54 protein-coding genes and 1 pseudogene (1 of these 55 cut by a window edge) are annotated in these 54841 nt (G+C 70.7%); 22 read left to right on the top strand and 33 right to left on the bottom strand.

Annotated elements, in window-relative coordinates:
- Window positions 1–468: 468 nt before the first annotated feature.
- Window positions 469–1686, top strand: coding sequence for an RtcB family protein (locus I4Q42_RS19775; RefSeq protein ID WP_198577809.1), 1218 nt, complete (start codon window positions 469–471; stop codon window positions 1684–1686).
- 67 nt (window positions 1687–1753) lie between these two features.
- Here I4Q42_RS19775 and I4Q42_RS19770 read toward each other — a convergent pair whose 3' ends face one another.
- The 10 genes from I4Q42_RS19770 to I4Q42_RS19725 form a co-directional block, all read right to left on the bottom strand.
- Window positions 1754–3970 (bottom strand): prolyl oligopeptidase family serine peptidase, encoded by a 2217-nt coding sequence (locus I4Q42_RS19770; RefSeq protein ID WP_198577808.1) that lies wholly within the window; start codon window positions 3968–3970, stop codon window positions 1754–1756.
- Between the two features lie 157 nt (window positions 3971–4127).
- Window positions 4128–5066: a hypothetical protein gene (locus I4Q42_RS19765; RefSeq protein ID WP_198577807.1), complete on the bottom strand. Its 939-nt coding sequence runs from the start codon at window positions 5064–5066 to the stop codon at window positions 4128–4130.
- Between the two features lie 223 nt (window positions 5067–5289).
- Entirely contained in the window at window positions 5290–5970 is a 681-nt protein-coding gene (locus I4Q42_RS19760) for a dienelactone hydrolase family protein (protein ID WP_198577806.1), read from the bottom strand.
- The gene (locus I4Q42_RS19755; RefSeq protein WP_198577805.1) at window positions 5967–6650 is read right to left on the bottom strand and encodes a dienelactone hydrolase family protein; all 684 of its coding nucleotides are present in this window, start codon (window positions 6648–6650) and stop codon (window positions 5967–5969) included. The genes I4Q42_RS19760 and I4Q42_RS19755 overlap by 4 nt, the downstream gene beginning before the upstream one ends.
- 76 nt (window positions 6651–6726) lie before the next feature.
- On the bottom strand, window positions 6727–6903 hold the full coding sequence (locus I4Q42_RS19750) for a hypothetical protein (protein WP_198577804.1): 177 nt from the start codon (window positions 6901–6903) through the stop codon (window positions 6727–6729).
- Entirely contained in the window at window positions 6900–7385 is a 486-nt protein-coding gene (locus I4Q42_RS19745) for a hypothetical protein (RefSeq protein WP_198577803.1), read from the bottom strand. Before I4Q42_RS19745 ends, I4Q42_RS19750 begins: the two co-directional genes overlap by 4 nt.
- Window positions 7382–7909, bottom strand: coding sequence for a L,D-transpeptidase family protein (locus I4Q42_RS19740; protein ID WP_232793299.1), 528 nt, complete (start codon window positions 7907–7909; stop codon window positions 7382–7384). Before I4Q42_RS19740 ends, I4Q42_RS19745 begins: the two co-directional genes overlap by 4 nt.
- Window positions 7906–8883: a hypothetical protein gene (locus I4Q42_RS19735; RefSeq protein ID WP_198577802.1), complete on the bottom strand. Its 978-nt coding sequence runs from the start codon at window positions 8881–8883 to the stop codon at window positions 7906–7908. Before I4Q42_RS19735 ends, I4Q42_RS19740 begins: the two co-directional genes overlap by 4 nt.
- Before the next feature lie 135 nt (window positions 8884–9018).
- On the bottom strand, window positions 9019–10119 hold the full coding sequence (gene ychF / locus I4Q42_RS19730) for a redox-regulated ATPase YchF (RefSeq protein ID WP_198577801.1): 1101 nt from the start codon (window positions 10117–10119) through the stop codon (window positions 9019–9021).
- Between the two features lie 75 nt (window positions 10120–10194).
- Window positions 10195–10665: an NUDIX domain-containing protein gene (locus I4Q42_RS19725; protein WP_198577800.1), complete on the bottom strand. Its 471-nt coding sequence runs from the start codon at window positions 10663–10665 to the stop codon at window positions 10195–10197.
- A 503-nt stretch (window positions 10666–11168) separates the two neighbouring features.
- Between I4Q42_RS19725 and I4Q42_RS19720 the strand changes: the two genes are divergently transcribed.
- Window positions 11169–12239 carry a serine hydrolase domain-containing protein gene (locus tag I4Q42_RS19720; RefSeq protein WP_198577799.1) on the top strand — a complete coding sequence of 357 codons (1071 nt, stop codon included), beginning with the start codon at window positions 11169–11171 and terminating at the stop codon, window positions 12237–12239.
- Between the two features lie 167 nt (window positions 12240–12406).
- On the opposite strand, the gene I4Q42_RS19715 is transcribed toward I4Q42_RS19720, so the two are convergent.
- On the bottom strand, window positions 12407–13021 hold the full coding sequence (locus I4Q42_RS19715) for a hypothetical protein (protein WP_198577798.1): 615 nt from the start codon (window positions 13019–13021) through the stop codon (window positions 12407–12409).
- Between the two features lie 424 nt (window positions 13022–13445).
- Here I4Q42_RS19715 and I4Q42_RS19710 point away from each other — a divergent pair, with 424 nt between their 5' ends.
- Window positions 13446–14591: an alpha/beta fold hydrolase gene (locus I4Q42_RS19710; protein ID WP_198577797.1), complete on the top strand. Its 1146-nt coding sequence runs from the start codon at window positions 13446–13448 to the stop codon at window positions 14589–14591.
- Window positions 14592–14612: 21 nt separating this feature from the next.
- Here the strand turns inward: I4Q42_RS19710 and I4Q42_RS19705 are convergent, their stop codons facing one another.
- Window positions 14613–15176, bottom strand: coding sequence for a hypothetical protein (locus tag I4Q42_RS19705; RefSeq protein WP_198577796.1), 564 nt, complete (start codon window positions 15174–15176; stop codon window positions 14613–14615).
- A 117-nt stretch (window positions 15177–15293) separates the two neighbouring features.
- Window positions 15294–15575, bottom strand: coding sequence for a BrnA antitoxin family protein (locus tag I4Q42_RS19700; RefSeq protein ID WP_198577795.1), 282 nt, complete (start codon window positions 15573–15575; stop codon window positions 15294–15296).
- A 139-nt stretch (window positions 15576–15714) separates the two neighbouring features.
- On the opposite strand from I4Q42_RS19700, the gene I4Q42_RS19695 reads away from it, so the two are divergent.
- The 8 genes from I4Q42_RS19695 (at window position 15715) to I4Q42_RS19660 (ending at window position 21099) form a co-directional block, all read left to right on the top strand.
- Window positions 15715–16485, top strand: coding sequence for an SDR family oxidoreductase (locus tag I4Q42_RS19695; RefSeq protein WP_198577794.1), 771 nt, complete (start codon window positions 15715–15717; stop codon window positions 16483–16485).
- Window positions 16486–16496: 11 nt separating this feature from the next.
- Complete coding sequence (gene folB / locus I4Q42_RS19690) at window positions 16497–16913, top strand: dihydroneopterin aldolase (RefSeq protein WP_408611109.1); 417 nt, start codon at window positions 16497–16499, stop codon at window positions 16911–16913.
- Window positions 16910–17464 carry a hypothetical protein gene (locus tag I4Q42_RS19685; protein ID WP_198577793.1) on the top strand — a complete coding sequence of 185 codons (555 nt, stop codon included), beginning with the start codon at window positions 16910–16912 and terminating at the stop codon, window positions 17462–17464. The genes folB and I4Q42_RS19685 overlap by 4 nt, the downstream gene beginning before the upstream one ends.
- 273 nt (window positions 17465–17737) lie before the next feature.
- Window positions 17738–18109 (top strand): DUF4870 family protein, encoded by a 372-nt coding sequence (locus tag I4Q42_RS19680; protein WP_198577792.1) that lies wholly within the window; start codon window positions 17738–17740, stop codon window positions 18107–18109.
- Window positions 18109–18513 (top strand): DUF4870 family protein, encoded by a 405-nt coding sequence (locus I4Q42_RS19675; RefSeq protein ID WP_198577791.1) that lies wholly within the window; start codon window positions 18109–18111, stop codon window positions 18511–18513. Before I4Q42_RS19680 ends, I4Q42_RS19675 begins: the two co-directional genes overlap by 1 nt.
- 508 nt (window positions 18514–19021) lie before the next feature.
- The gene (locus I4Q42_RS19670) at window positions 19022–19825 is read left to right on the top strand and encodes a tetratricopeptide repeat protein (RefSeq protein WP_332873118.1); all 804 of its coding nucleotides are present in this window, start codon (window positions 19022–19024) and stop codon (window positions 19823–19825) included.
- A 56-nt stretch (window positions 19826–19881) separates the two neighbouring features.
- Window positions 19882–20367, top strand: a complete 486-nt coding sequence (locus I4Q42_RS19665) for a hypothetical protein (protein WP_198577789.1) — start codon at window positions 19882–19884, stop codon at window positions 20365–20367.
- A gap of 75 nt (window positions 20368–20442) precedes the next feature.
- Window positions 20443–21099, top strand: coding sequence for an SAM-dependent methyltransferase (locus I4Q42_RS19660; protein WP_198577788.1), 657 nt, complete (start codon window positions 20443–20445; stop codon window positions 21097–21099).
- Between the two features lie 337 nt (window positions 21100–21436).
- On the opposite strand, the gene I4Q42_RS19655 is transcribed toward I4Q42_RS19660, so the two are convergent.
- Complete coding sequence (locus tag I4Q42_RS19655) at window positions 21437–22327, bottom strand: branched-chain amino acid aminotransferase (protein WP_198577787.1); 891 nt, start codon at window positions 22325–22327, stop codon at window positions 21437–21439.
- A gap of 80 nt (window positions 22328–22407) precedes the next feature.
- On the opposite strand from I4Q42_RS19655, the gene I4Q42_RS19650 reads away from it, so the two are divergent.
- The 3 genes from I4Q42_RS19650 to I4Q42_RS19640 all read left to right on the top strand — a co-directional run bounded on the left by I4Q42_RS19650 (window position 22408) and on the right by I4Q42_RS19640 (window position 25133).
- Window positions 22408–22899 (top strand): MarR family winged helix-turn-helix transcriptional regulator, encoded by a 492-nt coding sequence (locus I4Q42_RS19650; protein ID WP_110133232.1) that lies wholly within the window; start codon window positions 22408–22410, stop codon window positions 22897–22899.
- Window positions 22896–23597: a response regulator gene (locus I4Q42_RS19645; protein WP_198577786.1), complete on the top strand. Its 702-nt coding sequence runs from the start codon at window positions 22896–22898 to the stop codon at window positions 23595–23597. The genes I4Q42_RS19650 and I4Q42_RS19645 overlap by 4 nt, the downstream gene beginning before the upstream one ends.
- A 192-nt stretch (window positions 23598–23789) precedes the next feature.
- Window positions 23790–25133, top strand: a complete 1344-nt coding sequence (locus I4Q42_RS19640) for an ATP-binding protein (RefSeq protein ID WP_198577785.1) — start codon at window positions 23790–23792, stop codon at window positions 25131–25133.
- 9 nt (window positions 25134–25142) lie between these two features.
- On the opposite strand, the gene I4Q42_RS19635 is transcribed toward I4Q42_RS19640, so the two are convergent.
- Entirely contained in the window at window positions 25143–26513 is a 1371-nt protein-coding gene (locus tag I4Q42_RS19635) for a tetratricopeptide repeat protein (RefSeq protein WP_198577784.1), read from the bottom strand.
- Between the two features lie 52 nt (window positions 26514–26565).
- Window positions 26566–27111: a TetR family transcriptional regulator gene (locus I4Q42_RS19630; RefSeq protein WP_198577783.1), complete on the bottom strand. Its 546-nt coding sequence runs from the start codon at window positions 27109–27111 to the stop codon at window positions 26566–26568.
- A 116-nt stretch (window positions 27112–27227) separates the two neighbouring features.
- Between I4Q42_RS19630 and I4Q42_RS19625 the strand changes: the two genes are divergently transcribed.
- Window positions 27228–28112 (top strand): hypothetical protein, encoded by an 885-nt coding sequence (locus I4Q42_RS19625; protein WP_198577782.1) that lies wholly within the window; start codon window positions 27228–27230, stop codon window positions 28110–28112.
- Window positions 28113–28119: 7 nt separating this feature from the next.
- Here the strand turns inward: I4Q42_RS19625 and I4Q42_RS19620 are convergent, their stop codons facing one another.
- Together I4Q42_RS19620 and I4Q42_RS19615 are read right to left on the bottom strand one after the other, a co-directional pair.
- Window positions 28120–29244: an NADH:flavin oxidoreductase/NADH oxidase gene (locus I4Q42_RS19620; RefSeq protein WP_198577781.1), complete on the bottom strand. Its 1125-nt coding sequence runs from the start codon at window positions 29242–29244 to the stop codon at window positions 28120–28122.
- A 166-nt stretch (window positions 29245–29410) separates the two neighbouring features.
- Window positions 29411–29914, bottom strand: coding sequence for an SRPBCC domain-containing protein (locus tag I4Q42_RS19615; protein WP_198577780.1), 504 nt, complete (start codon window positions 29912–29914; stop codon window positions 29411–29413).
- Window positions 29915–29999: 85 nt separating this feature from the next.
- Between I4Q42_RS19615 and I4Q42_RS19610 the strand changes: the two genes are divergently transcribed.
- The 4 genes from I4Q42_RS19610 (at window position 30000) to I4Q42_RS19595 (ending at window position 33053) form a co-directional block, all read left to right on the top strand.
- On the top strand, window positions 30000–30893 hold the full coding sequence (locus I4Q42_RS19610; protein WP_198577779.1) for a LysR family transcriptional regulator: 894 nt from the start codon (window positions 30000–30002) through the stop codon (window positions 30891–30893).
- Window positions 30894–31058: 165 nt separating this feature from the next.
- Complete coding sequence (locus tag I4Q42_RS19605) at window positions 31059–31298, top strand: hypothetical protein (protein ID WP_198577778.1); 240 nt, start codon at window positions 31059–31061, stop codon at window positions 31296–31298.
- An 82-nt stretch (window positions 31299–31380) separates the two neighbouring features.
- Window positions 31381–31758, top strand: coding sequence for a BlaI/MecI/CopY family transcriptional regulator (locus tag I4Q42_RS19600; RefSeq protein ID WP_198577777.1), 378 nt, complete (start codon window positions 31381–31383; stop codon window positions 31756–31758).
- On the top strand, window positions 31755–33053 hold the full coding sequence (locus I4Q42_RS19595) for a M56 family metallopeptidase (protein ID WP_198577776.1): 1299 nt from the start codon (window positions 31755–31757) through the stop codon (window positions 33051–33053). The genes I4Q42_RS19600 and I4Q42_RS19595 overlap by 4 nt, the downstream gene beginning before the upstream one ends.
- Window positions 33054–33137: 84 nt before the next feature.
- Here the strand turns inward: I4Q42_RS19595 and cobS are convergent, their stop codons facing one another.
- Both cobS and I4Q42_RS19585 read right to left on the bottom strand, forming a co-directional pair.
- Window positions 33138–34145, bottom strand: a complete 1008-nt coding sequence (gene cobS, locus I4Q42_RS19590) for a cobaltochelatase subunit CobS (protein ID WP_198577775.1) — start codon at window positions 34143–34145, stop codon at window positions 33138–33140.
- A gap of 285 nt (window positions 34146–34430) precedes the next feature.
- On the bottom strand, window positions 34431–34814 hold the full coding sequence (locus tag I4Q42_RS19585) for an RcnB family protein (RefSeq protein WP_198577774.1): 384 nt from the start codon (window positions 34812–34814) through the stop codon (window positions 34431–34433).
- Between the two features lie 162 nt (window positions 34815–34976).
- Here I4Q42_RS19585 and I4Q42_RS19580 point away from each other — a divergent pair, with 162 nt between their 5' ends.
- Window positions 34977–35738: a phosphatase PAP2 family protein gene (locus tag I4Q42_RS19580; RefSeq protein ID WP_198577773.1), complete on the top strand. Its 762-nt coding sequence runs from the start codon at window positions 34977–34979 to the stop codon at window positions 35736–35738.
- A gap of 437 nt (window positions 35739–36175) precedes the next feature.
- Here the strand turns inward: I4Q42_RS19580 and I4Q42_RS19575 are convergent, their stop codons facing one another.
- The 11 genes and pseudogenes from I4Q42_RS19575 to I4Q42_RS19525 form a co-directional block, all read right to left on the bottom strand.
- Window positions 36176–37267, bottom strand: coding sequence for a DUF2336 domain-containing protein (locus I4Q42_RS19575; protein WP_198577772.1), 1092 nt, complete (start codon window positions 37265–37267; stop codon window positions 36176–36178).
- Entirely contained in the window at window positions 37267–38157 is an 891-nt protein-coding gene (locus I4Q42_RS19570; protein ID WP_198577771.1) for a hypothetical protein, read from the bottom strand. The genes I4Q42_RS19575 and I4Q42_RS19570 overlap by 1 nt, the downstream gene beginning before the upstream one ends.
- A 236-nt stretch (window positions 38158–38393) precedes the next feature.
- Window positions 38394–38698: pseudogene (locus I4Q42_RS19565) on the bottom strand (DUF559 domain-containing protein).
- Between the two features lie 187 nt (window positions 38699–38885).
- Window positions 38886–39644: an ABC transporter permease gene (locus I4Q42_RS19560; protein WP_198577770.1), complete on the bottom strand. Its 759-nt coding sequence runs from the start codon at window positions 39642–39644 to the stop codon at window positions 38886–38888.
- 154 nt (window positions 39645–39798) lie between these two features.
- The gene (locus I4Q42_RS19555; protein WP_198577769.1) at window positions 39799–40527 is read right to left on the bottom strand and encodes an ABC transporter ATP-binding protein; all 729 of its coding nucleotides are present in this window, start codon (window positions 40525–40527) and stop codon (window positions 39799–39801) included.
- A gap of 151 nt (window positions 40528–40678) precedes the next feature.
- Window positions 40679–41659 carry an ABC transporter substrate-binding protein gene (locus tag I4Q42_RS19550; protein ID WP_198577768.1) on the bottom strand — a complete coding sequence of 327 codons (981 nt, stop codon included), beginning with the start codon at window positions 41657–41659 and terminating at the stop codon, window positions 40679–40681.
- Between the two features lie 100 nt (window positions 41660–41759).
- Window positions 41760–42005, bottom strand: coding sequence for a hypothetical protein (locus I4Q42_RS19545; RefSeq protein ID WP_198577767.1), 246 nt, complete (start codon window positions 42003–42005; stop codon window positions 41760–41762).
- Window positions 42006–42093: 88 nt separating this feature from the next.
- The gene (locus I4Q42_RS19540) at window positions 42094–44169 is read right to left on the bottom strand and encodes an ATP-binding protein (protein ID WP_198577766.1); all 2076 of its coding nucleotides are present in this window, start codon (window positions 44167–44169) and stop codon (window positions 42094–42096) included.
- Between the two features lie 259 nt (window positions 44170–44428).
- Window positions 44429–46003, bottom strand: a complete 1575-nt coding sequence (locus I4Q42_RS19535) for a S8 family serine peptidase (RefSeq protein ID WP_198577765.1) — start codon at window positions 46001–46003, stop codon at window positions 44429–44431.
- A gap of 115 nt (window positions 46004–46118) precedes the next feature.
- Complete coding sequence (locus I4Q42_RS19530; RefSeq protein WP_332873117.1) at window positions 46119–48209, bottom strand: ATP-binding protein; 2091 nt, start codon at window positions 48207–48209, stop codon at window positions 46119–46121.
- A gap of 71 nt (window positions 48210–48280) precedes the next feature.
- Window positions 48281–50530: an ATP-binding protein gene (locus tag I4Q42_RS19525; protein ID WP_332873116.1), complete on the bottom strand. Its 2250-nt coding sequence runs from the start codon at window positions 50528–50530 to the stop codon at window positions 48281–48283.
- 270 nt (window positions 50531–50800) lie between these two features.
- On the opposite strand from I4Q42_RS19525, the gene I4Q42_RS19520 reads away from it, so the two are divergent.
- Window positions 50801–51451 (top strand): outer membrane protein, encoded by a 651-nt coding sequence (locus I4Q42_RS19520; RefSeq protein ID WP_198577764.1) that lies wholly within the window; start codon window positions 50801–50803, stop codon window positions 51449–51451.
- 63 nt (window positions 51452–51514) lie between these two features.
- Here the strand turns inward: I4Q42_RS19520 and I4Q42_RS19515 are convergent, their stop codons facing one another.
- Complete coding sequence (locus tag I4Q42_RS19515; protein ID WP_198577763.1) at window positions 51515–51652, bottom strand: hypothetical protein; 138 nt, start codon at window positions 51650–51652, stop codon at window positions 51515–51517.
- Window positions 51653–51715: 63 nt separating this feature from the next.
- Window positions 51716–53089 (bottom strand): glycoside hydrolase family 27 protein, encoded by a 1374-nt coding sequence (locus I4Q42_RS19510; RefSeq protein ID WP_232793298.1) that lies wholly within the window; start codon window positions 53087–53089, stop codon window positions 51716–51718.
- Window positions 53090–53358: 269 nt separating this feature from the next.
- Here I4Q42_RS19510 and I4Q42_RS19505 point away from each other — a divergent pair, with 269 nt between their 5' ends.
- Window positions 53359–54841, top strand: the 5' portion of a protein-coding gene (locus I4Q42_RS19505) for a beta-L-arabinofuranosidase domain-containing protein (RefSeq protein ID WP_198577761.1). 878 nt of this gene lie beyond the right edge of the window; only the first 1483 of its 2361 coding nucleotides appear in the window; it begins with the start codon at window positions 53359–53361; its stop codon lies beyond the right edge, outside the window.

Raw genomic sequence — 54841 nt, 5'->3', positions numbered from 1 at the left:
GGCGAAGCCGACTGAGGGGGAAGTCGCCGTTGAGTCGGCGGCGGCTTGGGCGTTAGCAGATACTTCCCCCACCGGCCCTCCGGGCCACCTCCCCCTTCAGGGGGAGGGTTTCCAGGCTCGGCCTCCGCGCCCTGTGGCTTAACCACCACACCCGCCGCAACTTCCACTTGCGCCGCTCGCCCGCCCCTGGCGCGGCTTCGCATAACCCTGTAATCGCCCGCCTCCCGAAGAGGACCTCGAAGACCATGGCGCGCAAAGCCCCAACCTTCATGACCGTCAGCTACCAACTCGACCTGCAGGTCGAGCGTAATGGCGCGCGCATGTCGGAGGGGAAGACGGCCTAGGTCCAAGCGGACTTCGGAAGTACGACAAAAACCCCTCCTGGCCTTGGCCGGAGGGGTTTTTCGTTTTGCGCGGAAATTCCTCCGACCATGACGCCGGGAGGGGCGGATTGGAAAGGAGAAGCCCATGAGCGGCTTCATGCATATCGAAAGCGAAGGCGCGCCGATCAAGGCGTGGACCCAGGGCGTGCCGATCGAGGAATCGGCCCTCAAGCAGCTGCGCAACGTCGCCAGCCTGCCGTTCATCCACAAGCACGTGGCGGTGATGCCCGACGTGCACTGGGGGATGGGCGCCACCGTCGGCTCGGTGATCCCGACCTGGAAGGCGATCATCCCGGCCGCCGTCGGCGTCGACATCGGCTGCGGCATGATGGCGGTGCGCACCTCGATCCGCGCCGAGCACCTGCCCGACAACCTGTTCGGCATCCGCTCGGCCATCGAGGCCGCCGTGCCGCACGGCCGCACCGACAACGGCGGGCGCAACGACAAGGGCGCCTGGCAGGTCGAGCCGCCGGCGGTCGCCGCCGACAAGTGGGCGGGGCTGAAGGAGGGCTACGACGACATCGTCGCCCGCAACCCGAAGGCCGCCCACCCGCGCGGCTACGGACACCTCGGCACGCTGGGCACCGGCAACCACTTCGTCGAGCTGTGCCTCGACGAGGCCGGCGACGTCTGGGTGATGCTGCACTCGGGCTCGCGGGGCGTGGGCAACCGCTTCGGCACGTTCTTCATCGAGCGGGCCAAGCACGAGATGCGCCGCTGGTTCATCAACCTGCCGGATGAAGACCTCGCCTACTTCGCCGAGGGCTCGGACGGCTTCGTCGACTACGTGCGGGCCGTGGCCTGGGCCCAGAAGTACGCCCGGGCCAATCGCGAGGTGATGATGGACCAGGTCCTGGGCGTGCTCCGCGAGCATTTCCCGGACCTGGTGGTGACGCAGGAGGCGGTGAACTGCCACCACAACTACGTCTCCAAGGAGCAGCACTTCGGCAAGGACGTCTACCTCACCCGCAAGGGCGCGGTGTCGGCCAAGGCCGGGGAGCTGGGCATCATCCCCGGCTCGATGGGCGCCAAGTCGTTCATCGTGCGCGGCAAGGGCAACCCGGACTCGTTCTGCACCTGCTCCCACGGGGCCGGGCGGGCGATGAGCCGCAACGAAGCCAAGCGCCGGTTCACGGTGGCCGACCACATGGCCGCCACCGCCGGCGTCGAGTGCCGCAAGGACGCCGGCGTGATCGACGAAACGCCGATGGCCTACAAGGACATCGACGCCGTCATGGCCGCCCAGAGCGACCTCGTGGACATCGTCCACACCCTGCGCCAGGTGGTGTGCGTGAAGGGCTAGCGGAGCGCCGTCCGGTCGAGAGACCGGGCGGCGTTTTGCGTGGCGGGGACGCCGAAGATGGCGCCGTTCAGCGCGCCGGCGCGAAGTCCGGGGCGCCGGTCGCGCGCAGGACGAACGCCATGATATCGGTGTAGAGGGCGTCGTACTGCGTCTTGGTCGATCCCATGCCGTGGCCGGCGTCGAATTCGACCCGCAGGCGGATCGGCGAGCCGTCCTTGGCCTGGGCCGCCTGCAGGCGCGCGGCCATCTTGCCGCCTTCCCAGGCCGGCACGCGATGATCGTTCATGCCGGCGGTGACCAGGGTGGCCGGATAGGCCGTCCCGTCCTTCACGTGGTGATAGGCGCTCATCTCCAGCAGGGCCTTGAAGCCGGCCTCGGTCTTGACCGTGCCGAATTCGGCGACATTGGCCGGGCCGCCCTCGCTGGTCTCGAACCGCAGGGTGTCGGACAGGCCGACATTGATGATCGCCGCGCCTAGCAGGTCGGGGCGCTCGGTGATGGTGCGGCCGATCATGATGCCGCCCGCGCTGGTGCCCCAGCCCGCGGCCTTGGCGGGCGAGGTGTAGCCGGACTTCTGCAGCAGGGTCACGCCAGCAATGAAGTCGCGCCAGGTATTGGGTTTGGTCGCGTCCTTGCCGGCCAGGTGCCAGGTCTCGCCGAACTCCCCGCCGCCGCGCACATGGACAACGGCATAGACCCCGCCCCGGTCGTACCAGGCCAGCAGGCGCGGCGAGAAGCCCGCGTCGATCGACACGCCATAGGCGCCGTAGGCCTCGACGATAGCCGGCGCCGAGCCGTCGCGCTTCAGGCCCTTTCGGTAGATCACCGAGACCGGAACCTGGGTTCCGTCGGCGGCGGTCGCGGTCAGCTCCTCGCTGACATAGGCCGACAGGTCGCGGGCGAACGGCTTGGCCAGGGACAGCGGCGCGGCGCCTTTTCCGGGCCGCTCCCGATAGAGCTGGGTCGGACGCGTCCAGGAATCCAGGGCGTAGACCACGCCGTCCTGGCTCGGATCGCTGGCGGCTTCGGGGATGGTGCCGGTCATGGGCGTGGCGACGGCGGTGGCCTTGCCGCTCGCCGGATCGAAGCGCGACAGGGCGTAGGCCCCGCCGATCGACGAAACCAGATAGACGCCGTCCTTGGCCTTCAGCGCCCCCACCAGGACGCCCTTGCCCTCGGGCGCGGCGACGATCGGCGGCTGCTCCGGATGGGCCAGGTCATAGCGCAGCAGCCGCCAGTTCAAGGCGTCCTTGAACGACAGCAGATAGGCCGCGTCGCCGATCACCACCGGATCGGAGGCGATGACGCTGCCCAGTCCGACCTTGTCCTCCAGAGACACGAACTTGCGCCACGGGACCTTGCCCCGCGACAGCGTCTCGGTAGGGGCGACCCACCATTCGCTTTCCGGAGACACCCCGGAATTGACCAGGGCGAAGCTCCATTTTGAGCCCGCCGGAACGATCACGTGGGTGAAGCCGTCACGCCCCAGGGCGCTGCCCGCCTCATTGACCACGAACACCCGCGCGTCCTTTTCGGGATCGGCGCCCAGCACGTGGCGGTACACCACCTCGTCCTTGAACCGGTCGCTCTGGGCCATGCCGGAGGTGAAAGGGTTGAGGCGATTGTAGTAGAAGGCGTCGCCCTTGGGGTCCCAGCTGGCCGCGGCGAAGCGCGTGCGGTCGATCGCTTCGGACAGGGGCTTGCCCGAGACCACGTCCAGTACGTGCAGCGTCGACTCCTCCGAGCCGCCCCGCGAGATGGCGAAGACCAGCTTGGTCCCGTCCGGCGAGACGGCGTATTCGTCGATCGCGCCGTCGGGTCCGCCCAGCGGCGCGACCAGCGGATCGACCAGCAGGCGCTCGGTCCCGCCCGCCAGGGGCGCGACGAACAGCTTGAACTGAGCGGTCCCTTGCGGGCGCTTCTTGTAGAAGATCCATGAGCCGACGATCTGCGGGGCGATCGGGACCTCGGCGGCGGCGCTCAAGGCGGCTACCTCGGCGGCCAGCTTGGCGTAGCCGGGGGCGGCGCGGAGGTCGCCGCGCGTGACGTCGTCCTGGCCGCGCATCCAGGCGTCGAAATCGGCCCCGCGCGCCTCCATCCAACGATAGGGGTCGGTAATGGACTGGCCGAAATAGACGTCGACCACGGGCTCGATCCGCGCCACGGGCGGTGCGGCCTCCGGACCCGCCAGGGCGGCGTTAGGAAGCACCAGGACCAGCATCGCCAGCCCGAGGGCCTTGAGGACGGACCAGGAGCCCGCGTCCGCTTTCGTTTCGTTCGACATCACAGCCTGCCCCTCGGCCCAACCCGCTGGGGCAGGCTAACGCGAGCCAGGCGTGTTAGCTATAACAACGATATGCGAAGGCCTGCTCCTGGGCTTTGGCCGCCGGTGTCCGGGCGCCGAGTGACCAAAGGTTCGGCGCAAACTGACGCCGCCTCCCTCACCCCTCCCAATCAATGACCGCCCCAGCCCGCGCCAGGCTCCCCAGCAGCCGCTGCAAGTTCCCCTGGTTGGCCCGGGCCAGCTCCACCAGCCGGGGCTTCATCGCGTCCGGCACGGCCACGACCACCCCGTCGGTTTCGCGGCGGCAGAAGCCCAAACCCTCAAGCGCCACCACATGGCGGCGGACCGTCTCTCTTGGGAGCTTCAGCGAGGCCGCCAGGGCGGTGGCGCGGACGGGGCGGCCGAGTTGGGTTCCGCTCTGGGCGACCAGGGTCTCGGTCGGCAGGGGGCGGGCGCCGACCAGGGCCAGTTCCAGGAGGACGCGGCTGCTGATGATGTTGCCGGTCAGGCCGATCAGGTCGGCGCAGGCCCGCAGCACATATTCCGACAGCGCCCAGTTGGCGGCCTTGATCATCGGCTGGGCGGGGGCGCCGTCGCTCGCGGCCGGGGGCGGGGCGACGCCGAGGGCCTTGAGGGTCTTGTAGAACCGGCCGGCGCGCTCGTAGCGGCCGCGCTGGGCGGCGACGTCGGCGGCCGAGGTGGTCAGGCTGTTGGGCACCACCATGCCCTGCGGGCCGATCACGCACAGCCCGGCCTGGGCCAGCTTCAGGGCGCGCCGCCGCACGGTCTCGAACGGCAGGTTCAGCGACTGGGCCACGGCGTTGACGCTGACGGGCCGGCGCAGGTCGTCGGGGGCCGAGACCTGGGCGCCGCCATAGGCCTGCTGCAGCTCGGGCGCGCGCTTGACCGGGGCCATGTTGGCGTCGAGGGCGGCGGTGATGATCAGGGCGTCGAGCAACTCGCCCGGGCCGCGGGTGATCTCGATGGTGTCGCGCACATAGTCGAGCGAGGCGCGGGCGATGGCCCAGAACTGGAGCTGCGCCTGAAGCGGCGAGGGGGCGTCGCCGGGGGGCGGGGCGGCTGGGTAAGCGGACATCTTCGGGGGCGCCAAACGGGGAAGCCCCGAGTGATACCCATTTTGGGTCGCCGTCGCTTACAGATTTTACGGCTATTGCTACATCTCGCGCCCCGGTCGGCGGTGTCTCCACACGCCCCGACCCCGGGAAAGCCCAAGATGTGCGTGGGGGCGTGCGTCCGGGGAAGGGGAGGCCCGACGGCCCGCCGCCGTCAGGTCTCCCCCTTGCTCCTAAGGCCCTGCCTCAGGCCTCCCCCTTGCTCCCGCCCGACCTCTGGAACAGCTGAAGCGTGCGCAGCATCGCCAGCCGGGCGCTGTCGGGGTGGTGGCCGCTGGGGGCGACGAAGGCGTGGCCGGCCTCGTACTGGAAGATCGGCAGCTCCGGATGGGCGGCGGCGATGGCCTCGACGTCGGCCAGGGGGATCATCGGGTCGGTCTTGCCGAAGTGCAGGATGGTCGGGACCTTGGGCGTCTCGCCCCGATAGGAAACGATGTCGCCGCCGTAGAAGGCCGAGACCGCCGTCACGCCGGTGGCGCGCGTGGCCGAAAGCCAAGCCGTCGTGCCGCCAAAGCAGAAGCCGACCACGAACACCGGTCCGCCCAGGGCGTCGATGGCGGCCTGCACGCGCGGCACGCTGGCCGCGCCCCAGCCGGCCTGCTCGCCCAGGGCCATGCGGTCGTCGAGGATGGCCGGCTCGGTGTTGAGCTCCGGCCAGGCGGCGTCGGCGGCGTCGAGCAGGTCGGGGGCGATCACCTCGTAGCCGTGCTCGGCCAGGCTCTCGCTGAACTCGCGGATGTGCGGGGTGACGCCCCAGATGGCGTGCAGCACCACCAGCCCGCCGCGCCGCGCCTCGCCCGGCGCCACGTGGAAGGCCGAGAACGGGCCGCCGTCGCGGTCGGCCAGGGCGATGCGGGTTCCGCTCATGCCCCGGCGCCGTTGGCTTCGAACAGGGCCACGGTCCGCTCGCGGGCCAGCTCGGCGTCGGCCAGGTCGCTGTCGGGCCGGCCGTCGTTGTTGAAGCCGTGGCCGCTGTTTGCATAGACATAGACCGGCACGTCGGGATGGGCGGCCTCGACGGCGGCCTTCACCGTGTCGGCCGGGATGTGGCCGTCCTTGGCCCCCAGGTGGACGATCACTGGGCACGACAGCGGCAGGGCGGCGTTGGCCCCCACCTGGCTGCCATAATAGCTGGAGCCGGCCGCCAGGCCCGTCAGCTTGGCGGCCGCCTGCCAGACCAGCGAGCCGCCCAGGCAGTAGCCCACGGCGAACACCGGACCCGCGCCCGTCAGGGCGTCGATGCAGGCCTGGATGTCCGACAGCATGGCCGGGATTCCCACCTTGCCGACATTGGCCACGCCGGTCTGGAAGCCTTCGGGATCGTGCTCGGCCACGTAACCAGGGGTGACGCGGTCGAACAGCGACGGGGCGATCGCCTCGTAGCCGCGCGCGGCCCAGCGCTCGAGGTCGGCCTGGATGTAGCTGTCGATGCCGAAGATCTCCTGGATCACCACCACCCCGCCCTTGCGCGGCCCCTGGGGCTGCACGCGCCGGGCCGAGAAGGCGAAGCCGTCGACGGCGGAGGTCAGGGTGAGGGTGTCGGACATGCGGGTCTCCCGGCGCGGTTGGCGGGCGCATCCAGACCCGCGCCGCCGTTTCGGTCAAGGCCGGCGGCGGCGCTGCTCAGTCCTCGAACGTGATCGCCGGCACGTGCGGGGCCAGGGCGCGGACCAGATCGGGCAGGTCCTCGCCCCAGGTGTTCTGTTGACGGATCGGGATCGCGGCGCGGCCAGGAAGCCCAGCCAGCAGCGACGGCCGCACGACCAGCGGCAGGCGCGGGATCTCGATCGTCTCGCTCACGACGTCCGGTCCTGCACGTGCGGCGCGCGCCGTTGGATGGCGGCGATCAGCACGTGTGGCTGCAGTTCGAGGGGGTCGAGGGGGATGTCGAGACGGCGGCCGTTCATCTGGTCCGACGCCACCCGCTGCAGCACGGGCAGGGGCTGCAGGGTCAGCCTCAGGACCTGGCCGTCCTCGCGCGAGGCGTGAATCTCGACCGCCACGATCTCATCCCAGGGCAGGAAGACAAGCGGATCCTGGCCGTGCGCGCGCCAATGGATCCCCTCGGGGCCGACGACCAGGCGCGGGCGCTTGTCGCGCAGGACCAGGGCCAGGCTCAGCGCCAGGGTGACCGCCCCCAGGGTGGGGGTCATCCAGCCGTCCGGTTCGTGGGTGACGAACAGTTCGTAGAGGTCCCAGCCGATGAAGCCGAGCAGGACCGCCCCGCTCCGGAAGGCCATCCGGCGCCAGTGCGGCCGGACCAGCAAGGGCGCTGCATTCATGGGGTGATCCTCACGCTCGCCCCGTCGCGCGTCAGCCGCCAGACCTCCTCGATCTCGACGTCGCTCACGGCCACGCAGCCGTCGGTCCAGTCCTGGCCTTTGTACAGCGAAGCCACGCCGCCCTGGCCGTTGGGCAGGCCGTGGATCATGATGTCGCCGCCGGGATCGATCCCCGCCGCCTTGGCCGCCGCGACCTGGGCCGGAGTCGGATAGCCGATGCGCAGGGCCAGGTGATAGCGGCTCCTGGGATTGCGGCCGGTGATGCGGTAGTCGCCCTCGGGCGTACGTCGGTCGCCCTGCCGGGCCTTGGGCTCGAGGCCGCCGCCGCCCAGCGAGACCTCGTAGGTCCGCACCAGGCGCTCGCCCGCATAGAGGCTCATGCGGTGGGCGGCCTTCTCGATGACGATCCGGTCGACCGAACCCTCGACGGCGGGCGGCTGGGCGGTGGCGGCGTGGCAGCCGGCCAGGCCCAAGCTCGCCGGACCCAGACCCGCCAAGGCGGCCGTTATGATCCGCCGGCTCAACGCAGGCTGCCCCGGTCCGCGGTGAAGAAGACCAGGCCGTCGGTCTCGACAGGCTCGATCATCGCCGCCATCAGGGTGTCGCCGATCCGCTGGTAGCGGATGTGGCCGCCGCCCAGCAGCATCTCGTGGTCGAAGTCGGCGGCCGACGGGTCCACCCAGTCGCGCAGCACTTGCGGGCCGCTGGTTCCGTCGTCGAGCAGGGCCTCGAACCGCGCGCCGCGCGGGCCTTCCGGCTTCCAGCGCACGGTCAGCGTCATGGCGAAGGGATAGGACTGGTTCGTCGGCCGGGCGTCGGCCGGCGACACCGGCGGCGAATAGGCGAACTGGATCGTCGCCGGTGCATAGGGGCTGGCGCCGTCGCCCGACATCATCACCATGTTCATCGACGCGATCAGCCCCGGCGGCGTCCTGCGGCCGGTATGGTCGACGAAGCACAGGGCGCGGTCGGGCGTGGTGGCGGACTTGCCCGCGGCGATCGGTCCGCACCACAGGAAGAGCGGGGCGCCGGGGAAGTTGGGGTGGTTGAAATCGGCCACGGCGTAGACCGGCGTTCCGGCCGGCAGGAAGCGGCGCCCGCCGCCGCCCCAGGTCTTGCCGTTGAGGTCGCTGGTCAGCACGCCGCCATAACCCTGTCGCACCTGGATGCGGAACACCTCGCCGCCGGGGGCCGTGGCGCCCTTGGTCACCTGCAGGGTCGGGCCTTCGGCGCTCAGTCCCGACCAGTGCCGCGACAGCCGGGAGGCGTTCGCGCGGGTGATGGTGGTCTCCTGGGCGCCGCAGACCCCGATCACCGAAAGGGGGTGGCGCTTGGGCGTCCAGCGCTGGCAGTCGGGAGGGGCCAGCGTCGCCGCGGCCGACTTGCCGGTGACGCCGGGCAGGACGGGCATGGCAGGGCGCTGCTGCCCCCAGCCTGGCGTCAACTCGCCCGCCCCGGGCTGCAACAGCAGCGACAGGGCCAACAAAGCTTCCAGCATCGAAACAGCCCCCCGGCCACGCCCCGGAAAAGCCGAGGATACTCACGCGAGGAGTGTGGCGATGTTGCGTTTCTCGGTCAACGCGACCGAGATGCAAATCGGGCCCGGAGCGGCTTGGCTCCGGGCCCGTTCGGATCAGACGTTGAAGCGGAAGTGCATCACGTCGCCGTCCTTGACGACGTAGTCCTTGCCTTCGGCCCGCATCTTGCCGGCTTCCTTGGCGCCGTTTTCGCCGCCCAGCTTGACGAAGTCCTCGTAGGCGATGGTCTCGGCGCGGATGTAGCCCTTCTCGAAGTCGGTGTGGATGACGCCGGCCGCCTGCGGGCCGGTGTCGCCGACATGGATGGTCCAGGCGCGGGCTTCCTTGGGGCCGACCGTGAAATAGGTCTGCAGGTCCAGCAGCTTGTAGGCTTCGCGGATCAGGCGGTTGAGGCCCGGCTCTTCGAGGCCCAGGGTCTCCAGGAATTCGGCGCGCTCCTCGGCGTCGAGCAGGGCGATCTCGCTCTCGATCTGGGCCGAGATCACCACCGACTTGGCGTTGTCCTTGGCGGCGCGTTCGGTCACCAGGTCGCTGTACTTGTTGCCCTTGTCGGCGCTGCCTTCGTCGACGTTGCAGACATAGAGCGCCGGCAGCGAGGTCAGCAGCTGCAGCATGTGCCAGGCTTTTTCGTCGTCGGCGTCGATCTTGGCGGCGCGGGCCGGGCGGCCTTCGCGCAGCAGGGCCAGGGCGATGTTGGCCAGGCGCAGGGTGTTGGCGCTTTCCTTGTCGGCGCCCACCTTGGCGCGCTTCTCCAGGGCCGGAACGCGCTTTTCCAGGCTTTCCAGGTCGGCCAGCATCAGCTCCATCTCGATGATCTCGAGATCGCTCAGCGGGTCGATGCGGCCTTCCACGTGGACGATGTCGCCGTCCTCGAAGCAGCGGGCCACGAAGGCCACGGCGTCGCAGTCGCGGATGTTGGCCAGGAACTGGTTGCCCAGGCCCTCGCCCTTGGACGCGCCGCGCACCAGGCCGGCGATGTCGACGAAGGTGATCCGGGCCGGGATGATCTCCTTGGAGCCGGCGATCTTGGCCAGGGCGTCCAGGCGAGGTTCCGGCACGGCGACTTCGCCGGTGTTGGGCTCGATGGTGCAGAACGGATAGTTGGCGGCCTGGGCCGACGCCGTCTGGGTCAGGGCGTTGAACAGGGTGGACTTGCCGACGTTGGGCAGGCCGACGATGGCGACTTTCAGGGCCATGGAACTCTCGTGAATTTCGTTGGCCGGGCGCTTAGCACGGATCGCGGGGGAAGTCCGCCCTCACCATGCCGGCCATCACCACATCGGATCCGTCTCCGCCCCGGCAAGGGCCTCGGCGATGCGCTGGCGGGTGGCGGGGGTGACGTCTTCGGGCAGGGCGTCGGGGGCGAACCAGGCCAGTTCGTGGATCTCGCCCTGGGCCGAGGACGCGCAGGGCTCCCAGGCATGGACGCGATAGACCAGCACATGGTCGCCCGGATGGCGCGGCTCGTTGCTGTGCACCGAAAGCAAGGTCGGTCGACCCAGCACGCGGACGCCGGCCTCCTCCTGCATCTCGCGCGCCAGGGCGGTCTCCGCCGTCTCGCGCTTTTCCACCCCGCCGCCGGGCAGGTACCAGCCGGGCACATAGGTGTGCTGCAGCAGCAGCACCCGGCCCTCGCCGTCGGTCACCACGCCGCGCACGCCCAGAGTCAGGCCCCGGTTCAGCCTGAACCAGGCATAGACGAGCGGACGGGTGAAGGGTTCGACCTTGCGGCGCCAGAGCATGGCGTCAGCCTAGAGCGTTTCGCCGCCCGGCGGCAGGCCTTGCTCCGGCGAACATTGGCCGCTAAAGCCGCTGGACAGGAAACAACGACAACAACCGGAGACGCCCCATGCTCGCGATCCTGATCATCGCCATCTTCCTGGGCGTCATCGTCGGCCTCAACGCCTTCGAATTCGGCCGCATCGACTAGGTTCGGCCCGGGGCGCAAGCCTCCAAGGTTTCCCGTCATTCCCGCCCTTGTGGCGGGAACCCCTGTGTCCGTTCGCAGGTGAAGCGCCAGCGGCGTGCCGAGCACGCCGCCTCATCCGCCCCTGCGGCTGATGGAGGGTTTCCCCGCCACAAGGGCGGGTGTTGACCGAGACCGGCGCTTGCTCATGGCGGCCATCTGAGCGTCTCGATGGGGCTTCAGGGCCAACTTCGCCTTGCGACCCATAGCAGAACATCGGTCGGTAAAGCTAAACTCGTGAGTATGGGGATTCGTCATTTCGCGTTCGCTGCAGCGGCCATGGCCGCCGCGCTTACCTCGTCGCCAGCTTCCGCGAAGGACGCTACCGGCTTCCCGAGCCGAGCCGACGCCATTCTGCGCACGCACCTCGCAGCCGACGACTTCAGTGGCGTTGTTCTCATCGCCTCGCACGGCCGCCCGCTGCTGCGGCGAGCCTATGGTCTTGCGAACCGGGAGCTAAACGCCCCGATCACGCCCGAGACTGTTTTTCGTGTCGGCTCCACGAGCAAGCCATTCACCGCGGTCGCAATCCTGCAGCTCGTTGAGAGCGGGAAGATCCGCCTCGACGATCCGATCGGCAGCTACCTCGATGCCGTTCCCGCTGCCTGGTCGGCAGTAACGGTGCGCCAGCTCCTCAACCACACCTCCGGAATTCACGACTATGTTCAGGTCAACGGCTTCATCCGCGGTCCGGCGCGCCTTGACCTGACCCCGCCGCAGCTCGCCGATCTCGTTCGAGATATGCCGCTGGATTTCCCGCCAGGAACCCGGTTCAACTACAGCAACACGGGTTACGCCCTGCTCGGCATGATCATCGAGCGTGTGAGCAAAGAATCCTATCCGGACTACGTTCGCGACCATCTCCTGCGCCCTCTCGGCCTCACCCACACCGCTTACGACGACAGCCAGGACATCGTGCCGGGTCGGGCGTCCGGCTACTGGTTCGTCGATGGCCAGCCGAGGAACGCGCGGGTCATGACGCCGGCGACCGCCTACGCGGCAGGCGGCCTGCACTCCACGGTCGACGACCTCTTCCGCTGGAGCCAGGCCCTCTACGGCAACAAGATCCTCAAGCCCTCCTCGCTGGCGCAGATGTTTGCCGACGAAGACCATCGCGGCTATGGCCTCGGCTCCTTCGTGGAAACGCGTCATGGACACAGGCTGTGGGATCACGGCGGAAACTTGCCAGGTTGGGCCGCGGCCTTCGAATACTATCCAGACGACGACTTTCTTGTGATCGTCCTCACCAACATCGAGGGCGGCGGCGCCGAACACATCGCCGCGGAACTGGCCGGTTCCTACTTCGGCTGGGCGCCCGATCCGACGCCGCGCGCGCCCGCTGCGCACTGAAGGCCCGCCTGGCCGAGCCTATTAAAGTCTGATCCGGCGTTCGGTCACAGCTACCGTTTTCCACCCTTTGCAGACACTGTTGGCGTCCGCTCACTGGGGCTGTGCCGATAGCGGTGAAGGTCCCTGGCTCTGGAGCGGGAATGGCGGGTAAAGGGGATAAGGCGAGCTCACGCCTCCCCCAGTCGCGCCATCAGGCGGCGGCCGCCGGCGCGCATCAGCCAGCGGGTCTCGGCATTGGCCGGGATGCGGGGGTCGTCCCACAGGACCATCTGCAGCCACGCCTCGACCCGCAGCCGGCGGGTGAGGCCGCGCGCCGTCTCGAAGGCGTCGCCCAGCTCGCGCACCGCGCGGGCCTCGACCGCCTGGGCCACGGCCTCGCCGTCGGCCAGCATCGGGTCGGCCCCCTCCTTTTCGGCATGCGCCAACACCCAGTCGCGCACGTCCTCGCGGGCCTCGGCCGGCGGGGCCAGGTCGCGGGCGAAGAACAGCGGCCAGTGGGCGAGGGGGCGGCGGCCGGCCTCCAGATCCTGCGCCGCCAACTCCAGGGCGCGGCTCAGCAACTGGTCGCGGGCCAGGGGCGAGCTGGCCAGTTCCTCGGCGTGCAGCGACAGCCGCGTGGCGGCCTCGCGCGGGGCGGTGTGGGTCCAGGCGTCCTCGACGACGCCGGCCGCGGCGATCAGGGCGCTGGCGGCGGCGGTGGTCAGGCCCTGGCCGGGGCTGGGGCACGGTCCTGGGTCTTCGTTGTCGGGCGGCAAGGGGGCGGGCGAGATGGGGGCGTGCATGACGGGCTCTCACGGCCGCGCGCCCGCCGGTCGGCCATGCGTCGTCGCACGGCGCAGCCAGGATCGGCTCGCGGTCCAGTAATCGGAGGAAGGGCGCAAGATCGCGAAGCCTCGGACCTGCTGGTCGCGAAGTCTTGCGCAACGACGTTGTCGCGTTGATTTTCGTCCCGAGCCCGACGCGTCGGCGTCGAAGGGGCTCGGGACTAGGCTCCTGCGATGAGGTGGCCCGCTCGATGCTGGTCGCGATTGAACAATTCGATCCGATACATGGCAGGCGGCATCATAAGCTTGGCGGCGCTGCTGTCAAATCCATCAACAGTCGCCGCATTTTCGAGCGCCGTTCGGCGACGGGCGTTGCGGGCGGGGGCGGCTGGGCTAAACCTGGGCGGTCGTCGGTGCTCGTCCCCCTCGCTCGGAGAGTTGCATGATGTTCCTCCGCCTGCCCGTGCTTGCGTTCGCCCTCGCCGCCGCGCTGCTGGCCGGTCCGGCGCTCGCCCAGGCGCCGGATCCGCCGACGCCGGATCCCCAGGCCCCGCCGCCGACCGAAGCCGCCTACGCCACGGCCCGGGCGATGATCGCCGAGCGCCAGAAGATCGTCACGCCGAACGGGATCCAGGTCGCCGAGCCGGTGACGCTGAACGGCCTGCCGCAGTGGATCAGCATCCGCGGCGCCGACCGGGCCAATCCGGTGATCATCTATGTCCACGGCGGCCCCGGCGCGACCGAGATGGGCCGCAGCTGGCCCTACCAGCCGGGCTGGGAGGACTGGTTCACCGTCGTCCAGTGGGACCAGCCGGGCGCCGGCAAGACCCTGCGCTCTGGCGGCGAGGCGGCCAATCGCGAGCACCTGTCGCGCGCCCGGATGACCCAGGACCTGCTGGCGCTGATCGACGCGGTGCGCGGCCGCGTCGGCGCGCGCAAGGTGATCCTGCTCGGCCATTCGTGGGGCAATGTGATCGCCCTGGACGCGGCCATGGCCCGGCCCGACCTGGTGGCGGCCTATGTCGGGGTCGGGCCGCTGTTTTCCCTGCGCGCCAACGAGGCGGCGCAGTACCAGGCCCTGCTGAGGATCGCCGCCGAGCGCCGGGACGAGACCGCCCTGGCCGAGCTGAAGGCCCTCGCCCCCTATCCCGGCGACGGCGACATCCCGTTCGCCAAGGTCAATGTCGTGCGCAAGTGGGTGATGGCCTATGGCGGCCTGGCCGCCTATCGCGACAACGCCGACTTCTATTTCCGCGCCGCGAGGCTCTCGCCGCTCTACGACTACGCCGACCGCCTGGCCATCGACCAGGGCGGCCAGCTGTCGGTGCCGGCCCTGCTGCCCGACATGGCGACGGTGGACCACACGAAGATCGCCGCGACGAAATTCCCGGTCTTCATGTTCCTGGGCCGCCACGACATCACCACGCCCTCGTCGGTCGTCGAGCCCTGGCTGGCCCGCCTGAAGGCGCCGAAGAAGGAACTGGTCTGGTTCGAGCACTCCGCCCACCTGCCGCCGCACGAGGAGCCCGGCAAGTTCCTGGTCGCCCTGGTCGAGAAGGTGCGGCCCCTGGCGGTGGAGAAGCGGTAGACGTCGCGTCCGGCCTCTCGCTCAGAACGGGACCACGCAGGTGACGCCCGCGCGGGCGTTGCTGTCGTTGCCCATGCCGTCGGCGTCGCCGGTGAGCCGGGCGCGGCAGCCGTCCTTGGGGCGGCGCGACAGGAACGGCTCGGGGGCCCTGGCGAAGCGGCCGGTCGGGTCGAGGTTCAGGCGCGGATCGGCCGGGGCGACGCCTGCCCACTGCTGGGCCTGGCAGCGCTCGCGCGCCTCCCGCGTCAGTCCCGCCCGCTCGCAGCCGCGCCGCCCGCCCAGCGCCTGGCGAACCCGGGCCGCGATGGCGTCTTCGCCGGTTCCTGCGGGGGAGGGGGCCGGCGCGGCGGGTCCGACCGGCGCGGGTGGAGCGACCGTCGCCGGCGTCGCGGGAACCTGCGGGGCGACATGGGGACGGGGCGTTTGGGGCGACCTTTCGGCCGGCCTGGCGTCGCGCTGCGATCGCGAAGGCGAGATCAGCGAGACCTCCAGCGGCGGCTTCTCGTCGCGCCGAGGCGGCGGGGCCTTGTAGTGGGCCAAGGCGGCCAGCAGCGCCGCATGGAACAGGATCGAGGCGACGAGCACGCCCGGCCATCTTCCGCCCGCCCGTCTTCCTCCCGACATGAAGCCTCGCGTCCCCGAATCCCGGGACTCCGCTTCAGATTGTGGACGGAAGTGTGTCGGGGCGTGGGCGCGGACGTGTCAGACGCCGACCGCCTTGCGCAGAAGATCGTTGGCGCGGCTCTGCCAGCCGGGGCCGTCTTCGCGCAGCTTGTCGATGACGTCCTGGTCGAGGCGCAGGGTCACCTGCTTCTTCGGGGTCTCCAGCTTGGGGCGGCCGCGCCTGGTCAGCGTCCCGGTGGCGGGGCGCAGCACACGGTCGCCGTCCTTCAGTTCGGCCCGGTCGAGAACCTCGTCGGACCATTCGGGCGCGTCATCCGGATCCGTCCAGACGGGGCGCGTATCGTTGTTGTTCCCTGTCATTGCACTTTCTCATCGAAACGATGCGTCGTGCCTGAAGAATGCTCGCTGATGTTTATTGTAGCTACAATAATTGACGCCGGTCGCGCGCTATATCTTCAGCCGCTATGAACGGCGGCGACCTCGCCAATCAGGACCCTTCATGTCTTCTTCCCACACCCCATCCCCGCGCGGCGGCGCGCTGGTCACCGGCGCGGGTCGTCGGATCGGGCGGGTGCTGGCGCTGGAGGCGGCGCGGGCGGGGTATGACGTGGCGGTGCACTACCGCACGGCGCGGGACGAGGCCGAGGCGGTGGTCGCCGAGATCGCGGTCCTGGGCCGCCGGGCCGTCGCCGTGCAGGGCGAGCTTTCCGATCCCGGCATCGGCGCCCTGGTCGGCGCGGCCACCGAGGGCGTGGGCCCGATCACTCTGCTGGTCAATTCGGCCTCGACCTTCGAGGACGACCGCATCGGCGCGGTGACCGCCGAAAGCTGGAACAAGCACCTGGACGCCAACCTGCGCGCGCCGGTGCTGCTGGCCCAGGCCTTCGCCGCCGCCCTGCCGGCCGGGCTGAGGGGGCTGGTGGTCAACCTGGTCGACCAGCGGGTGCTGAAGCCCAACCCGCAGTTCTTCAGCTACACCGTCTCCAAGGCTGGCCTGTGGTGGGCGACCCAGACCCTGGCCCAGGCCCTGGCGCCGGCCGTCCGCGTCAACGCCATCGGCCCCGGGCCGGTGCTGGCGTCGGTCCACCAGGCCCCCGGCGAGTTCGAGGCCGAGGCCGCCGCCACGCCCCTGGGCGCGGCCGTCGATCCGGCCGAACTGGCCGCCGCCCTGCGCTATCTCATTGACGCGCCGTCGGTCACGGGCCAGATGATCGCGGTCGACGGCGGCCAGCACCTGGCCTGGCGCACGCCCGACGTCCTCGGTTCCTGAAAGCCTCCGCCGTGTCCGCCTCCCCCCGCTCCGAAACGCCGTTCGCGGCTCCCGTCGCCGCCCCTGTGGTCAAAGTGATCGTCACCAAGGTCTTCGTGCGCGGCCTCAAGGTCGAGGCCGAGATCGGCGTCTACGACCACGAGCACGGCCGCGTGCAGCCGCTGGTCATCGATGTCGAGCTCGACGTCGCCGCTGTGCACTGCGAGCAGCTGGGCGACACGGTGAACTACGAGACCATCCGCAACGCCGCCCAGGACATCGCCGCCGCCGGCCATATCGACCTGGTCGAGACCTTCGCCGAGCGCCTGGCCCAGGCCTGTTTCGACGACCATCGCGTCACCCGCGCCCGGGTGCGGGTGGAAAAGCCCCTAGCCCTGGCCCCGCACGCCGCCGCGGCCGGCGTCGAGATCACCGCCGTCCGGGGGTGAGCGCCCTGCTCCACAAGGCGCGCCTCGCCCCGTTCCAGCCCGAGACGGCCTGGAGCCTGGAGGGCGGGACGCTGGTGGAACGGCGCGGCGGCCGCGAGCGCCGCTACGACCTTGCGACCCTGACCCGCTATCGCCTGGCCAAGCCGCGTGGCGGCGGGCGCCAGCGGGCCCTGGTGCTGAGCTTTGGCCGCCTGAAGGTGGCGATCGCCTCGCAGAGCTGGCGCGGCCCCGGCCTCTATGACGACCGGCTGGAAAGCTTCTCGCTGCTGGCCCGCGCCATCGCCGCCGTCGGCGCCGATCTTTCCCCCCGCGCGCGCTTCGAGACCGCCGGCTTCAAGCTGGCCGACGCGGTGACCCTGGTCACCGGCCTCCTGGCCATCGGGACCCTGGCCCTGCTGATGCTGGCGGTGTCGTCCTCGATGCGCGGCATGGCCGTGGACCTGGCCTCGCGCATGGCCTTCCTGCTGCTGCTGATCTTCGCCGCCGTCCCCTGGCTGCCCAAGGGCGAGACGCTCGACCCCCACGACCTGCCCGAGCGGTGGCTGCCTTAAAATTAGATCCTCCCCCTGTGGGGGAGGTGGCGCGTAGCGCCGGAGGGGGACGTTTTCAGCTTTCGGAGCGGCGGCCGGTTTCGCCCCCCACCGATCGCTGGCGCGATCGCCTCCCCCACAGGGGGAGGTTCCCCATTCGCTTCCCCCTCAGCCGCTCCGCGACAGCTCCCCCTTCATGGGGAGCATCCTTTAGCCTGTCCGAACCTTCATTTGCATCGCCGCCCGTTTTTGGCGAGCATCCGGAAAATATCGCTTTTCAGCCGAAGGCCTTCCGTGACCGATCCCGTCCAGGACCCCGCCGTCCCGCCCGCCCTGCAAGACGACAAGACCATGCCGATCGTGGTCTATGCCTGCTACATCGGCGGCTGGATCACCGGCGGGGTGTCGGCGATCGTCGGGCTGATCCTGGCCTATGTGTCCAAGGCCGCCGCGCCGGAATGGCTGCAGAGCCACTACGTCTTCCAGATCCGCACCTTCTGGCTGTCGCTGCTGTTCAGCGTGATCGGCGGCCTGACCCTGATCTTCGGCATCGGCGCCCTGATCCTGGTGGCGGTCGGCATCTGGGTGACGGTGCGCTCGGTCGTCGGCCTGTCGTGGCTGCTCAAGGGCCAGCCCTATCCGACGCCGCGCAACTGGATCCTGTGATGACCGATCTCGCACAGCCCCGGGCCGAGCCCCATTCGGAGGACAAGATCCTCCCCGGCGTCGTCTACGGCCTCTATCTGCTGGGCTTCACCAACGGCCTGACCTTCTTCGTCGGCCTGATCGTCGCCTATGTCTATCGGGGCGCGGCCGGCCCGATCAACGCCAGCCACTACACCTTCGCCATCCGCAGCTTCTGGCTGTCGATCGCCTGGTTCATCGTCGGGCTGGCGCTGATCCTGTTCGGGATCCCGCTGTCGCTGGTGCTGATCGGCATCCCGATGCTGGTCGCCGGGGTGGTGATCCTGTCGGCCATCAGCCTGTGGTTCGTCGTCCGCTGCATCGCGGGCGTCGCCTATCTCGTGCGCGGCGAGGCCTATCCCCGTCCGTATACGTGGCTGATTTAGAGGCAGGTGACGTGATTGGCGCCTGCGGGCGCATCGTCAAGCTTTTCCGCGCTCTCCTGACAGGCGAGCATGCTCGACGCGCCCCCCTGGCTCCTATGACTTTCCGCCCCTGGCGGACGGACGTCGTGGAGGGGGCGACATGCTGGCTCGCATCGTAGGGATCATCTTGGGGCTGATCCTGACGACGTCGGGATATGTGATTTCGGGTCTGGGCGCGCTGGGGACGTGGGCCGCGGACTGGAATCTCGGACCCTTCGAGCCGCACCGGCCATCCGCCGGTTGGGCGGCGATGACGATAGGGGGGATCCTTCTCGTCGCCGCCCTAATTCCGCGACCGGGCGCGAGCCGCGCCGGGAAGCGGACCAAGGGGAGCGCTCGTGGGGGCGAGCGCTCCCCCGCCGGTCCGGCGCTGCTGGACCTGGGCGGGGCGGTCGCCTTTCCCGTGATGGCCGTCGAGGCCGCGCCGGTTGAAGCGGCGCCTGAACCGACGCCGACTGAAGCGCCTGCCGTGACGCCGATCGCCGTGCTCGACATGCTCGCCGAACCCGTGGTCGAAACACCTGCCGAACCTGTTCCGACGCCCGTGGCCGTCCAGCCCGAGCCGGTGGAGCCCGAGCCCGTCGCGCTGGCCGAGCCCGAGCCCATCCCGGAGCCGACCCCTGAACTGGTCCCGGAGCCGGTCCCAGAGCCGGTCCCAGAGCCGGTCTCTGCCGCCGAGCCGGACTTCGCGGCCCTGCGTGTCGAGCTGCTGGCCCTGACCGCCGCCGAATCCTGGAACCCGGCCGCCCGCGTCCTGGCCCGCATGGTCCGCGCGGCCAGCACCGACCGCGAGCGCGCCATCGCCCAGCGCGACCTGGGCGACTTCGCCGCCGGCCAGGGTCGCCACGACGACGCCGCCGAGGCCTATGAGGAGGCCGTCTCCTTCGCCCGCTCGGTTCGCAAGGCCGCGCCCGGCGATCCGTCGGCGGACGAACTGCTGGCCGGGGCCCTGGCCGGCGTCGGCGACGTGGCCGAGGCCGAAGGCCGGCTGAACGAGGCCCTGTCGGCCTTCGAGGAAGCCCTGGCCCTGAGGCGTTCGCCCGGCGGCCGCGAAGCCGCCGATCCCGGCGCCCAGCGCGCCCTGTCGGTGGCCCTGGAGCGCCTGGCCGACCTGCGCGAGGACCGCGGCCACCGCATGCGGGCGCTCGACCTCTACCGCGAAAGCTACGACGTCACCGCCCGCCTCGCCGCCGCCGATCCCGCCCGGTTCGGGCTGGACCTGGCCGCCACGCGGGCAAGGCTGGCCGAGATCGAGGCCAAGGTGGCGGGCTAGGGTTTCCGCGCCTACCATCGCCTCGACGGGTGCAAACCACTGTCGACGGGGGCGTCATGAGGATCTTGATCGGGGCGAGCGCTGTGGCGTTGCTGCTGACGGCGCAGGCCATGGCGGCGCAGGCCCAGGCGGGGGAACTGGCGGGGCCGGGACGCTTCTGCGGCTATTCCCCGATCATCGACCTCCTGCCCGGCGAAAAGGTCACCACGCTGCAAGGCGGCGCTCATGCCGGCACGTTCCGCTGGGAGGGCCCGTTCGGCGTGCTCGAGGTGAGCGGGAGCGGCTGGGGCGCCCGGCCTCCGGGGGCGATCGTCAGGCGGCTGAGCAAGACCGAGCCGGCCAGGTTCGCCCAGCGCCGGGACCACGGCCGCCATGTGGTCGCCCTCTGGAACGGCGGCTACGGGGCGGCCCACTTCAGCTCGGACAAGCGTCTGACCAAGGCGCAGATCGCCGCCATCGACCGCGTGCGGCTGTTCCAGGAGGGCGAGACGCCTTCGGGCTGCGATCTGCGGACGGTCTTTTCCTGGGACTTGCCGCAATAGCCGCCCGGGCCTTGCGGCTCTACGCGCGCGGCGACGTCTAACCCTGGTCGGGTAAACTTCCGGGGGAAACACGCGATGGTCTACATGCGCTGGCGGCGCTTCATCGAACTGGCGTCGCTGGATCGTCCCTGGCTGGGCGACCTGATGGAAAAGCGCAAGGGCGAGGCCTTCCGCGCCGCCCCGGTCGAGCGCTGGGACCAGGAATATCGCGACGGCGTCTACGACCGGCTGCACCGCTCCGACCAGCGCCACCATCACCGCCTGCTGGCCGCCATGATCGCCGATCGCTGGCCACACCCGCGCGTGCTCGAGATCGGGGCCGGCGAGGGGGTGTTCTTCGAGGCCCTGCGCGCCTATGGCCCGGCCCGCTATGTCGGCGTCGACTTCTCGCAGCCCGCCGTGGTGAAGGGGAGCGAGCGCCTGGCCGGCGAGATCGACACGGGCCAGGTCGCGCTGCTGCTGGGTGACGGCCGCACCTTCGCCACCGACGAGACCTTCGACGTGGTGGTGTTCTCCGAGTGCATCGAGCACCTGGGGCAGGTCGAGCCGCTGATCGACCACTACCGACCGATGCTGGCCCCCGGCGGGGCGGTGGGCCTGACCATGTGGCTGTCGCTCAAGCCCCTGCGCCTGTGGCGTCAGCTGAAGGGGATGGGCGAGGTGCTCGACGAGGCGGTGGTCAACACGCCCTGGGGCGGCGGCTGGCTGGTGGCGACGGTCGAGCCCCGCTGAGGTCGGCGCCAAGATGCTCCCCCTGAAGGGGGAGCTGTCGCGAAGCGACTGAGGGGGAAGTTCCAGCGGCGCGTCAGCACCCGCTTCCCCCTCCGGCCCTCCGGGCCACCTCCCCCTTCAGGGGGAGGGTCTCGAAGACCGGGGAACCTCCCCCTCTGGGGGAGGCCGATCGCGCAGCGATCGGTGGGGGGAGTGACTGCGAAACAGGCCACCGCCTCGGAAGCTGAAAACGTCCCCCCACCGGCCTTCGGCCGCCTCCCCCACGGGGGGAGGTTCCAAAGAAAAACCCCGGAGCATCGCCCCGGGGTTTTCAATCGCAACAGCTTCAACCCAGCCCTTAAGCCGGCACGACCTCTTCGCGGCGCACGAGCGCCGCATAGGCGTCCATCAGGCTCAGCGACAGCTTGCCGGGCGTGAAGGTGAACTCGCCGATCTCGGCCACCGGGGTGACCTCGGCGGCGGTGCCGACGATGAAGCATTCGGAGAAGCCGGCCAGCTCCTCCTTCTGGATGTGGCGCTCGACCACCTCGATCCCGCGGCCCTTGGCGATCTCGATCACCGTGCGGCGGGTGATGCCGTCCAGGAAGCAGTCGGGCTTGGGCGTGTGCAGCACGCCGTCCTTGACGAAGAACACGTTGGCGCCGGTCGCCTCGGCCACGTAGCCGCGGTAGTCCAGCATCATCGCGTCGGTATAGCCGTCCTTCTCCGCGGCGTGCTTGGAGATGGTGCAGATCATGTAGAGGCCGGCGGCCTTGGCGGCGACGGGGGCCGTCTTCGGGTCCGGGCGGTTGTACTTGGCCCAGGTCAGGCGGATGCCCTTGGCCTTCAGCGCCGGGTCGAAATAGCTGGGCCAATCCCACACGGCGATGGCCACGTGGATCTTGGTCTGCTGCGCCGAGACGCCGATCATCTCGCTGCCGCGCCAGGCGATCGGGCGCAGGTAGCAGTCGTCCAGGCCGTTCTTGGCGGCGGTCGCCTTGCAGGCTTCGTCGATCTCGGCCACCGTGTAGGGGATCTCGAAATCGAGGATTTCGGCCGACTTGAACAGGCGCTCGGTATGCTCGGTCAGCTTGAAGATCTCGCCGCCGTACATGCGCTCGCCCTCGAACACCGACGAGGCGTAGTGCAGGCCGTGCGTCAATACGTGCACCTTCGCCTCGCGCCAGGGAACGAACTGGCCGTCCAGCCAGATCCATCCGTCGCGATCATCGAAGGGAACGAGAGACATCGGTCCAAGACCTCCTTATTTGGAACCCGGTCCTTAGACGCCCGAGGAGCCGGAAGGTCAAACAAAATGGACGCGCCCGCATGACCCCGCACGCCGATCCCCGGCTGATCCTGCGCGAAGAGGAACTCGATGGCGGCCTGGAGTTGATTCTCCTGGCCGAGGCGGCCCTGTGGGCGGCCGTCGACGGGGTGCTGGAGACCGAAGGGCCGGGCCTGGGGCGCTCGCACTGGCGCGCGGCCTTCCTGCTGCGCCGCCGTCCGGGCATCGGCGTGCAGGACCTGTCGAAGCTGACCAGCCTGTCGAAACAGGCCGCCAGCAAGACCCTGTCCGACCTCCAGAAGCTGGGCCTGGCCGAGAAGGCGGCCGGCGATCTGGACGCCCGCCGCCGGCCGGCGGTGCTGACAGAAGCTGGTCGGGCCTTCGAGGCCCGCGTCAGCGAGCGGCTGCGGGCCTTGCTGGGCCGCGCCTATCGCACCGGCGGGCTGGACGGCGTGCCCGGCGCGCGGCGGATCCTGGCGGCCCTGGCCGGCCCGCGCCAAGGCGTCGGCGTCAATCGGAGGGAGGCCCTGTGAGCCCCGAGGAACGGCGCGAGCGCCACCTGCTGGTCGTCGACGACGACGATCGCATCCGCGAGCTGCTCAAGCAGTTCCTGACCCGCGCCGGCTTTCGGGTCAGCGCCGCGGCCGACGCCGCCCACGCCGACCGGCTGGTGACGGTGATGGATTTCGACCTGCTGGTGCTCGACGTGATGATGCCCGGCGAGGACGGCTTTGCCTTCACCAAGCGCCTGAGGGCCAAGGGCGGCGAGGTCGGCCGGGTGCCGATCCTGATGCTGACCGCCCGCGACCAGACCGGTGACCGCATCGAGGGCCTGACCCACGGCGCCGACGACTACCTGGCCAAGCCGTTCGAGCCGCAGGAACTGCTGCTGCGCATCGAGTCGATCCTGCGCCGCACCGCGCCCAAGCCGGTCGGCCCGCGCGAGATCCTGATGGGCGACTGCGCCTTCGCCCCCGATCGCGGCGAGCTGACGAGGGCCGGCGCCCCCGTCCGCTTGACCGAGGCCGAGGTCGCCCTGCTGCGCCGCCTGGCCCGCGCCCTGCACGAACCCGTGGACCGCCTGGAACTGGCCCGCGACACCGCCGACGCAACCGGCCGGGCGGTCGACGTCCAGGTCACGAGGCTGCGGAGGAAGATCGAGCCGGATCCCAAGAACCCCCGCTACCTGCAGACCGTGCGGGGGGTGGGCTATCGGCTGGCGCCGGATTGATGGGGATCGCGCCTCAAGGAACCTCCCCCCATGGGGGAGGCGGCCGAAGGCCGGTGGGGGGGCGTTTTCAGCTTCCACGCCGCTTGGCCGATCTCGCAAGAACGCCCCCCACCGATCGCCGCGCGATCGCCTCCCCCATAGGGGGAGGTTCCTTATTCGCCACCCTCTCCCGCAAGGGGAGAGGGATCTAGAATGCGCCTGCGCACCCGCCTGTTCATCCCGCGCCAGATCAAGCGCTGGCTGCCGACATCGCTGTTCGGCCGCAGCCTGCTGATCATCGTCCTGCCCGTGGCCGTGATGCAGATCGCCGTCACCTGGGGCTTCTTCGACGCCCACTGGGAGACGGTGAACAGCCGCCTGTCCGAGGGGCTGGCCGGCGACATCGCCTGGGCCGTGGCCACCTACCAGGACGATCCCAGCCCCGCCGCCGTCGAGCGCATGGCCCAGCGGGCCGAGGAGACGATGGATCTTTCCATCGCCCTGCTGAAGGGCCGCGAGCTGCCCACTGGCCGGCGCCCGGCCATGTTCGCCTCGCTCGACCGCTCGATGCAGCGGGCCCTGGCCGAACGGCTGGACGAGCCTTTCTGGTTCGACGCCTCCGACCGCTACACCGCCCATGTCGAGATCCGGGTGAAGGTGCGCGAAGGCACCCTGCGGATCTTCGCCCCCCGCGACCGCGCCTTCGCCACGCAAGGCCACATCTTCATCCTGTGGATGGTGGTGGCGACCATGCTGCTGACGGCGATCGCCATCCTGTTCATCCGCAACCAGGTGCGGGCCATCGAGCGCCTGGCCGACGCCGCCGACGCCTTCGGGCGGGGCCTCGACCACGAGTTCAAGCCGCACGGCGCGCGCGAGGTGCGCCAGGCGGCCCAGGCCTTCCTGGCGATGAAGGCCCGCATCCAGCGCCATATCGAGCAGCGCACGGCCCTGCTGGCCAGCGTCAGCCACGACCTGCGCACGCCCCTGACCCGGCTGAAGCTGGAAATGGCCCTGTCCGAGCCCGGCCCGCAGGTTGAGGCCATCAAGCGCGATCTCTCCGAGATGGAGCACATGATCGACGAGTACCTGGCCTTCGCCCGCGGCGAGGGCGGCGAGGCCCTGCAGTCCGTCGACCTGGCGCCGCTGATCGCCGGGGTCTGCGACGCGGCCCAGCGCGGCGGGGCGCGGGTCGAGACCGCCCTGGAGCAGGACCTGACCGCCAACCTGCGGCCCAGCGCCTTCAAGCGGGCCCTGGCCAACCTGGTCGACAACGCCGCCGCCCACGGCAAGACCGTCCGCGTGACGCTGGAGGCGCGCCAGATGGGCGGGGTGCTGGTCACCGTCGACGACGACGGTCCCGGCATTCCCGAGGACCGCTACGAAGAGGCCTTCAAGCCCTTCAGCCGGCTCGACGACTCCCGGAACCAGAACGAGAAGGGCGTCGGCCTGGGCCTGGCCCTGGCCCGCGACATGGCCCGAGGCCTGGGCGGCGACCTGGTGCTCGAGCGCTCGCCGATGGGCGGGCTGCGGGCGATCATGCGGTTGCCGGGCTAGGGGCCGATCCTAGGACTTGCGCGCTGCCGTCCAGGCCTTGGCGGCCTGCTCGGCCTGGCTCTTCTGGGCTGGGGTCAGCGCTTGGCCCAGCGCGCCGCGCTGGCCGGCGATGGCCCGCCGGGCGTCCGGCTTGGCCAGGGTTTCGGCCAGCAGCAGCCAGTAATAGCCCTGGGCCAGGTCCTCCGGCCCGCCGTCGCCGCTGGAATAGGCCAGGCCCAGCTTCAGCGCCGCCTGGGCCTGGCCCTGTTCGCCCGCCGCTCGCCACCACTTCCGCGCCTGGGCGGGATCGGCCGGCACGCCTTCGCCCTGGTTGTAGAGCTCGGCCAGTTCGTACTGGGCGTCGGCCTCGCCGGCCTCGGCGTCGGCCTGGGTCATCCGCACGGCCTCGGTGTCGCCGAACGCCGCCGCCGTCCGCAGGAGGCGCCGCGCCTTGTCGGCGTCCTTGGGCAGCAGCTCGCCCTCGGCGTACATCCGCGACAGCCGATGCAGGGCCTGGACGCTCGGCTCGCGGTAGTTGTCGCCGAGGCGGTCGGTCCGCCGGCCCAACAGCAGGACCTGGTAATTGAGCTTCAGGGCCTGGGCCGGATCGCGCGGCACGCCCAGCCCTAGCTCGTAGAGATTGGCCAGACCGGCCGCCCCGCCCGGCTCGCCTTGCGCCAGCGCCCGCTCGTAGGCGGCCTTGGCGCGTCCATAGTCCCGGTCGGTCCCGGCCCCGGCCGCATAGGCGTCGCCCAGCCGCCAATGGGCGGAGGCCCAGCCCCGCTCTGCCGCGCGGGCATAGGCCGAGGCGGCGGCGGGCAGGTCGCGCGGGATCAGCTCGCCCCGCCGATACAGTTCGCCCAGGGCGTAGAGCGCGAAGGGATTGCCCAGGTCGCCGGCCGTCGCATAGGCGGTGCGGGCGGTCTTGCCGTCGCAGGCTCCGTTTCCGGGGCGGCTGCACATCAGGCCCAGGTCGATCAGGGCCCCGATGTTGCCGCCCTGGCCCGCCTTTTCGTACCAGCTCGCCGCGACGGCCAGGTCGACCGGCTCGTCCAGCGCGCCGTGCTCGGCCCACATGGCCACCAGATAGGCGGCGTCGGGATCGCCCAACTGCGCGGCGCGGCGGATCAGCGGCTTGGCCTCGGTCGGGCAGGACAGGCCGGCCGCGCAGCCGCCGAGGGTGAGATAGGTCCGGCCCAAGCCGTAGATCGCCCGGGCCTCGCCCGCCGCCACGCCGGGCGCGAAGGCCCGCACCGCCGCCTGCGCCTGGTTGCGGTCCAGGGCGGCGAAGCCTGCGGCCGTCTGCGAGGCGGCCGGGGGCGGGGTCTCGGCGGCGGCTCCGGCGGCGCAGGCCGCAAGGGCGGCGGCCAGGAGCGTGCGAGGCGCGCGGCTATGCTTCATGGTTGTGTATTTCACCCGGCGCCGGGTGGCGCTGCAACCGAAAAGCGCAGCTTCAGAACCCCGCGCCGACCTTGCCCAGTTGCTCGGCCATCTGTTTCAGGCGCTTGTCGAGTTCGGCCATGGTGCGGTTCAGGGCGCCTTCGTCGTCGCGCCAGACCTGCAGGGCGCGGGCCCAGACGGCGGTCATGGCCGCCAGGCGTACCGGCGTGGCCTCGACCCCGGCCGCTTCCAGGATCGCCCGGGCGGTCTTGGGGAAGCGGGCGGCCGAGCGGGGCAGGCCTTCGGCCTTGCTGATGGCGATCAGGGCGTGACGGTGGGGCTCCATGGCCTCGATCCGGGCCATGGCGGCGTCGAACAGCCGGTCGTGAGCGGCCGCGCCCTCGCCGGCGTCGGCGTTCAGCGCCGCCTGGTCGAAGCGGCGCGACAGGTGGCTCAGCACCTTGGCCTTGCTGTCGGCCTTCCCATAGAGCTCGGCGAACGGCGCGCCGGCCGCCACGGCGATGTCGCGCAGGGCGATCTGGGTCCAGGGACGGTCGGCGGCCAGCGACAGGGCCGCGGCGGCCGCGCGGTCGAGCAGGTCTTCGGCGGGCGTGGTCATGGGCAAGAGATGGCGGGGCGGGGCGAAGCTGGCAAGGCCACACCTGTGTGAGGCCCGAGTGGCGATCCACCTGAGGTGGTGATGAGCCGTTTACCGGCCGGTCGTTAGATGGCGACGTGACCGACGCTCCCGATCCGATCTGGCCGACCATAGACCCGAAGGCCGCGCGCCTCTACGGCCTGCTGGCGGCGCGGGCGCGCAAGGTCGTGATCCTGCGGCGCGGGCCCCGACGGCTGACCCGCGTACTGATCTGGACCCTGGCCGGCGACACGATCGAGGGCGGCCAATGGTTTCGCGGCCGCATCCAGGAGCGTCGCTGCGACGTCTCGCCCGACGGCAAGCTGCTGGCCTGCGCCGTCGTGAAGGGACGGCCGCCGCACTATTCGTGGACGGCGCTGTCGCGGCCGCCCCATCTGACCGCCCTGGCCTTTTGGCCGATGGTCGGCGGTTACGGCGGCGGCCTGTTCGGCCACGACTGGCGGACCTTCCGGCTGAACCAGGACGGGTCCGACGGCCTGATCGTGCCGAAGGGCTCCCCGCACATGCCGGAAGACCTGACGGTGCTGACCGCGCCGGCGGTGAACGAAGCCGCCCTGCTACGCGCTCGGCTGGAACGCGACGGCTGGGACCTCGATGAGGAACGCAAGCCGGTGGGCCACAAGCGCGGCTCGCCGCTGGGCCGCAGCTTCGACCCGCCGCGGGTTCGCAGCAAGCCGATCAGGCGGGGATGGCGTTTGGTGGTCGAGGATCTCGGCGGCGTCGAGCGCAACGGCCGCGCCCATGTGGAGACGGCCCGGATCGAAGATCGCGAAGGGCGGACGATCCTGAACCTCGGTCGGATCGACTGGGTCGAGGTCGATCCCATTGGCGACGTCCTGGTCGCCGCCGACGGCCGGCTCTACCGCATCCATGACGCCGAGGTCCGGCTGGTCGCCGACCCCAACGCCATGGATTTCGAGACCGTCGTCGCGCCCCGGGAGGCGCTGGAATGGCCGCGCTAGGTGGAGGTTACTCCGCCGCCGCCGCGACCTCCGCCGCCGGGCGGTACTTGTCCAGCCAGTGCGCGTAGGGCGCCGGCAGGGTCGCCCAGGTGGGGCGTTCGACGCCCAGTTCCTGGGCCAGTTCGTAGGGGTAGTGCGGATTGGCCAGGTGGGCGCGGCCGATCATGACCAGGTCCATCTGCTCTTCGGCGACCAGGCGCTCGGCCAGGCGCGGGGCGTCCAGGCCCCAGGACGAGGCGACCGGCAGGCCGGCTTCCTCGCGCACCCGCTTGGCGATCGGACCGAGGAACGGCGTGCCCCACGGGATGGCGGTGTTGGGGATGGTGAAGCCGACGCTGACGTTCAGCAGGTCCAGGCCCCCGGCCTTCATCCGGCGGGTCAGGGCGATGGAGTCGACCAGCGTCTCCTCGTCGTGGCCGTCATATTCCAGCACCCCGAAACGGGCGGTCAGCGGCAGGTTCTCCGGCCATTCGGCGCGGACGGCCGCCAGCGTCTCTTCCATGAACCGGCCGCGCGCGGTCGCGTCGCCGCCGTATTGGTCGGTGCGCTGGTTGCTGTGGCGCGAGAAGAAGCTCTGGGCCAGGTAGCCGTGGGCGAAATGCAGCTCCAGCCACTCGAAGCCGGCCTCGCGGGCGCGGCGGGCGGCGGCGGCGAAGTCGGCCTTCACCCGCTCGATGTCGGCCAGGGTCATCTCGCGCGGAACCTTGGGCAGGCCCTGGCCATAGGCGATGGCCGAAGGCGCGATGGTCTGCCAGCCGCGCGGATCGCCGTCGGCGATGTGGTCGTCGCCTTCCCACGGACGGTGGGCGCTGGCCTTGCGGCCGGCGTGGGCGATCTGGATGCCGGGCACGGCGCCGGCCGCCTTGATGGCCGCGGCGATCCTGGCCAGGCCCTCGGCTTGCTCGTCGGTCCAGATGCCGGTGCAGCCGGGCGAGATGCGGCCCTCGGGCGACACGGCCGTCGCCTCGACGATCACCAGGCCCGCCCCGCCGCGCGCCAGGCCGGCATAGTGCGGCAGATGCCAGTCGGTCGTGACGCCGTCCTCGGCGCTGTACTGGCACATCGGCGGGATGGCGATGCGGTTGCGCAGGGTGGCGTCCTTCAGGCGGAAGGGCGTGAACAGGGCTGACATGAAGGGCAGGCTCTTATCGGGAGGAGGAAGGGCGCAGATGAGGGCGCGGACGGGGCGGCTCAAGGGGTGCGTGCGGGACAAGCAGCTGTGCCTTGGGGGCACAGGTCGTTCCTAAAGGCCCGTCATTCCCGCCCTTGTGGCGGGAATGACGGGGGATCATGGTTGGCTATGCACCCGCCAAAGCCGCCTTCGCCAGCCCGTCGAGCCACGCCTGGTGGGCGTTCAGCATCGGGTTGGGCAGGGTCGCCGCCAGCTCCAGCGCGGGAGCGCCGTTCTGGGTTTCCTGGGTCAGGATCCGCACGCGGCCGCCGTCCAGGTCCTCGATCAGCCAGGCGTGGTGGACGTCGAGGCGATCCTCGCCCTCGACCCAGCCATGCCAGGCGATGCGGGCCGGTTGGCCGTCCTGCGGGGGAACGAACTCCACGACCTTTCCCTCCACGAGAAAGCCGAAGGTGGTGAAGCGGAACCGCGCGCCGGCGGAAAGCTCCGGGCCCGGACCATCGTGGAAGACGATGTCGGCGGCGTTCTCGTAATAGGTCGGCCAGGCGGTGGCGGCGGCCAGCAGCGGCCAGACCTGGGCGGCGGACAGGCCGGGGACGATGATCTCGTTGGAGACGAAGTTGTCGGTGGTCCCGGGCAGATAGCCTTCGGGCCAGAGGATGGCGTGCATGGGGGAAACCTCGGTGTGGACGAGCCTTCGAATGCGCCCTACCAAGCCATAACGCCAATCGCCATTCGATATCGGATCCATCACGATGCGCGATATCAAGACGCTCGACCTCAACCTGCTCAAGGCCCTGGACGCCCTGCTCGACACTCGCAGCGTCACCGCCGCCGCCGAGCGCCTGGGCCTGACCCAGCCGGCCGTCAGCGGCATGCTGGCGCGGCTGCGCGAGGCCTTCGACGACCCCCTGTTCGTCCGCGCCCGCCGGGGCGTGACCCCGACCGAGCGGGCCCTGGCCCTGGCCAGTCCGGTGCGCGAGGTGCTGGCCGGGGTCGAGGCCCTGCTGACCCCGGCCGCCTTCGATCCGGCCACCGCGTCCTTCACCCTGACCCTGGCGGCCACCGACTATGCGCTGGAGGCCATCGTCGCCCCGTTCATGGCCCAGCTTCGCCATCGCGCCCCCGGCCTGGTGGTCGCGGTCAAGCCGCTGGACGACGCCCGCGTGCTGTCCCAGCTCGAGCGCGGCGAGGTCGACATCGCCTTCATGACGCCGCAGACCACGCCGCCCGAACTGCATGCCCGCGCCCTGTTCGACGAGACCTATGTCTGCGCCCTGCGCGCCGACCATCCGGACGCGGGGGAACTGTCGCTGGACCGTTTCTGCGCGCTGGACCACGCCCTGGTCTCCTATTCGGGCGAGCCGTTCTTCGGGGTGACCGACGCGGCCCTGGCCAAGGTCGGTCGCAAGCGGCGGGTGGCGCTGTCGGTGACCAGTTTCCTGATCCTGCTGAAGCTGTTGCGCACGACCGACCTGGTCGCCGTGGCCCCCCGGCGGCTGCTGGCCGAGGCGCCTGGGCTGGTGTTCGCCGACCCGCCGGTGGCCATTCCCGGCTTCACCAAGACCGCCGCCTGGCACGACCGCACCCACCGCGATCCGGGCCGCCGCTGGGCGCGGGCCCTGCTGTTCGAGGTCGCCGGGACCTGACGCCTTTCGCCTGCCCAGCGCTCAGGCTGCGCTCAGCCGGCGGACAGTTTCGAGGGGGCGACGCATTGAAGAGCCGTTCTGTCGGGTAGCTGACCAAGCGAAATCGCAGTTTCTGATATCGTCGTTCTTCGAGGGGGCATGTGCGGCCTCCGGGGGAGGACGGCCATGGTCGAACGCGACTTCTGGTCCTGGAACGTCAAGTGCGACGACTGCGGCGTCCACGGCCGGATCGACGTTTCCGAGTGGGACGATCCGGTGGAAAAGCCCTACGGCTTCCGCGTCGACGTCGTCACTCCGGGCTTCGTCATCAAGCACCACGGCCAGACCGGCCTCGACACCGCCATCGCCTGCGGCCAGTGCGGCGCGATCGTCCGGGACGTGCTGGACCGGCCGGCCGGCGCCTAGGGAAATCTTCTCCGCAGACGGCTTGACGTCGGTCGCGCGACAAATGTAGCGTCATCGCTAACGATGTAGCGAGGCGAGCGGCATGGGCGATCCTTCCGAACTGGAACTGGAGGTCATGAAGGCCTTCTGGCGACGGGGCGCGATGAGCGTGCGCGAGGTCCAGGCGGCCATCGCCGACCCGCTGGGCTGGAGCGCCTCGACCACCCGCACCGTGCTGGAGCGCATGGTGGCCAAGGACCTGCTCGACCGAGACGCCGTGCACGGCCTGGCGGTCTATCGGCCGCGCAAGGCCAAGGTGGCGGTGATCGGCGGGGTGCTCAAGCGCCTGCGCGGCCTGCTCGACATCGACGGCCCGCTGCCGGCCTCGGCCTTCTCGGGCAGCCAGCTGCTCGACAGCGCCGAGCTGGCCGAGCTGGAAGCCCTGCTGGCCGCCAAGGACGAAGAGGAGAACCGCCCATGAGCCCGCTGCTGGCCGCCTTCGGCTTCGGCCTCGCCGCCGCCTTTCCCGTCGGCCTGCTGGGCCTGCTGCTCGGCTGGAGCGTCGAGGGGCTGACCCCGGCGCCGCGCGTTCGGGCCCTGGCCTGGGGCCTGGCCTTCCTGCTGCCGGCCGCCGTGCTGGCCGCCACCCTGGCCGGGGCGGCGATCCCGCTGCCCGAGCCGCGGCAGGTGATCCTGCCGCCGCCCCTGTCGGTGGACCTGACAGAGTACGGCCTGACCGCCGCCGAACGGCCGCGCTACTGGACCGCGCAGGGCGTCTGGATCGCCCGGGGGCTGCTGGCCGTGTCGCTGGCCGGCCTGCTGTTCCGGGGCGGGGCCTGGCTGCTGTCGCGCCGCCGGCTGGCCGCGCTCGCCCGCTCGGCCCGGCCCGCCGACGCCGACCTCGCCCAGGCCGTCGCCGTCGAGGCGCTGGCCATGGGCCTGAAGCCGCCGCGCGTGCTGGTCGTGACCGCCCTGGCCGAGCCGCTGCTGGCGGGCGTCAGCCGTCCGGCCGTGCTGCTGCCGGCCGGCCTGGTCGAGACCCTGCCGCGCGAGACCCTGATCCAGGTCTGCCGCCACGAGCTGGCCCACCTGGCGCGCGGCGACAACCTGCGCCTGCCGGTCGAGGAACTGCTGGCGGGCCTGTTCTGGCTGTCGCCGCTGACGATCCTGCTGCGCCGGCGGATGCTGTCGGCCCGCGAGGTGGTCTGCGACGAGATCGCCGTCGGCTCGGCCCCGCCCGAGGCCCGCCGCGCCTACGCCCAGGCCCTGCTGGACGTGCTGCGCCAGACCGCGGCCACCGCTTCCCTGCAACCGGCCTTCACCGGTCGAGAAAGGACCCCCGCCGCCATGCGCTTCGACTCCATCCTGACGCCCGCCGGCCCGATCTCGGGCGCCCGCCGCCTGTTCATCGGGGTCCTGACCCTGCTGGCCGTCGGCGGCGGCGTCCTGGGAGCCAACGCCATGGCCGACGAGGCCCGCCACGCCAAGGCCCAGCGCTCGGTCGGCGTCGCCCCCGTCCTGCCGTTCAAGGCCGCGGCTTCCGCGCCGCTGAACATCTCGGCCGACAGCCTCGAGACCTTCCGCGATCAGCCCGGCCGGGTGGTCTACAACGGCGACGTGAAGGTGAAGGGCGATGTCGGCGGCGTCGACCTGCGGCTCGACGGCCGGCCCGCGCCGGCGGGCTTCAAGCCCGGCGACCTGCCGCCCGGCGCGGTCAGGAGCGTCGAGATGACCACCGTGGACGGCCGCACGGTGATGGACCTGAAGACGCGGTAGCCCGACGCCTCTCCGGACTTGCGACCAAGAAAAAGGCGGCCTCCTCGCGGGGGCCGCCTTCGTTCTTTCGGACGGGGAGAGGCCTTAGGCCACCTTCACCCGGGCGGCGCTTTCGGGCAGGTCCTGGCCGAAGGCGCGCTGGAAGAACTCGGCGACGGTCGGGCGTTCCAGCTCGTCGCACTTGTTGAGGAAGGTCAGGCGGAAGGCCAGGCCGATGTCGCCATCGAAGATCTCGGCGTTCTGGGCCCAGGTGATCACCGTGCGCGGGCTCATGACGGTCGAGATGTCGCCGTTCATGAAGGCGTTGCGGGTGAAGTCGGCGACGCGGACCATGGCCGCCAGGGTGCGCTTGCCCTCGGTGGTGTCGTAGGACGGGTTCTTGGCCAGCACGATGGCGGCTTCGACGTCGTGCTCCAGATAGTTCAGCGTGGTGACGATCGACCAACGGTCCATCTGGCCTTGGTTGATCTGCTGGGTGCCGTGATAGAGCCCGGTGGTGTCGCCGAGGCCAATCGTATTCGTCGTCGAAAAGAGACGGAAATAGGGGTTGGCGCGGATCACCCGGTTCTGGTCGAGCAGGGTCAGCTTGCCGCCGGCCTCGAGCACGCGCTGGATGACGAACATCACGTCCGGACGGCCCGCGTCATATTCGTCGAACACCAGGGCGATCGGGCGCTGCAGAGCCCAGGGCAGGATGCCTTCGCGGAATTCGGTGACCTGCTTGCCTTCCTTCAGGACGATGGCGTCCTTGCCGACCAGGTCGATCCGCGAGACGTGGCTGTCGAGGTTCACCCGCACCAGCGGCCAGTTCAGCCGCGCGGCGATCTGCTCGATGTGGGTCGACTTGCCGGTGCCGTGATAGCCCTGGACCATCACCCGGCGGTCCTTGGCGAAGCCGGCGCAGATGGCCTTGGTCGTCTGCGGGTCGAAGCGATAGGCGCTGTCGATCTCCGGCACGTGGCTGTCGCGGTGCGTGAAGGCGGGCACCTTCATGTCGCTGTCCACGCCGAAGGCGTCTCGCAGGGTGACCCACTTGTCCGGGGCCAGGGTGATCAGGGGATCGGCGGCGTGGCTGTCGGTCAGTTCGGGCATGTTTTCCGATTAGCGCTTCGACCCCGGGGAGGGGAAGGGGGAATTGCGGAAAGAAGAGGCTTGATGATCAAGGAACCTCCCCCTGTGGGGGAGGCGATCGCGTAGCGATCGGTGGGGGGAGGGATTGCGAGGGTGGGGGAGGGATTGCGAGGGCGGCCAAGATCGCGGCGGCTGAAACCGTCCCCCCACCGGCCTTCGGCCGCCTCCCCCACGGGGGGAGGTTCCTCGCGCACGCAAAAAGGCGGCGGATTGCTCCGCCGCCCTCTTGGTTAGTCTCTGGTCGCCTTAGTGGCTGGCGATGATCACCGAGGCGATCAGGCCGGTGGCGACGGCGGCCAGGACGTACTGGTCGTTGACGCGCTGCCAGCGGTAGCCGCGGGGCGGCTGGCGCAGGCCGTGACGACGGTAGTCCTTCACGTAGTAGCTGTCGGCGCGATAGCGGCTGTCGAGGCGCTGGCCCTTGGCCCAGCGGCGGTCCTCGCGGCGCTCGGCGCGGCGGTCGTCACGACGGTCGTCGCGGCGTTCCTGTCGGGCCTGGTCGCGGCGGCCTTCGTTATAGGCGCGCTGTTCCTGGCGGTCGTCATGGCGCGGCTGGGCCATGGCGGTCCCCGACAGGGCGGTCCCGGCCAGCAGCGAAGCGGCGACGGCGGTGATGATGAGACGTTTCATGGCGTAGTCCTTTCGTTCGATGTCCCCACCTTAGACAGGTCGTTTTGGACTGGTGATGAACGGCGGACATCAGGAACGGTTCATGTTTCATTCAAGAAATATTGTAGCAATACCTGCGATCTTTGCGTTGCGTCGCCGGGCGATTTCGCGCGTTGAGTGCGCATGGCCCTGACGCTTCGTTTCGACCCCCGCCGCGACCTGCCCGTGCTGCTGAAGGCGGCGCGGCGCGAACTGGCCGCCACGGCCGCCCTGCTGGTGGCTGGCCTGGGCCTGCTGGCCTTCCTCAACATCGCCGACGAGGTGGTCGAGGGTGAGACCCGGGCCATCGACCTGGCCGTGCTGCAGCACCTGCGCGTGCCCGGACAGCCGCACCAGCTGGTCGGGCCCGAATGGCTGCACACGGCCGCCGCCGACGTCACCGCCCTGGGCTCGGTCACGGTGCTGACCCTGCTGGTGATCCTGGCCCTGCTCGCCCTGGCCAGCCTGCGCCGCTGGGCCGAGGCCCTGGTGGTGCTGGTCGGGGCGGCTGGCGGGGTGGCGATCAGCCAGGGCCTCAAGCACGTCTTCCTGCGCGAGCGTCCCGACCTCGTCTACCGCGCCGTCGAGGCCGCCAATCCAAGCTTCCCCTCGGGCCACGCCATGCTGTCGGCGGTGGTGTTCCTGACCCTCGGGGCCCTGGCCGCGCGCTTCGCCCAGAAACGCCGGCTGAAGGCCCTGGCGCTTGGCGCTGCGGTGTTCTTCTCGGTGCTGGTGGGGCTCAGCCGGATCTATCTCGGCGTCCACTGGGCCAGCGACGTCCTGGCCGGCTGGTGCGTCGGCGCGGCCTGGGCCATGGCCTGCTGGCTGGCGGCGTGGGGCTGGGGGCGGTTCTTCGCATCGCCGCTGGCCCAAGACGTCGCCGAGCGAACTCCTCCCTCGCTTTAGCGGGGGAGGTGGCGCGCCGCTATCAGCGCCGTGACGAAGGGGGCAAGGGACGGAGCACCGTGCGCGCCGCCGCCCCCTCCACCGCTTCGCGGTCCTCCTCACGGTGGAGGAGCTAGAGGCGGCGGAACCGCAAGGATTGTTGCTGGACGCGCTTGCGTGGACCGTCTTGCGGTAGGAGGCGCAGCGCTATGAGCCAGGCAAACAGGCCCGCGGCGGCGACGAGTTTATTTCCCAGGAATATCGGCGTCCGAGACCAGCCCCAGAGGGCATAGAGAAGAAGCGCAAACGCCAGAAGACCCGACCGCAGGAGCGGCCTGTGCGTCTTGCGTCCGACAGCGCTTAACCAGCCCAACCCCCACATCAATATGAAGAAGGCTAGAGTGCCCGGCCAACGGGATTCCATAAACCGGAGAAGCTCTTCCATCGCCGGGCTTCCCTCAAGCCGCTGCCACGGCTCCCGTCGTCCGCCGCACGCGCCAGAACCGGATCGTCCGCAGGGCGCTCTCACGCGGCAGGGCGGCGTAGAGTTCGCCATAGGCCTTGGCCTTGCCCATCACCTCGTCGGACGGATCCAGGATCAGCAGGGCGAAGGTCAGGAACAGGGCGCGGTCGAAGTCGGCCGCCTTGCAGACCACGGCCAGGCCGTCGAGCTCCTTGCGCTCGAGGATCTTGCGGGCGGTGTGGAAGTCGATCTCGGCCATGTCCGACAGGGCCCCGAGGAACAGGGTCGTGTGCTTGGCGCGCAGCATGCCGGCCAGGGCCTGGGGCGTGACGCCGCCGCGAGCCTTGATCTTGGAGAGTTCGGTCATGGCCGCGTCGTAGTCGGCCGGCAGGGCGCCGTCGCGCGTGGCCAGGCGGTTGCGGCCGGCGGCCAGGGCCGCCTCCAGCACCGCCGGGTCCAGAGCCTCGTTGCGGGCCATGATCCGGTCGCGCAGCCGGCTCTCGGCGACGAAATACATCTCGTTGAGCAGGTCGGCCGGCAGGTTCTGGCGGTCGATCACCGCCTCGTGCAGGGCCGGATTGGCCTGGGCGCGGTCGACCACGGTCTCGTGGGCCTCGCGCGACAGCCGGGCGCCCTCGTTGCGGATCAAGACGCCCAGGGTGTCGTCGTCGCCGCGCGCGACGATGGCGTCGGACACCGCCGACGAGACGCTGGGCCGGGCCGAGATCGCCCGCAGGTGCTCCTGCCCCTGCGTCTGGGCCACGTGCAGCAGGTCGGCGTCCGACAGCGGGGCCGCGCCGGTCAGGATCGGGCGGGCCACGGCGATGCTGTCGTTGGCGAGGTTGCGGGTCAGGGCCGGCGGCGGGGCCGACGACTGGCCCAGGCGCTCGGCCAGCTCGACGCGGACGGCCTCTTCCATCTCGCCGGCCAGCTGGCCCATGACGTCGTCGAACAGGCCCAGCTCGACGGCCCCGTGGCCCTCGGTGGTGAAGAACAGGTCGGTTACCCCGCGCAGCAGCTCGCGCCGGCGCGTGCTGGACGGCTCGTCGGCGAGGGCGATCAGGTCATGCAGCCGCGATTGCAGCATCAGAGGTCGCTCTCCTCGGCGGGGGTCTTCTTCTTGGCGGGCGCGTCGCGGCCGGCCTCGCGCGCGGCCTGGGCCAGCCAGTCGGCCGAGCCGTGGTCGGGCCCGTCGCTCAGGTCGGCGGGGGCGGTGGCCTGGGCGGCCGGATCCACGGCCATCAGCACGGTGTTGGGCGGTCCGGGGGCGGCGATGCGGTCCGGCGTCAGGCCGAACTGCCGCCCGACCGAATAGGTGCGCGGCGCCAGGCTCCCCGAGGCGCGGGCGTTGGCGTAGACCGGCGGGGCGGCGGCCGCCTGGACGACCTTCTGGACGGGCGGGGCCGCCGGCGTCGGAACGGGCGTGGGAACGGCGACGGGCGGGCCGCCGGCCAGCTCGGTCCTTTCGTTCCACGGCTTGCGCGCGGCGGGCGCGGCGACGGCGGCGGGCGCGATCGCGGCCGAGGCGACGGGCGGGCTGTAGAGACTGGTGGGCAGGGCGGCCTGGACCGGCTGGCGCGCCGGCGCGGGCGGCGGGACATAGGCGGCGGGCGCCGGAACGGCGTCACGGGCCCAGGGCGCGGCGGCCGGCCGTTGGGGCGGCGCCGAGACGGCGTCACGCGCCCATGGGGCGGTTTGGGGGGCGGTTTGGGGCGCGGCCTGGGGGTAGGCTTGTGGCGCGGGCGCGGTGCGGGCGGCCTGCGCCCGAGGCGCCTGCTGGGGCTGGAAAACCGGCGCGCTCTCGGGCGCCGGCGCGGCGACCTTGCCGGCCCAGCTCAGCATCGGACCGGTATAGGTCGACCGGGCGGCCGCCTCGACCCGCTGGCTGCGCGGCCCATAGCGGCTCTCGCGCACATCGTCGGCGCGCGCCGGAAGGGCGACGCTGGCGATCAGCAACAGGGGCAGAGCGAGGCGCATGCCGGTCCGGAAAGGGTTTCTCCCGGTTCGAATCCTTAGCTGGACAGGCTTAACTGCCGCCTAACGATGCGTCCGAAGGTCGGGTGTGCGACCTTTTGGACGGGGATAGGAGGGCGTCGAATACGGTGCGACCCGAATGTCCGCTTTCGACCTTGAGCGGACGGAGCAACGAAGACGCCCCTCTCTCTTAGAGAGAGGGAGGGGCCCGCCGCCGCAGGCGGTGGGAGGGTGAGTGGTTACGGTCTGGCCGATCGGAGCGCGGCCAGAATGTCGTCGGCTGTTCCGCCAGGGTCGGCCAGGACACGATCGTTGTGGAATCTCAAGACCACGTATCCGAGCCGCTCCAACGTGTCGGTGCGACGGTCGTCGTAGTCTTCGCGGCCGTCATGTCGCAGATGAAGTCCGCGAAATAGCGGTCGATCGCAATCTGCCGCATGAACTTGAAGCCGGCGAGGCGGCGGTTACGGATGAGAGCCCAGAGCTTCTTTTCCGCCAAGGTCTGGTTCTGGCGAAGGCGGCGGGCGTAGGCTGTCCGGTCCATGACCAAAGCCTGGGCACGGCCTTCCAGCGCTCGCAATCATAGAAATAGGGGTTTCCCGGTGAACGGCGAAACCACTCACCCTCCCACCGCTTCGCGGCGGGCCCCTCCCTCTCTCTAAGAGAGAGGGTTGGTGTGGTCTACCCACCCACACCCGTCGCTCTGCTCGTCAGCTCAGGGACGTGAGGATCTACCGCCCCCGCCACCAGGCCAGCAGCCGCCGCTCGGCGCCCGCCAGGGCCGCGTGCACCGCCACCCCCATCAGCGCCAGCACCGCCAGGGCCGCGAAGCCGCGGGCGGTCTGCAGGCGGTTGAAGCTTTCCAGCATCCGCCAGGCCAAGCCCTGACTCGAGCCCGAGCCGGCCACGAACTCGGCCGCCACCGCGCCGACCAGGGCCAGGCCCGCCGCCACCTTCAGCCCCTCCAGCAGGGCCGGCAGGGCCGAGGGCAGGCGCAGGCGGACAAGGCGCTGCCAGGGCGTGGCGCCATAGAGGTCGAACAGGCGCGACAGGTCCGGATCGGCGGCCTTCAGCCCGGCCACGGCCCCTGAATAGATCGGGAAAAAGGCGATCACGGCGGCCAGGGCGGTGACCGCCCGGCCCGGATGGTCGATGCCGGCCCAGATGGTCACCAGCGGCGCGATGGCGATCACCGGCGTTACTTGCAGGATGGCCGCCACGGGCGCGAAGGCGTCTTCGACCACCGGCCGCAGGGCGGCGGCGAAGGCGATGGCCAGGGCGACGAGGGCGGCCAGAACCAACCCCGCCAGCGCCGTCGACAGCGTCCCCCAGGCGCTCGACGCCAGCAGCGGCCCGGCCTCGACCAGGGCCTGGGCGACAGCGCTCGGGGCCGGCAGCAGGTAGGCGGGCACGTGCAGGGCGCGGCAGGCGGCTTCCCAGGCGGCGAGCAGGAAGGTCACGAACAGGACCGGGGCGAGGAGGCGGGTCATGCCTTGACGCCCCGATCTTCAACCCAAAAGCCGATCTTCCCCGCGAAGGCGGGGACCCAAGCCGAGTCCGACGCGCGTCCCCACGTCCGCAGGCCGTCCTGAACACCTGCTTGGATCCCCGCCTTCGCGGGGATGCTCGGAGAAAAAGCGAGGGTCAACGGCCGGCCTCCAGCAGCGCGGACACGGCCTCCACCGTCTCGCGGAACTGAGCGGTCGTCCGAAACCCCGCCGGCCGCACCAGCGGCCCGTCCACGCGCACCTCGCCGGCCACCACGCCGGGTCCCGGCGTCAGCACCACCACGCGGCCGGCCATGTAGACGGCCTCCTCGACATTGTGGGTGACGAACACCACGGCCGGCGACAGGTCCGCGCACAGGGCCAGCACGTCGTCGGCCAGGGTGCGGCGGGTGATCTCGTCCAGGGCTGCGAACGGCTCGTCCAGCAGCAGCAGGCGCGGGCGGGTGACCAGCGCCCGCGCCAGCGAGGCCCGCATGGCCATGCCGCCCGACAGCTGGGCCGGCCGGGCGTCCTGCGCCCCGTCGAGGCCGACCTGGGCCAGGGCCGCGCGCGCCCGTTCCCGCGCCTCCCGCGCCGGAACCCCGGCCAGCTCCAGCGGCAACGCGACATTGGCCGCCGCGCTCATCCACGGCGCCAGGGTCGGCGCCTGGAACACCACCGAGGTCTCGCCCTTGCCGGCCGCCCGGGTCACGGTCCCCCGCGTCGGTTGTTCCAGCCCGGCCAGCAGCCGCAGCGCCGTCGACTTCCCACACCCCGACGGCCCGACCAGCGCCACCACCTCGCCGGCGGAAAGCGCCAAGTCGACCGGCCCCAGGGCGCGGCCGCGCGGGTAGTCGACCTCGACCTGATGGAGAGAAGCGATCATTTCCCCTCCCGTTGGCGGATGGGGGAGGGGCAGGGGTGGGGGTGGCTGCTGAGCATGAAGGAACCCACGCCGCGTCCGGTCGGACCGCCGCGCCACCCCCATCCCCGACCCTTCCCCCATCGAGGGGGAAGGGCGCTGTGCTCGGCCCCGCTCACTTCGGCAGGAACGCCAGGCTATACGCCCGCTTGTATTCCAGGCCCTTGTCGTAGACCCCCTGGTCGGCCGCCACCTTGAAGAACTCCGCCCACCGGGCGTCGGTCATCGCGCCGATGCCGTCCTTGGGCACGATGCCGTAGGACCGCATCTTGTCCCGGGCCTGGTCGAGCAGGGCCTGGGTCATTTCGGGGTTGTCCTTGAGGATCAGGGCGTCGCCCGGCTTGGCGTCGCCGTAGAGATAGCTGTTCCAGCCGGCCGCCAGGGCGTCGCTGATCGCCTGCACCTGGGCCGGCTTCTGGGCGATCATCGCGTCGCTCACCAGGGCGAAGCTGGCGTAGGCCGGATAGCCGTCGTCGGCCAGCAGGAACACCGCCGGCTTCTCCCCGCCCGCCTGCTCGATCAGATAGGGCTCCGAGGTCGCATAGCCCTGCTGGATCAGGCTCTTGTCGGCCAGGAACGGGGCGACCGAGTAGTTGTACTTGCGCACCTGGGCGTCGGTGAAGCCGTGCTTGGCCTTCAGCCACACCCAGAAGGCCGTGACAGAAGCGTCCGACAGCAGGATCGGCTTGCCCTTCATGTCGGCGATGCTGTTCACGCCCGCGCCGGCGTGGGCGATCAGCACCTGCGGGTCCTTGTCCATGTAGGCGGCGACGGCTTTGACCGGCACGCCCTCCTTGGCCAGGTTCAGCACGATGAAGCTGTTGGAGCCGACCCCGATGTCGACCGCCCCGGTGGCCAGCAGCTGCGGCACGTTCACGCCCGGACCGCCCTGGACGACGGTGACGTCCAGCCCGCGCTTGGCGAACTCCCCCGTCGCCACCGCCTGGTAGTAGCCGCCCAGCTCCGCCTGGGCCCGCCAGTCGGTGGCCAGCTTCAGCTTGGTCAGCCCGGGCGCGGCGTCCTGCTTGGCGGGGGAACAGGCCGACGCGAACGCGGCGAGGCCGGCGGCGGTCACGGCGCGGCGCGAAAAGGTCATGTGGCGGATCCCCCGATACGATGCGGCGCGGAGGTTAGCGGCGGCGATCCCGCACGCAAAGCCTGTCATTCCCCTTTTGGCGGGAGGCTCGCGGCCGCGGTCATCCGCGGTGCGTTCGTTCGTGGCCCAGGGCGATGACGATCGCCGACAGGATGACGCCCGTGAGCGAGGCGGTCAGTCCGACGGCGACGCTGACGCCCATCCAGACCAGGGCGGCGCCCGCCGCCAGGCTGGCGGTGACGCACAGATAGCCGAGGTCGGTCAGCAGCGAGGCCGGCCCGCCGAACGCCCGTCGGCCGTAGATGCCGGCATGGACGAGCGCGATCACCAGAACAGAGAAAAGCACGGCGCCATCCTGAGGGGGGCGGTGTCCGCGACGGGTCGTTCCCGCAGCGTCTCGCCGCGCCCATGCCAACAGCAGAGTTTGGCCGTCGTCAACCTTCGGTAGCGGCCTCCAGCCACCGCCCGACCTTGGCGTACAGCACCTCGCGCTGCACGGGCTTGGCGATGTGGTCGACCATGCCGGCGGCGAAGCAGCGTTCCACCTGCTGGGGCAGGGCGTCGGCGCTCATGGCGATGATGGGGACCTTGCCGGCCGGGCCGTCGAGGCCCCGGATGGCCCGGGTGGCGGCCAGGCCGTCCATCTCGGGCATGTGGATGTCCATCAGGATGATGTCGAACTGGCCGCGCGCGGCCGCCGCCAGGGCCTGGCGGCCGTTCTCGGCGGTCTCGACATGGCAGCCGGCCAGGCGCAGCAGGCCGACCCCGATCTCGCGGTTCATCGGGTGGTCGTCGACCAGCAGGATGCGCGCGGCGCGGGGATCGCGGGCGACCTCCTCGACCTCGGGCGCGGCCAGGGGCTCGGCCTCGGCGGCCGGCAGTTCCAGCCAGAAGCACGAGCCGTGGCCCGGCGCGCTGTCGGCCCCGATGCGGCCGCCCATCAGCTCGACCAGCGACTTGCTGATCGCCAGCCCCAGCCCGGCGCCGCCATAGGCGCGGGTCGCGCCGCTGTCGAGCTGGACGAAGCGCTGGAAGAGGCGAGCCTGGTCCTCGATCGGCACGCCCACCCCGGTGTCGATGACCTCGAAGCGCAGGCGGTCCTCGACCTCGCCGGGCTCGACGATCAGCCGGGCGACGATCTTGCCGCGCTCGGTGAACTTCACCGCATTGTTGAGCAGGTTCAGCAGCACCTGGCGCAGGCGCAGGGCGTCCAGGTCGTGCAGGCCGCCGACCGGGTCGATGACGTCGATCTCGACCGTCAGGTTCTTGCCCTCGGCCTCGGGGCGCACGATCCCGACCGCGTCGTGCAGCACCGCCTCGGCCGAGGCCGGCTGCATCAGCAGCTCGACCTGGCCGGAATCCACCCGCGACACGTCGAGGATGTCGCTGACCACGGTCAGCAGGGCGCCGCCGGCGGTGTCGATCATGCCGACCTGGCGATGGGCGTCGGCCGGCAGGTCCTCGCGGCTGGCCAGCAGCTGGGCAAAGCCGAGGATGCTGTTCAGCGGCGTGCGGATCTCGTGGCTCATCGTGGCCAGGAACTCGGTCTTGGCCTCGGCGGCGGCCAGGGCCCGGGCGCGCGCGGCGCGGGTCAGAAGCTCGCGTCGCACCAGCAGGCGCCGCAGCCGCTCCTGCTGCGCCAGGGCCAGGCCCGCGGCCAGGGCGGTGACGAACACCACCGTGACGAAGCACTGGATCAGCCGCGTCATCTGCGGCGGGTTCCAGGGCTCCAGCAGTCGGCCCTGCCAGATGTTCCAGATCCCCATCGGCAGGGAGACGACGGCGATGGTCAGGGCCGCTTCGGCCGCCCCGCGCGGGCCCAGCCGGAAGGCGCACAGCATGGCGGCCGGGAACAGCACGAAGGGCAGGGGCGCGCGGGTGTCGTGGAACACCGCCGCCGTCAGCAGGATCATCAGCAGGAACAGGCCGGCCCGCTCGAAGGCCGAACGGTGGAAGGCCCGCCGGTGCTCGGAATCGATCAGCACCAGCACGGCCGGCACGATCAGGGCCATGCCCAGGGCGCCGCTGACGAACCAGTCGCGCCACACCGCCAGGAACGGCGTACCGTCCAGGGCCGCCAGCAGGCCGGCGGCGATCGCGGCGGTGACCGCCACCACCGGCGCGATCACCGTCGCCAGCAGCGCCAGGTGGCGCATGGTCCGTACCCGGGGCGGCCCGCCGAAGGCCCGCCGCACGGCCTCGCGCGCGCCCCAGGCCTCGGCCAGGTTGACGGCGGTGAAGATCAGCGCCCGGTCCAGGCCGTCGCCCAGCGCCAGGCAGATGCAGAAGTGGGCGACGCCGACGATCACGGTAAGGATCAGCCGGCGCGGCGGACCCAGGGCCATCAGGCCGACGGCCAGCAGGGCGGTGCAGGGCCATAGGGCGGCGATGCCGTTCGGACCGCGGGTCAGGCCGTCGCTGAACAGCTGCGTGACGACGAACGCCGCGGCCACGACCAGCAGCAGCGCGGTCTGTCGCCGTGTCTCCTGTAAGGCGGCGCTTCGCGTCATCTTGTTCCCGTACCCCAGACGGAAAGACTTACGCCGAACAACGGTTTCAGTTTCGGCGCCAATAGCCGCTGTGACGCTATGCCGCAATGGTCTTTGGTGGTGTCGGATATCCGACAAATGGGCGCTGGGGTGCCCTTTTAGGGCGTCAAGCTGTTGAAAAATATGCTCTTGCCCTGCGGTCGTCCGCAGACGACCGCAGGGGCGGGCCTTTATCGCGGAACGCGTCGGCCTAAGTCGGCGCGCCTTCGGGAGCCGTTCGCTAGGGGCGTGAGGCGAGGGCGGCGGTCACGGCGGCATCGGCATCAACGCACCCGTGGCCGAAGGCTTCGTTTCGTTGGCCTGCGCCAAGGCCGCCGATCTTCCGCGCGGTCCTTTCCAGCAGAGCCTTGACGGCGGCGGCGGTTAGGCTCGGATTGACCGATAGCACCAGTGCGCAGACGCCGGCCGCCAAGGGCGTGGCGCTGGAGGTGCCGCCGAATTCCAGCGTGTAGTCTCCATCCGCGTAGCCGGAGGGCCGAACCACGCCTCCTAGCGTGCGCGAACCGGTCACGTCGCAGGTGAGGATGCCCCAACCGCCCCTACCGCTTGAGGGCGCGCATATCGAGATTTCTGCGCCGAAGTTCGAATAGTCGGACTTCTCGTCTCTGCTGTTCGAGGCGGCGACCGCTATGACATCTGGGTGAATCGCGAAACCGTTCACGGTGGCGCCCATGGGATCGTTGATGTTCTGGTCGTCGTTGCCGGCGGCGAACAGAATGACGCATCCCTTGTTGTCGCGACCCTCGCTGGCGCAGCGGGAGATCGCCCTTTGCACGCGCGTAGAGAGCCTGAAGACGCTTGCCCTGGCCTTCCAGCTGCAACTGACGACCCACGCCCCCTTGGACGCGACATAGTCGAACCAGGCTTCGAGTTGGGAGTCCGAAATCTCATTGCCCCAGCGTACGGGCATGAGGGTAGCCCCTGGAGCGGCGCCATAGACGCCGGACGTCTTGGCCTGTGCGAGGGCGACGCCCGCGCACGCCGTTCCGTGCCAGTCGCCTTCCTCCAGGTCGGGGGAAGGATCCGCCGTCCTGCGCGTGAAGTCCCATGGATGGACGATCTTGCCGACCGCCGAAAGATCGGGGTGGGTCAGGTCGAAGCCGTCGTCGATGACCGCGATGATCGCGGAGCTTGAACCGATCGTCTGGGCGGTGTTCCAGGCGGCGATGACCCGCGCATCGGCGCCGGTTAGGAAGCCGAGGGTGGCGCCCCGGTGCTGGCCGACGTTGCGAAGGTGCCACTGGTCGGCGAGCATGCCGCCCGACGGCGGATTGAAGCTGGCTCGCGCCGCTGGCGTGGCGAACTCAGGCTCGCAGACCTCGATGTGCGGCGACTGCTGAAGCAGTTCGGCGACCTTCAGCGGATTGGGGGACAGCGTGGTCACGCGGGCGAGAATCTCGCGGTCCCGCGGCGCGGAAATCACCTGCAGGCGCCCGCTGTCCAGCACCGCCTCCTGCTGAGCCTGCGTCACTCCGGCATTGAAGGCGATGAAGATCACGCCTGTCGGCACGAACGGGACGCCGTCGTCCGAGGTATGGAAAACGTGCGTGCCCTTGGCCATGGCGGAGTCTGCGCGCAGCAGGTCTAGTTTCTCGTCGCTGCCGGGAGCGCCGCCGTCGACCTTGACGATCTGGAACCCGCCCAGGGTCTCGCCGGATATGGCTTCCGGAGCGATATCGTGGAGGGCGCGGGTCGCTGCCTCCGCCATGCCGGCGCTAGGGCGCACGGCGATCAGATCTTCGCTCTTGGTGAAGGCGACGGTCTGTCCTCCCAACCTCAACAGCGTCTGCGTCATCTTCAGCCCCCCGGCTCACCGACCACTCCGTCGGCTTTCGCATAACCATGTTACGCAAAATGGGCGTTTAATCAACCTTTAGGAGTGTTTCCGTAGTCGCTCTAGCCCCCGCCCCTCAGGCCGCCGCCGTCTCCGCGCCGATCCAGCGGTTGAGGGTGGCGATCAGGACGTCGCGTTGGATGGGCTTGGCGACGTGGTCGACCATGCCGGCCTGGCGGCAGCGCTCGATCTGCTGGGGCATGACGTCGGCCGACAGGGCGATGATCGGGGCCAGGGCGGCGGGGCCGTCCAGGGCCTTGATGGCGCGGGCGGCGGCCAGGCCGTCCATGCGCGGCATGTGGATGTCCATCAGGATGACGTCGAAGCCGCCGTCGGCGGCGATGCGCACGGCCTCGTCGCCGTCCTCGGCGGTCTCGACGGCGCAGCCGGCCAGGATCAGCATGGCCGCGCCCAGCTCGCGGTTCATCGGGTGGTCGTCGACCAGCAGCACCCGGGCGACGGCTTCCTGCGGGGCGGCGTCGGCGTCGGCGGCGCAGACCGGCTCGGCCGGCACGGTGAACCAGAAGGTGGCGCCTTGGCCCAGAGCGCTGTCGACGCCGATCTCGCCGCCCATGCGGGTGACCAGGGTCTTGCTGATCGCCAGGCCCAGTCCGGCCCCGCCGAACGCCCGGCTGATCGAGCCGTCGGCCTGGGAGAAGCGCTGGAACAGGCGGCTCTGCACCTCGGGGGCGATGCCGATGCCGGTGTCGGTGACGGTGAAGCGCAGGCGCTCGGGGCCGCCGGGATAAGGGGCCTCCAGCGAGACAGTGGCCCGCACCGATCCGCCGGCGGTGAACTTCACCGCGTTGTTGAGCAGGTTCAGCAGCACCTGGCGCAGGCGGGCCGGGTCGAGGGCGTAGTCCAGGCCGTCCGGCAGGTCGGCCTCGACCCCCAGCGACAGCCCCTTGGTCTGGGCGTCCAGGGCGATGATCGAGGCGGCGTCGGCTAGCAGGGCGGCCGGATCCACGGCCTCGGGCCGCAGCTCGACGCGGCCGGCCTCCAGCCGCGAGAAGTCGAGGATGTCGTCGACGATGGTGGCCAGCGAGCCGCCGGCCTGGGCGATCAGCTCCAGCTTGCGGCGACCGGCGGGGCTGAGCCCGTCCTCGGTCTCGGCCAGCAGGTTGGCGAAGCCCAGCACGCTGTTGAGCGGCGTGCGGATCTCGTGGCTCATGGTCGCCAGGAAGTCGGTGCGGGCGCGGCCGGCGGCCTGGGCGCGGGCCCGGGCGGCGCGGGCGGCGGCGCTGCGGCGGGCCATCAGGCTCTTGAGCCGGGCCTCCTTGGACAGCGACAGGGCCGCGGCCAGGCAGGTGAAGAAGATGGTGGTGACGAAGGCCTGGACCATGCGGATGCGGTCGACCTCGGCCCAGCGCGGCGCGATCCGGGCCACGGCCTCGCCGCCGATGGTCATGGGCGCGGTGATGGCGATGACGATCATCGCGCTCCAGGCCGCGCCGCGCGGGCCCAGCTGGAAGGCCGCCAGCATGGCCGCGGGGAAGATCAGGAACGGCATCGGCGTCCTGGTCTTCAGGAACGAGAAGGCCGTGATCGCCGCCACCAGGCCGTAGAGGGCCAGGCGGATCGGCAGGGGCCGGCGGAAGGCCGCGTCCGGCGTGCGGTCGAGGATGATCAGGGCCGCGGGCAGGGTGATGATCATGCCCATGCCGTTGGCCGAGGCCCAGCCGGCGAAGAAGGTGGCGACGTCGGCGCCGACCATCGGCGCGGTCAGGGCCGCGCCCACCGCCGCCGCCATCAGGGTGATGGGCAGCATGCAGGCCACCAACACCAGGGCCTGGCGGACGCTGCGGATCGAGGCGCGAGGGCCGCGCAGGCGGCGGGTCAGGGCCGCCGCGCCCAGGCTCTCGGCCATGTCGCAGCTGGCGTAGATGACGATGACCAGCCACGGATCGCCAGCCAGGTGATGGACGACGGCGTTGGTGGCCAGGGCGATCAGCACCATGATCCGGCGCTGGACGCCCGAGAGGTGCAGCATCGAGGCCGCCAGTATGGCGTTCATCGGCCACAGCGACGGCATGCCGTTGGAGTCGCGGGTCAGGAGGTCGCTGAACGCGAACGAGATCACGAAGGCCGCGGCGAGACCCGCCAGCAGCCCCCAACGCCCCAAGCCTTCGGAGGCGCTGTCGCGTGCTCGTTCGACTCTTAAGGTCACGTCCCCGACTTCCCCCTCCGGCGCGACTGGCGGCCGGAACCTTCACCCATCACGGAGAGCCGGAAAAAGGGTTAAGGGACAGCACTTTTTCCGTGTACGGGGGGGTTCTGCGGCGTTGAGTCGCGACTTTCGGCCTCTTGCGCCAGGCGATCGGGACCCTCGGCCAGGGCCTGGGCCACGGCGGCCAGCAGCTCCTCGCGGCGGATCGGCTTGGCCACGTGGCCGTCCATGCCGGCGGCGCGGCAGCGGGCCACCTGCTCGGGCAGGACGTCGGCGCTGAGCGCCAGGATCGGGGTGGCGGCGGCCGGCCCGTCGAGGGCGCGGATGGCGCGGGCGGCGGCCAGGCCGTCCATGCCCGGCATGTGCACGTCCATCAGGATCAGGTCGAAGCTGCCGGTGCGGGCGGCCTCGACGGCCTGGAAGCCGTCCTCGGCGGTGAACACCTGGCAGCCGGCAAGGGTCAGCAGGGCGTCGCCCAGCTCGCGGTTCATCGGATGGTCGTCGACCAGCAGCACCCGGGCCGCGGACGGCGTCGGGGCGTCCTCGTCGGCGGCCTCGACCGGGACGGCCGGCGCGGCGGTCAGGGCGATGTGGAAGGCCGCGCCCGCGCCCAGGGCGCTCTCGACCCAGATCGTCCCGCCCATGCCGCCGACCAGCGCCTTGCTGATCGCCAGCCCCAGGCCGGTGCCGCCATAGGCGCGGCTGATCGAGCTGTCGGCCTGGCTGAACCGTTGGAAGAGCCGGGCCTGCACGTCGGGCGCGATGCCGATGCCGGTGTCGACCACCGAGAACCGCAGGACGCCGACCTCGGGACCGACCACCAGCCGGGCGGCGACCTGGCCCTGGGTGGTGAACTTCACCGCGTTGTTGAGCAGGTTCAGCAGCACCTGGCGCAGGCGCGTCTCGTCCAGCGAGAACAGGCCTTCCGGGTCCTGGCCGCCCAGCGATTCCACGGAGACGGTCACGCTCAATCCCTTGGCTTGCGCTTCGGGGGCGATGATCGCGGCGGCGTCGCGCAGCAGGGCTGCGGGGGAGGCGGGTTCCAGGGTCAGCTCCAGGCGGCCGGCTTCGACCTTGGCGAAGTCGAGCAGGTCATTGACGATCTCGGCCAGCGAGCGGCCGGCGCGGCCGACCAGGTCGAGGCGGCGGCGGTTCTCGGGCGAAAGCTCGGCGTCCTCGGCCACCAGGCCGGTGAAGCCGAGGATGCTGTTCAGCGGGGTGCGGATCTCGTGGCTGATCGTGGCCAGGAACTCCGACTTGGCGGCGTTGGCGGCCTGGGCGCGGGCCTGGGCGGCGCGAGCGGCCGCCTGGCGGCGCACCAGCAGGGCCGACAGCCTGGCCTGACGGCCGAGCGCCAGGGCCGCGGCCATGGCCACCGCATGGAGCACGACGTGGAACACCAGCAGGTCGCGCATCGGTCCGTTGGCCCGCTGCGGATCCAGGCCCACGATGGCCAGGGATGCGGGGATGGCCGCGGCCAGGGCCATCATCACCGCCAGGGCCGCCGCGCGGGGTCCGCCCCGGAAGGCGGCCAGCAGCACCGGCGCGAACACCAGCACCCGCAGCTGCGGCGGTCCGGAGAACACCAGCCACGAGATCACGCCGATCGCCGCCATGCCGACGGCGGGCTCGATCCAGCCGCGCACCGGGAAGGCCTCGGCGTGACGGCGGTCGAGCAGGATCAGGCAGGTGGGCAGGGCCACGGCCACGCCCAGGACGTTGCTGGTGGTCCAGCCGCTCCAGCCGGTCCAGAAGCCGCCGCCTTCGGCCAGGGAGGCCAGGCCGTTGACGCCGATCGAGGTGGCCGCCGTGAACACCGCCGACACCAGGGTCAGCACCAGCAGGCCGCGCATGCTGCGTACCCGTCCAGGCAGCCGCAGCAGCCGCAGGGCGGCGGCCGTGGCGGCGATCTGCACCGCGTCCAATCCGGTGACGGCCACGGCGAAGGCGTGATTGTTGCTGGTGGCCAGGCTGAGGAACAGGTGCAGCACCGTGCACACCGCCAGCAGCACCAGGCCCCGACGCCGGTCCAGGGTCATCAGCCCGGCGATGACGACGGCGTTGGCCGTCCAGATGGTGGCGATTTCCTGGGCCGCGCCGGTCAGGAACAGGCTGTAGGCCATCGAGGCCAGATAGGCGGCCGTCAGCCCGACGGGCCGCCGCCAGCGGCGCCAGCCGCCCGGACGTGGATCCTCGTGGCGCGTGTCCTCGCCAGGCGTGCGCCCGCCAGACGCGACCCTGCCAGACGCGACCCCGCCAGGCGCGTTCCTGTCAGGCGCGCCAGAGCGATCGATCGCGATGTCGAGGCGGTCGGTCCCCACGATGTTCCCCAACGCGCCCGGAGCTGGATGGGTCCGGACGCGGTCAGCGGCACCATGCCGCTGAAATATCGGTTTTTCGTTAAGTGCGCTGACGTTGCGGAAGCGCAAATCGCCCGTCAGGCGAATATTACGTCTCTAAATGTTGCAGTTGTGCAATAGGTGGGCGAGAAACCGTCAAGCTTGACCAGGGCTCGGTTTACTCGACCGCACGTAGCCCCTATCGCCGACCCCGCCCAACCAGGGAGCGTAATTCTCGGGGATAGTCTCTTCATGCGTTTGTTTATCACCACCGCCGTGGCCGCCCTGGCCTTCGCCGGCGCCGCCTCGGCCCAGGACGCCAAGCCCGCCAAGGCCTCGGCCGCACGCAGCCAGTACATCTCGGTCGCCGGCGGCGTCATCGGCAAGTCGGACTACGACTATGACTTCACGGGCGGCTCTGTGACCGCCGACCTCGACGCCGGCGCCCAGGGCGTCGTGGCCTGGGGCGCGACCGTCGGCGCCAACTGGCGCGCCGAGCTGGCCGTGGGCTATCGCAACCAGAAGCTGGACTCGACCGTTCGCATTCCGCCCTACACCTACACCCTGGGCGGCGACAAAGCCCAGACCGTTACCCTCGACATCAACGCCTATTACGACTTCCCGGTCTCGGGACCGGTGAAGCCCTATCTGGGCGCCGGCATCGGCGTGGCCTCGGTGAAGATCGACGACGGCCTGCTCGACGACCGCGGCGACGCCCTCAGCCTGCAAGCCATCGCCGGCGCCAGCTGGGCGGTCTCGCCCACGGTGTCGCTGTTCGCCGAAGGCCGCTTCCAGCGCGTCGGCCCGGTCAAGGTGAAGGTCAGCAACGGCTTCAGCGAGACCAAGTCGGACTTCGACCTGTCGAGCGCCGGCGGCCTGGTGGGCGTGCGCTTCGGCTTCTGAGCCGGACCGACCTGACGAACGAAGGGCGCGCCGGGCCTCCGGCGCGCCCTTTTTTCATTCATCCTAGTGGGTCAGCGCCGCGTAGTGGGCGTTGACGCCGATGAACATCGCCACGGCGACGATCGCGATCACGGCCGTCACCAAGCCGAGAACCTTGATGCGCTTGCGCTTGGGGGGCTTGGGGCCGTTCGAGGGTTCCATGGGGGCATCCTGACTGTTGGGGACAGACGAACGCTCCGGCGGCCCGATCGGCTCCGCTTTTCCCTAGGCCCCCAATCTGAGCAGCGCGGCGCCATGCGGCGGCAGGGTCTGTTCGACCCGACCCGACACCCGGCCCAGGTCCGCGCCGCTCCACAGGTCGCGCGCCGAGACCGCGCCCGAAAGCCCCAGGTCGCGAAGCGGCAGGCCGACGAGCTTGGGCTTCTCGGTGGTGTTGAAGAGGGCGAGGTAGCGCGCCTGGGGCGATCCCTCCGGCCGCGCCGACCAGATCCGCGTGCCATCCTCGACGAAGTGCGGCTGGTTGGCCGTGCTGGCCTGGTTGACGGCCAGTACCGCGCGGTTGGTCAGCAGGCTGAGCGTCGGCTCGTCCAGGTGGCGCAGGTCGCCGCCCATGATCAGCGGCGAGCGGGCGACGGCCCACAGGGTCATCAGGGTGCGCTGCTCGTCGGGGGTGAACTTGCTGTCGCGCTTGCCCAGCGCCAGGCGGCCCAGCGGCAGCATGTCGGCGTCGGGCCAGCCGCCGGGGACGCGGTGTTCGTTCCAGTTCTCCAGCCGGGTGAACTGGGCCTCGAGCATGTGCCACTCGTCCCAGAAGTCGTCGGAGATCCGCCACATCTGGGCGTGGCGGCGCACGTGGTCGGCGCGAGCCACCGGCGTCTCGCCCGGCGACAGCGACAGGATCATCGGCCGCCCCGAGGCCGCGATCGCCTTGTGCGCGGCCTCGATCTCCGGGGCGTGGGCGTCGTAGGGGCGGCTCATGTCGTCCATCTTGACGAAGTCGACGCCCCAGCTGGCCAGCAGCCGGAAGACGCTGTCGTAATAGGCCTGGGCGCCCGGACGGCTCATGTCGACGCCGTACATGTCCGGGTTCCAGGTGCAGGTGCTGGCGGTGTCGGCGATGTCGGCGGCGCGGACCTTGGTTCCCAGCACCGGCAGGTTGGCCTTCACCGCCGCGCGCGGGATGCCGCGCATCAGGTGCACCCCGAACTTCAGGCCGAGCGCGTGGACCTGGTCGGCCAGCGGCTTGAAGCCCCTGCCGCCGGCGCTGGACGGAAAGCGATTGGGGGCCGGCAGCAGCCGCCCGTGGCCGTCCATGGCCGGCTGCGGATCGCGGTTGTACTCGTAGCTGGAGGCCTGCGGCTCGTACCACTGGATGTCGACGGTGAAGACGTCATAGCCGAACGGCAGCAGCCTGGCGGCCATGATCCGCGCCGTCTCCAACGACTGGGCCTCGGTGATGGTGGTGGCGAAGCTGTTCCAGCTGTTCCAGCCCATCGGCGGGCGCGGGGCGAGGAGGGCGGGCTTGGCGCTCTTGGCCGGTTTTGCCGCCTCGGCGGTGGTGGTGGCGGTGGCGGAAGCGGCCGCGCCGGCCATCAGTCCGGCGGCCAGCAGGCCGCGGCGGTGCAGGTCCTGGGTCAAGCGCATCCTCCCATATGTCGTTGGGTTTCTTGTCAGACAATAAGAGCGGATAGGCAAGGTCCCCGCTCCCTTTCACCGAGCCTCTCCGCGAAGGCGGGGATCCAAGCCGAGGTCGGAGTCGCCCGCGGCCTCGCTCCCTTCTGAAATTCAGCTTGGGCCCCCGCCTTCGCGGGGGAGGTCGGAGCGAGATGAGCGCGACGCTCTTGAGCCCCTCCGCTCCCTATGCTCTGTAACGCTCAATAGTCAGACAATACCCTGGGGAAGAACGCATGGACCCGCACCAGACGAGCCGCCGCGCCTTCCTGCTGGCCACCAGCGCCCTGGCCCTAGCCGGACCCGCCGCCGCCGCGACGCCCCCTTCCGAGGCCGGCCGCGTGGTCGCCACGCCCGTGCCCGCCCGCCACGTGACCCTGAAGCCGTCGATCTTCAGCCGCGCCCAGGCCGCCAACCGCGCCTATCTCGTCTCGCTGTCGCCCGACCGACTGCTGCACAACTTCCACCAGGGCGCGGGCCTGCCGCCGAAGGCCCCGGTCTATGGCGGCTGGGAGGCCCAGAGCATCGCCGGCCACACCCTGGGCCACTACCTGACCGCCTGCTCGCTGCAGGTGGCCAATACCGGCGACCCCGAACTGCGCGCCCGCCTGGCCTACACCGTCGCCGAACTGGCCCGCGTCCAGGCCGCCCATGGCGACGGCTATGTCGGCGGGACCACCCGCTGGGGCCAGGCCGATCCGGTCGGCGGCAAGCAGGTGTTCGAGGAACTGCGGCGGGGCGACATCCGGTCCTCGCGCTTCAGCCTCAACGACGGCTGGGTGCCGATCTATACCTGGCACAAGGTCCATGCCGGCCTGCTCGACGCCCACAGCCTGGCCGCCACGCCGGGCGCCCTCGACGTCGCCACGGGCCTGGCCGGCTATTTCGCCACCATCATCGAGGGCCTCAGCGACGACCAGGTGCAGCAGATCCTCGTCACCGAGCACGGCGGGCTCAACGAGGCCTATGCGCAGACCTACGCCCTGACCGGTGATCAGCGCTGGCTGAAGATCGCCCGCCGCCTGCGCCACAAGGCCGTGCTCGACCCGATCGCCGCCCAGCGCGACGAGCTGGCCGGCCTGCACGCCAACACCCAGATCCCCAAGGTCATCGGTCTCGCCCGTCTCTACGAGGTCGGCGGCGATCCGGCCGAGGCGACCGCCGCGCGCTTCTTCCACACCGCCGTGACCCGCGACCACAGCTACGTCATCGGCGGCAACAGCGACCGCGAGCACTTCGGCAAGCCCGGCCAGATCGCCCGCCACATGGCCGAGACCACCTGCGAGGCCTGCAACAGCTACAACATGCTGAAGCTGACCCGGCATCTCTGGAGCTGGAAGCCTGACGGCGCCCTGTTCGACTATTACGAGCGCGCCCAGCTCAACCACATCATGGCCCACCAGAACCCCGCCGACGGCCGGTTCGTCTATTTCATGCCGATGGCGGCGGGCGGACGGCGCAGCTATTCGACCTACGAGGACAGCTTCTGGTGCTGTGTCGGCTCGGGCATGGAGAGCCACGCCAAGCACGCCGACAGCGTCTGGTGGAAGGGCGGCGAGACGCTGTACCTGAACCTCTTCATCCCCTCGACGCTCGACCTGCCGGACGGCGATTTCGCCATCGACCTCGACACCCGCTATCCGGCCGACGGCAAGGTCAGCCTGGCAATCACCCGCGCCCCGCAGGGCGAGCGCGAGATCGCCGTGCGCTTGCCGGCCT

The organism is Caulobacter hibisci, from assembly GCF_016135805.1.
Taxonomy (GTDB): Bacteria; Pseudomonadota; Alphaproteobacteria; order Caulobacterales; family Caulobacteraceae; genus Caulobacter; species Caulobacter hibisci.
Note: the sequence above shows the minus strand (reverse complement) of the source record. Positions and strands in the feature narration are given on the sequence as shown.

Excerpts from the sequence above, each read along its gene's own strand:
- I4Q42_RS19600 (WP_198577777.1), top strand. The coding sequence starts at position 31,381 with ATGGGCGATCCTTCCGAACTGGAACTGGAGGTCATGAAGGCCTTCTGG.
- I4Q42_RS19745 (WP_198577803.1), bottom strand. The coding sequence starts at position 7,385 with ATGAATGCAGCGCCCTTGCTGGTCCGGCCGCACTGGCGCCGGATGGCC.
- I4Q42_RS19665 (WP_198577789.1), top strand. The coding sequence starts at position 19,882 with ATGAGGATCTTGATCGGGGCGAGCGCTGTGGCGTTGCTGCTGACGGCG.
- I4Q42_RS19675 (WP_198577791.1), top strand. The coding sequence starts at position 18,109 with ATGACCGATCTCGCACAGCCCCGGGCCGAGCCCCATTCGGAGGACAAG.
- I4Q42_RS19695 (WP_198577794.1), top strand. The coding sequence starts at position 15,715 with ATGTCTTCTTCCCACACCCCATCCCCGCGCGGCGGCGCGCTGGTCACC.
- I4Q42_RS19660 (WP_198577788.1), top strand. The coding sequence starts at position 20,443 with ATGGTCTACATGCGCTGGCGGCGCTTCATCGAACTGGCGTCGCTGGAT.
- I4Q42_RS19560 (WP_198577770.1), bottom strand. The coding sequence starts at position 39,644 with ATGACCCGCCTCCTCGCCCCGGTCCTGTTCGTGACCTTCCTGCTCGCC.
- I4Q42_RS19605 (WP_198577778.1), top strand. The coding sequence starts at position 31,059 with ATGGTCGAACGCGACTTCTGGTCCTGGAACGTCAAGTGCGACGACTGC.
- I4Q42_RS19715 (WP_198577798.1), bottom strand. The coding sequence starts at position 13,021 with ATGCACGCCCCCATCTCGCCCGCCCCCTTGCCGCCCGACAACGAAGAC.
- I4Q42_RS19735 (WP_198577802.1), bottom strand. The coding sequence starts at position 8,883 with ATGCTGGAAGCTTTGTTGGCCCTGTCGCTGCTGTTGCAGCCCGGGGCG.
- I4Q42_RS19635 (WP_198577784.1), bottom strand. The coding sequence starts at position 26,513 with ATGAAGCATAGCCGCGCGCCTCGCACGCTCCTGGCCGCCGCCCTTGCG.
- I4Q42_RS19540 (WP_198577766.1), bottom strand. The coding sequence starts at position 44,169 with ATGACGCGAAGCGCCGCCTTACAGGAGACACGGCGACAGACCGCGCTG.
- I4Q42_RS19630 (WP_198577783.1), bottom strand. The coding sequence starts at position 27,111 with ATGACCACGCCCGCCGAAGACCTGCTCGACCGCGCGGCCGCCGCGGCC.
- I4Q42_RS19610 (WP_198577779.1), top strand. The coding sequence starts at position 30,000 with ATGCGCGATATCAAGACGCTCGACCTCAACCTGCTCAAGGCCCTGGAC.
- I4Q42_RS19760 (WP_198577806.1), bottom strand. The coding sequence starts at position 5,970 with ATGAGCGGAACCCGCATCGCCCTGGCCGACCGCGACGGCGGCCCGTTC.
- I4Q42_RS19585 (WP_198577774.1), bottom strand. The coding sequence starts at position 34,814 with ATGAAACGTCTCATCATCACCGCCGTCGCCGCTTCGCTGCTGGCCGGG.
- cobS (WP_198577775.1), bottom strand. The coding sequence starts at position 34,145 with ATGCCCGAACTGACCGACAGCCACGCCGCCGATCCCCTGATCACCCTG.
- I4Q42_RS19655 (WP_198577787.1), bottom strand. The coding sequence starts at position 22,327 with ATGTCTCTCGTTCCCTTCGATGATCGCGACGGATGGATCTGGCTGGAC.
- I4Q42_RS19615 (WP_198577780.1), bottom strand. The coding sequence starts at position 29,914 with ATGCACGCCATCCTCTGGCCCGAAGGCTATCTGCCCGGGACCACCGAC.
- I4Q42_RS19595 (WP_198577776.1), top strand. The coding sequence starts at position 31,755 with ATGAGCCCGCTGCTGGCCGCCTTCGGCTTCGGCCTCGCCGCCGCCTTT.
- I4Q42_RS19535 (WP_198577765.1), bottom strand. The coding sequence starts at position 46,003 with ATGACGCAGACGCTGTTGAGGTTGGGAGGACAGACCGTCGCCTTCACC.
- I4Q42_RS19550 (WP_198577768.1), bottom strand. The coding sequence starts at position 41,659 with ATGACCTTTTCGCGCCGCGCCGTGACCGCCGCCGGCCTCGCCGCGTTC.
- I4Q42_RS19580 (WP_198577773.1), top strand. The coding sequence starts at position 34,977 with ATGGCCCTGACGCTTCGTTTCGACCCCCGCCGCGACCTGCCCGTGCTG.
- I4Q42_RS19770 (WP_198577808.1), bottom strand. The coding sequence starts at position 3,970 with ATGTCGAACGAAACGAAAGCGGACGCGGGCTCCTGGTCCGTCCTCAAG.
- I4Q42_RS19700 (WP_198577795.1), bottom strand. The coding sequence starts at position 15,575 with ATGACAGGGAACAACAACGATACGCGCCCCGTCTGGACGGATCCGGAT.
- I4Q42_RS19710 (WP_198577797.1), top strand. The coding sequence starts at position 13,446 with ATGATGTTCCTCCGCCTGCCCGTGCTTGCGTTCGCCCTCGCCGCCGCG.
- I4Q42_RS19520 (WP_198577764.1), top strand. The coding sequence starts at position 50,801 with ATGCGTTTGTTTATCACCACCGCCGTGGCCGCCCTGGCCTTCGCCGGC.
- I4Q42_RS19755 (WP_198577805.1), bottom strand. The coding sequence starts at position 6,650 with ATGTCCGACACCCTCACCCTGACCTCCGCCGTCGACGGCTTCGCCTTC.
- I4Q42_RS19775 (WP_198577809.1), top strand. The coding sequence starts at position 469 with ATGAGCGGCTTCATGCATATCGAAAGCGAAGGCGCGCCGATCAAGGCG.
- I4Q42_RS19575 (WP_198577772.1), bottom strand. The coding sequence starts at position 37,267 with ATGCTGCAATCGCGGCTGCATGACCTGATCGCCCTCGCCGACGAGCCG.
- I4Q42_RS19555 (WP_198577769.1), bottom strand. The coding sequence starts at position 40,527 with ATGATCGCTTCTCTCCATCAGGTCGAGGTCGACTACCCGCGCGGCCGC.
- ychF (WP_198577801.1), bottom strand. The coding sequence starts at position 10,119 with ATGGCCCTGAAAGTCGCCATCGTCGGCCTGCCCAACGTCGGCAAGTCC.
- I4Q42_RS19720 (WP_198577799.1), top strand. The coding sequence starts at position 11,169 with ATGGCCGCCGCGCTTACCTCGTCGCCAGCTTCCGCGAAGGACGCTACC.
- I4Q42_RS19515 (WP_198577763.1), bottom strand. The coding sequence starts at position 51,652 with ATGGAACCCTCGAACGGCCCCAAGCCCCCCAAGCGCAAGCGCATCAAG.
- I4Q42_RS19620 (WP_198577781.1), bottom strand. The coding sequence starts at position 29,244 with ATGTCAGCCCTGTTCACGCCCTTCCGCCTGAAGGACGCCACCCTGCGC.
- I4Q42_RS19650 (WP_110133232.1), top strand. The coding sequence starts at position 22,408 with ATGACCCCGCACGCCGATCCCCGGCTGATCCTGCGCGAAGAGGAACTC.
- I4Q42_RS19725 (WP_198577800.1), bottom strand. The coding sequence starts at position 10,665 with ATGCTCTGGCGCCGCAAGGTCGAACCCTTCACCCGTCCGCTCGTCTAT.
- I4Q42_RS19640 (WP_198577785.1), top strand. The coding sequence starts at position 23,790 with ATGCGCCTGCGCACCCGCCTGTTCATCCCGCGCCAGATCAAGCGCTGG.
- I4Q42_RS19765 (WP_198577807.1), bottom strand. The coding sequence starts at position 5,066 with ATGTCCGCTTACCCAGCCGCCCCGCCCCCCGGCGACGCCCCCTCGCCG.
- I4Q42_RS19570 (WP_198577771.1), bottom strand. The coding sequence starts at position 38,157 with ATGCGCCTCGCTCTGCCCCTGTTGCTGATCGCCAGCGTCGCCCTTCCG.